Source organism: Natrinema hispanicum, assembly GCF_004217335.1.
Taxonomy (GTDB): Archaea; Halobacteriota; Halobacteria; order Halobacteriales; family Natrialbaceae; genus Natrinema; species Natrinema hispanicum.
The window spans coordinates 57,533-106,960 of the sequence record NZ_SHMP01000011.1 but is presented as its reverse complement, the minus strand read 5'-3'; the positions used below and the strand labels follow the sequence as shown (position 1 = coordinate 106,960).

The 49,428-nt window shown below is 54.0% G+C and carries 36 protein-coding genes and 4 pseudogenes (1 of these 40 running past the window's edge); 21 read left to right on the top strand and 19 right to left on the bottom strand.

The features are described from left to right. From BDK88_RS20990 to BDK88_RS20965, 6 genes are all read right to left on the bottom strand, one after another. Positions 1-1,170: PD-(D/E)XK nuclease family protein (locus tag BDK88_RS20990; protein ID WP_130502047.1), on the bottom strand; the 1,170-nt coding region annotated here is incomplete at its 3' end. Continuing rightward, positions 1,167-3,227: a DUF1998 domain-containing protein gene (locus tag BDK88_RS20985; RefSeq protein WP_092933849.1), complete on the bottom strand. Its 2,061-nt coding sequence runs from the start codon at positions 3,225-3,227 to the stop codon at positions 1,167-1,169. The genes BDK88_RS20985 and BDK88_RS20990, both read right to left, overlap by 4 nt. Beyond that, positions 3,224-5,959 carry a DEAD/DEAH box helicase gene (locus BDK88_RS20980; RefSeq protein WP_130502046.1) on the bottom strand — a complete coding sequence of 912 codons (2,736 nt, stop codon included), beginning with the start codon at positions 5,957-5,959 and terminating at the stop codon, positions 3,224-3,226. The genes BDK88_RS20985 and BDK88_RS20980 overlap by 4 nt, the downstream gene beginning before the upstream one ends. Continuing rightward, positions 5,956-7,029, bottom strand: a complete 1,074-nt coding sequence (locus BDK88_RS21460; RefSeq protein ID WP_092933853.1) for a hypothetical protein — start codon at positions 7,027-7,029, stop codon at positions 5,956-5,958. Before BDK88_RS21460 ends, BDK88_RS20980 begins: the two co-directional genes overlap by 4 nt. Positions 7,030-7,324: 295 nt before the next feature. Continuing rightward, a complete protein-coding gene (locus BDK88_RS20970) occupies positions 7,325-10,810 on the bottom strand; it encodes a homing endonuclease associated repeat-containing protein (RefSeq protein ID WP_130502044.1) in 3,486 nt (1,161 codons plus the stop codon). Positions 10,811-10,860: 50 nt separating this feature from the next. Further along, the gene (locus BDK88_RS20965) at positions 10,861-13,359 is read right to left on the bottom strand and encodes a DEAD/DEAH box helicase (RefSeq protein WP_092933857.1); all 2,499 of its coding nucleotides are present in this window, start codon (positions 13,357-13,359) and stop codon (positions 10,861-10,863) included. Positions 13,360-13,599: 240 nt separating this feature from the next. Here BDK88_RS20965 and BDK88_RS20960 point away from each other — a divergent pair, with 240 nt between their 5' ends. The 4 genes from BDK88_RS20960 to BDK88_RS20945 are packed head-to-tail and all read left to right on the top strand — an operon-like array spanning position 13,600 to position 21,264. Then, complete coding sequence (locus BDK88_RS20960; RefSeq protein ID WP_130502043.1) at positions 13,600-14,796, top strand: metallophosphoesterase; 1,197 nt, start codon at positions 13,600-13,602, stop codon at positions 14,794-14,796. Next, positions 14,793-18,101 carry an AAA family ATPase gene (locus BDK88_RS20955; protein ID WP_130502042.1) on the top strand — a complete coding sequence of 1,103 codons (3,309 nt, stop codon included), beginning with the start codon at positions 14,793-14,795 and terminating at the stop codon, positions 18,099-18,101. The genes BDK88_RS20960 and BDK88_RS20955 overlap by 4 nt, the downstream gene beginning before the upstream one ends. Next, positions 18,102-19,382 (top strand): DNA double-strand break repair nuclease NurA, encoded by a 1,281-nt coding sequence (locus BDK88_RS20950; RefSeq protein WP_092933861.1) that lies wholly within the window; start codon positions 18,102-18,104, stop codon positions 19,380-19,382. Beyond that, positions 19,375-21,264 carry an ATP-binding protein gene (locus BDK88_RS20945; RefSeq protein ID WP_092933863.1) on the top strand — a complete coding sequence of 630 codons (1,890 nt, stop codon included), beginning with the start codon at positions 19,375-19,377 and terminating at the stop codon, positions 21,262-21,264. The genes BDK88_RS20950 and BDK88_RS20945 overlap by 8 nt, the downstream gene beginning before the upstream one ends. Positions 21,265-21,663: 399 nt before the next feature. Here BDK88_RS20945 and BDK88_RS20940 read toward each other — a convergent pair. Continuing rightward, positions 21,664-22,413: pseudogene (locus BDK88_RS20940) on the bottom strand (IS630 family transposase); the annotation flags it as partial. A gap of 81 nt (positions 22,414-22,494) precedes the next feature. On the opposite strand from BDK88_RS20940, the gene BDK88_RS20935 reads away from it, so the two are divergent. Then, positions 22,495-23,325, top strand: a complete 831-nt coding sequence (locus BDK88_RS20935) for an IS5 family transposase (RefSeq protein ID WP_130502041.1) — start codon at positions 22,495-22,497, stop codon at positions 23,323-23,325. Between the two features lie 33 nt (positions 23,326-23,358). Here the strand turns inward: BDK88_RS20935 and BDK88_RS20930 are convergent. Then, positions 23,359-23,706 (bottom strand): annotated as a pseudogene (locus tag BDK88_RS20930) (helix-turn-helix domain-containing protein); the annotation flags it as partial. A gap of 46 nt (positions 23,707-23,752) precedes the next feature. Between BDK88_RS20930 and BDK88_RS20925 the strand changes: the two are divergent. Further along, a pseudogene (locus tag BDK88_RS20925) lies at positions 23,753-23,923 on the top strand (IS5/IS1182 family transposase); the annotation flags it as partial. 305 nt (positions 23,924-24,228) lie between these two features. On the opposite strand, the gene BDK88_RS22470 reads toward BDK88_RS20925, so the two are convergent. The 3 genes and pseudogenes from BDK88_RS22470 to BDK88_RS22465 all read right to left on the bottom strand — a co-directional run. Further along, positions 24,229-25,437, bottom strand: a complete 1,209-nt coding sequence (locus BDK88_RS22470; protein ID WP_165397028.1) for a HEAT repeat domain-containing protein — start codon at positions 25,435-25,437, stop codon at positions 24,229-24,231. A gap of 230 nt (positions 25,438-25,667) precedes the next feature. Then, positions 25,668-26,057 (bottom strand): transcription initiation factor IIB family protein, encoded by a 390-nt coding sequence (locus BDK88_RS22035; protein WP_242611758.1) that lies wholly within the window; start codon positions 26,055-26,057, stop codon positions 25,668-25,670. A 21-nt stretch (positions 26,058-26,078) separates the two neighbouring features. Further along, positions 26,079-26,630, bottom strand: a pseudogene (locus BDK88_RS22465) (transcription initiation factor IIB 2); the annotation flags it as partial. 583 nt (positions 26,631-27,213) lie between these two features. Between BDK88_RS22465 and BDK88_RS20910 the strand changes: the two are divergent. From BDK88_RS20910 to BDK88_RS20900, 3 genes are all read left to right on the top strand, one after another. Further along, positions 27,214-27,849, top strand: a complete 636-nt coding sequence (locus BDK88_RS20910) for a vWA domain-containing protein (protein WP_338143231.1) — start codon at positions 27,214-27,216, stop codon at positions 27,847-27,849. Between the two features lie 419 nt (positions 27,850-28,268). Beyond that, positions 28,269-30,473 carry a queuine tRNA-ribosyltransferase tRNA-guanine transglycosylase gene (locus BDK88_RS20905; RefSeq protein ID WP_130502040.1) on the top strand — a complete coding sequence of 735 codons (2,205 nt, stop codon included), beginning with the start codon at positions 28,269-28,271 and terminating at the stop codon, positions 30,471-30,473. A 2-nt stretch (positions 30,474-30,475) separates the two neighbouring features. Continuing rightward, positions 30,476-31,177, top strand: a complete 702-nt coding sequence (locus tag BDK88_RS20900; protein WP_130502039.1) for a hypothetical protein — start codon at positions 30,476-30,478, stop codon at positions 31,175-31,177. A 27-nt stretch (positions 31,178-31,204) separates the two neighbouring features. Here BDK88_RS20900 and BDK88_RS20895 read toward each other — a convergent pair whose 3' ends face one another. Then, positions 31,205-31,891, bottom strand: coding sequence for a hypothetical protein (locus BDK88_RS20895; RefSeq protein WP_130502038.1), 687 nt, complete (start codon positions 31,889-31,891; stop codon positions 31,205-31,207). Positions 31,892-32,098: 207 nt separating this feature from the next. Here BDK88_RS20895 and BDK88_RS20890 point away from each other — a divergent pair, with 207 nt between their 5' ends. The 3 genes from BDK88_RS20890 to BDK88_RS20880 are packed head-to-tail and all read left to right on the top strand — an operon-like array spanning position 32,099 to position 35,177. After that, positions 32,099-33,133, top strand: a complete 1,035-nt coding sequence (locus BDK88_RS20890; protein ID WP_165397026.1) for a tRNA-guanine transglycosylase — start codon at positions 32,099-32,101, stop codon at positions 33,131-33,133. Continuing rightward, positions 33,130-34,029: a hypothetical protein gene (locus BDK88_RS20885; protein ID WP_130502037.1), complete on the top strand. Its 900-nt coding sequence runs from the start codon at positions 33,130-33,132 to the stop codon at positions 34,027-34,029. The genes BDK88_RS20890 and BDK88_RS20885 overlap by 4 nt, the downstream gene beginning before the upstream one ends. Continuing rightward, the gene (locus BDK88_RS20880; protein ID WP_130502036.1) at positions 34,026-35,177 is read left to right on the top strand and encodes a BREX system ATP-binding domain-containing protein; all 1,152 of its coding nucleotides are present in this window, start codon (positions 34,026-34,028) and stop codon (positions 35,175-35,177) included. Before BDK88_RS20885 ends, BDK88_RS20880 begins: the two co-directional genes overlap by 4 nt. A gap of 60 nt (positions 35,178-35,237) precedes the next feature. Here BDK88_RS20880 and BDK88_RS20875 read toward each other — a convergent pair whose 3' ends face one another. After that, entirely contained in the window at positions 35,238-35,897 is a 660-nt protein-coding gene (locus BDK88_RS20875) for a queuosine precursor transporter (RefSeq protein WP_130502035.1), read from the bottom strand. Positions 35,898-36,760: 863 nt separating this feature from the next. Here BDK88_RS20875 and xseA point away from each other — a divergent pair. Both xseA and xseB read left to right on the top strand, forming a co-directional pair. Beyond that, positions 36,761-38,242: an exodeoxyribonuclease VII large subunit gene (gene xseA, locus BDK88_RS20870; RefSeq protein WP_130502034.1), complete on the top strand. Its 1,482-nt coding sequence runs from the start codon at positions 36,761-36,763 to the stop codon at positions 38,240-38,242. Further along, a complete protein-coding gene (gene xseB, locus BDK88_RS20865) occupies positions 38,239-38,439 on the top strand; it encodes an exodeoxyribonuclease VII small subunit (RefSeq protein ID WP_130502033.1) in 201 nt (66 codons plus the stop codon). The genes xseA and xseB overlap by 4 nt, the downstream gene beginning before the upstream one ends. A 321-nt stretch (positions 38,440-38,760) precedes the next feature. Here the strand turns inward: xseB and BDK88_RS20860 are convergent, their stop codons facing one another. Beyond that, the gene (locus BDK88_RS20860; RefSeq protein WP_130502032.1) at positions 38,761-39,585 is read right to left on the bottom strand and encodes a hypothetical protein; all 825 of its coding nucleotides are present in this window, start codon (positions 39,583-39,585) and stop codon (positions 38,761-38,763) included. A gap of 324 nt (positions 39,586-39,909) precedes the next feature. Between BDK88_RS20860 and BDK88_RS20855 the strand changes: the two genes are divergently transcribed. From BDK88_RS20855 to BDK88_RS20850, 3 genes are all read left to right on the top strand, one after another. After that, positions 39,910-40,470 carry an SWIM zinc finger family protein gene (locus tag BDK88_RS20855; protein WP_130502031.1) on the top strand — a complete coding sequence of 187 codons (561 nt, stop codon included), beginning with the start codon at positions 39,910-39,912 and terminating at the stop codon, positions 40,468-40,470. 158 nt (positions 40,471-40,628) lie between these two features. Beyond that, positions 40,629-40,793 (top strand): hypothetical protein, encoded by a 165-nt coding sequence (locus BDK88_RS21455; protein ID WP_165397025.1) that lies wholly within the window; start codon positions 40,629-40,631, stop codon positions 40,791-40,793. Next, positions 40,793-40,993, top strand: coding sequence for a hypothetical protein (locus tag BDK88_RS20850; protein WP_130502030.1), 201 nt, complete (start codon positions 40,793-40,795; stop codon positions 40,991-40,993). Before BDK88_RS21455 ends, BDK88_RS20850 begins: the two co-directional genes overlap by 1 nt. A 1,111-nt stretch (positions 40,994-42,104) precedes the next feature. Here BDK88_RS20850 and BDK88_RS20845 read toward each other — a convergent pair. Beyond that, complete coding sequence (locus BDK88_RS20845; RefSeq protein ID WP_130502029.1) at positions 42,105-43,361, bottom strand: orc1/cdc6 family replication initiation protein; 1,257 nt, start codon at positions 43,359-43,361, stop codon at positions 42,105-42,107. An 824-nt stretch (positions 43,362-44,185) separates the two neighbouring features. Between BDK88_RS20845 and BDK88_RS20840 the strand changes: the two genes are divergently transcribed. Further along, complete coding sequence (locus BDK88_RS20840; RefSeq protein ID WP_130502028.1) at positions 44,186-44,524, top strand: DUF6788 family protein; 339 nt, start codon at positions 44,186-44,188, stop codon at positions 44,522-44,524. 209 nt (positions 44,525-44,733) lie between these two features. Here the strand turns inward: BDK88_RS20840 and BDK88_RS20835 are convergent, their stop codons facing one another. The 3 genes from BDK88_RS20835 to BDK88_RS20825 form a co-directional block, all read right to left on the bottom strand. Next, the gene (locus tag BDK88_RS20835) at positions 44,734-45,183 is read right to left on the bottom strand and encodes a hypothetical protein (protein ID WP_092935402.1); all 450 of its coding nucleotides are present in this window, start codon (positions 45,181-45,183) and stop codon (positions 44,734-44,736) included. Beyond that, positions 45,180-46,031 (bottom strand): ParA family protein, encoded by an 852-nt coding sequence (locus tag BDK88_RS20830; protein WP_092935404.1) that lies wholly within the window; start codon positions 46,029-46,031, stop codon positions 45,180-45,182. Before BDK88_RS20830 ends, BDK88_RS20835 begins: the two co-directional genes overlap by 4 nt. Positions 46,032-46,520: 489 nt before the next feature. Beyond that, positions 46,521-46,880, bottom strand: coding sequence for a hypothetical protein (locus BDK88_RS20825; RefSeq protein WP_092935406.1), 360 nt, complete (start codon positions 46,878-46,880; stop codon positions 46,521-46,523). A 222-nt stretch (positions 46,881-47,102) separates the two neighbouring features. Here BDK88_RS20825 and BDK88_RS20820 point away from each other — a divergent pair, with 222 nt between their 5' ends. Beyond that, positions 47,103-47,987, top strand: a complete 885-nt coding sequence (locus BDK88_RS20820) for an IS1096 element passenger TnpR family protein (protein WP_092935408.1) — start codon at positions 47,103-47,105, stop codon at positions 47,985-47,987. Positions 47,988-48,233: 246 nt separating this feature from the next. Here BDK88_RS20820 and BDK88_RS20815 read toward each other — a convergent pair whose 3' ends face one another. Beyond that, positions 48,234-48,521, bottom strand: a complete 288-nt coding sequence (locus tag BDK88_RS20815) for an amphi-Trp domain-containing protein (RefSeq protein ID WP_092935410.1) — start codon at positions 48,519-48,521, stop codon at positions 48,234-48,236. Positions 48,522-48,743: 222 nt separating this feature from the next. On the opposite strand from BDK88_RS20815, the gene BDK88_RS20810 reads away from it, so the two are divergent. Both BDK88_RS20810 and BDK88_RS20805 read left to right on the top strand, forming a co-directional pair. Continuing rightward, a complete protein-coding gene (locus BDK88_RS20810; RefSeq protein ID WP_008015529.1) occupies positions 48,744-49,115 on the top strand; it encodes a MarR family transcriptional regulator in 372 nt (123 codons plus the stop codon). Then, positions 49,112-49,428: the 5' portion of a type II toxin-antitoxin system PemK/MazF family toxin gene (locus BDK88_RS20805; RefSeq protein ID WP_092935412.1), read on the top strand. It continues 34 nt past the right edge of the window; only the first 317 of its 351 coding nucleotides appear in the window; it begins with the start codon at positions 49,112-49,114; its stop codon lies off the right edge, out of view. Before BDK88_RS20810 ends, BDK88_RS20805 begins: the two co-directional genes overlap by 4 nt.

Genomic DNA, 49,428 nt, shown 5'->3' with positions numbered 1-49,428 from the left:
AAACGCGCAGTCTTCGCAGTCGCGATTGTAAGTTGACGGCGGGGCAAAAGATTCAGCGGACTTCGTCGCGTCGTTACGGACTTGCAAGAACTCGATTACGTCGGACCACGTGAGTTCGACCGGAACAAAGCGGACATCTTCCGCGTCTACGTTCGGATAGATTAGGTAAGCAGTCTGCCCCTCTGCAATCACCTTTCGTACTGACTGCCCGTTCTCTAAATTCTCGAATAGTAGTGAAGTCAGATAGAGCTTCAACTGATAGCTATGCTTATCGATCGTCTCGTCGTTTGGATTGCGTGTAGTCTTGATGTCGTACGGTGTCTCGTCGAGTAAGAGATCGACTTGGCCGGCGAATCCGAGATCCTGATCAAGGAACCATTCGACCTCGACACTGTCGGCTTCAGTGAGTCTATCTCGGAGTTCCTCGTCAGTGAAGAGACGCGTCGTAATCTCAACGATGTGGTCTCGTTCGTCGAGCCCTGCCCCTGATAAAACGAGCAGAGCCTGTTCGAATCCGAGTCCATCGTCGAGAAACTCAGTACAGTACGTTTCGACGGATTCGGGCGTCCATTCGTCGTTCAAAAATCGATCCAGATGCTCTTCGAACGCTTTCTCCGCGATTTCGTGGACCGCATTTCCGCGGAAGATCGAACTACGCTGGTAGTTTTCACGGTTGTATCGACCTCCTGTGTAGGCGTTCTTGACGTACCGAAGGTAGTATTCCCGTGAACACCGCTCTTGGACTCTGAGTTTCGCTTTGCTTACCAGCGTCTCCGGTGACCGGATAACGACCGAAGTGACGTTGAGATAGAGATCAGCCTCTCCCTCGCCCGGGCGATAGTTGGGCACCGCACGGACGATCAATTCCTCGTCCTGTCGAAGGCCCATTCCCTCGAGGCCCTCATTTATATCGTTCGAGACCAGAATATCGAGGGTCGACAGGAGAGAGGAGTCAGTGGCCCGAATGCCGTCAGGTGACGGCGAGTCTGCCCAAAACGATAGCGCGGCCACGCCGGCCTCTCGTTCTACCGGATCGTCGACGAGATAGACGATTTTCTCACCGCCGGCCTCTCCCGGCATGGCGTCACTACGAACGCGACACCGAATCATCATCTCTTCACCGATACCATCGGGTGGGTTCTTGAGCAGCGTCGATAACTCGTGAATCATCTATCAAACACCTCCGTCAGCAATCGCCGGTTGAGTGTCGTCCCCTGGTGCCCGGTCGCTTTCAGACAACGACTTCGCTCTGTCTGCAGACAGTCTGGGCAAGCGGTGAGACATCCCACCGTCAACTCTTCGAGCCGTTCCTCTAACTCGGCGATATCTTTTCGGCCGGTTTCGCTCGCGAATCGTTCGTACGTCGCCTGGATGCTGGGATCCTCGAAGACGTGCCGGTCCAAGAACAGTGCCAGATCGGCGGTCCGCGGTGTGCGTCCGAGTTCGGTCGTCAGTTCCTCCAGTCTGGCGGCCAAGTAAGAGTAAAACCTGGCGAGTTCACGCGTCTCAAACAATCGTCGAACCCGCGCCGTAACGAGCGATCGCAGGTCGTCTTTGCTGAACGCATCTGTATCCGAGATCTGTCGGTCGAGGGTTTCGTCGACCAGTTCGTCGAAATATTCTCGGTTTGTTTGCTGGATATCGTACAGTGATCCGTCGGGGTGATCCGCCAGAAGACGAATGGCGGCGCGGTCGGCGGTCGCCGAATGACACTGTCCTTGAGTGGCTAGTCCGCCGTCAATACCGAGACTCTCGTCGGTATCAAAGAGTTCAGCGACCTCCTTGGCGATACCGGCTCCGCCTTCGATAGCGTCATAGATGCTGATTCGGGCGTGTGAGTCGTCGCTGGCCTGGAAGTTGAGATCGTACCAGAGTTCGAACGAAGTTCCACTCCCGGTTGACTCGGTCGCCCACGTCGCGAGCGCATGTTCGGCCGAGTGAACGAGGACATCCTCAGCGAACTCCGCGACGAGGTCATCGTTCCGACATCGAGCAAGGAGTTCGGCGAGGGTTCCCGTCTCGTACCGGACTGTCTGAAGCGCGAGCGACGAATCAGGTCCCTCGTGTCCGAGAAGTCGGAGTCGCGTTGGAGAATCAGTCGGCAATAATTCTTCGACTGTTTGGACTAAGGCTGGCCCTGAGAGACTGAACACACCGTACTCGTCTTCTTCGACTGTCCGGCGCCAGAAGTCGGCACCGATCAGGTGTTCCATCAGCGGCTGCACCGCGAACTCGTGTTCGATCGCCTCCTCATCGAAGAACAACCGCTCCCACAACTGCTGGTGCAGATACGCGAATTTCACGTCGCGTTTCAGCCGAGGATTGTCAGCGAATGCTGCATCGATCCGTGACCGTAGTTCCTTCCGGTCGAGTTCGATCGAGAGGACTTGGCTCCGCTCACGTGTCCCGACGAACGCAGTTGTATCGTCGTCTTCGACGCTGTACGTAATGAGTCCAGATCTCGTGTGGGTTGTCCCCTCGGGATACAGCGTGAGCAAGGACGCGTAATAACACCGGACGAACTCGTGGTCCTCCTCGAACGCCACCCCCGTGACTACGTCACTATCCGCGATTGCAGATACATCATCGGTCTCGCTGAACGGTTCTGCTGTGTGTTTGAACCACAGGTAGTTCGTCGTCGGATCCGACGAGAGCGGCGTACTCGACATCGGCGGTCTTCCCGTCCAGACGATGTTCTCGTCGTCGAGCCAGACGTAATCCGGATCGACTAAATCGTCGACGCGGATGGTCCGAGGAACGTAGACGCGAACGTCTTCTGGATCGAACGAAAGTTCGGTGTAGTTAACCGATGAAACATCTCCGAGGAGTTCTGTGAGTGGGTACGAATGGGCCCAATCGAACATCGGACCGATATCTGCAACACCGGAATCGGAACCCAGTTCCCAGGCGCCGCGCCAGAGTCGGAACTTCTTCCAGCGCTTCTTGTACCCGCCTGGGAGGAAGTTGCTCAACACTTGATTCGCATTCTCTTGTCCGAGAACCTCTTCGCTCTCGTCTTCGATAACCGTGAGCGATCCGCCCACCTCCTCGGATATAAATGTCTCAGGAATGATGTACGGCGGGTTTGCCGCCGGATCGGCGTTGAAGATGCCCGCGAGGTCGAGATACGAGAAATCAGATTCGTCTACCTGCTTACGGATTCCCTGCAGACGGCCGATTCGATCGCTACGGCTCAGCCCAGAATTCTCTCGCGATTCGCGGCTCATTCTATCTCCTCCTCGCGTAGGGCGTCGATGAGTTGATCGATCGGGCCCGTCGTCTGGCGGTTGTCCATCGCTCGTTCGAAGAACTCCCAATAGGGTGTATCGTCCGTTCCAGGTGCGACTTCCTCGAACAGGGATACGACGTATTGGTCGAACTCCTGGAGAACTCGGTCGATTTCTTCGGCGGATGCCTCGAACGCCGAGTCGAGCCAGTCGCGGATGTCGGGTTCGTGCGCTTCGAATTGGTCTCGTAAGTACGGGACATCCGGACCGACACCGGGACCAGATGTCCACTGTCCCCGGAATAATCGCTTTGCGTCGGTCGTGTCTGTGACGTTGAAGTAGTCGACAATGGCAGCAGTCATGTGTTCCGCGCGGACGAAGCGGTTGTCCGCGTCCAATGGGATATCCAGGTGTTCATCACGAGGGTCACTCAGGTAGTTCGAGTGGTGGAAGTAGTACGAATCGGTCGGCGACGATCCGAGGACGACGACCGTGATCGGCTCGTCTTCCGCGTCACGTCCGCCACGCCCTTTCCGTTGTACAAAACCGGGGACGTTTCGCGGTGCTCGGTACTGGAAGGTGCCGATGATACTTGGGTGGTCGAACCCGACTTCGAGAGCGCTCGTCGAAATGAGCTGATCCCAATCGTCTTCAACCGTCGCTCCGGTTCCGGCATGCTGTGTGCGACCACTCTTGTGGATGGCAACTTCCATCGCCTGTAGATCGAGACGCCTGTCCTGCATCGTCCACCAGCATTCTCCGTCCTCGTAGACCGGACAAGCGTTCAGATTCGGGTTTGGCGGAAGTGATTCACACACTGCACCCTCGTCGAAAGTGTCGTCGGTCGCACCTCGGAACTGCTCTCGAGGACAGTCCGGATTGTTTCCTCGTTCGCCGAGTACGGCATCGGGAGTCCGCAGCCGGAAGAGCCCTTCTTCTTCAGTCTCTTGCACGAAACCGCCGAGCCGACTCACCGAATCGATCGAGTCGACGAACCCAAGGATTCGGTCCTTGTTGTCGGTGAGCCCCGGGCGATCCCCGGCCTGTTCTTTCCGCATCGTATGATAGAACGCGAACGCGATCTGGATCATACACGAGAGGTTCGTCGCGGTCGTCGGCGCGGTCTCGGTCCACTCGGATCGAGGTTTAAACTGCGAGTCTCCGACCGGGACGATGACTTCACGCGGATCGGTTGCTTTGACGAACACGAAGTGTTCGCGGCCAAGCGTATCCTTTTCGTCTTCACTGGGTGAAAGGTGCCTAACGGACGACTCTTCGATCCCGAAGATTCGGCCAGTGAACTCCGTCGCATTGTTGATTGTGGCACTCGATGCGATGAAGCGTGGTTCTTGATTACGAGCACGCCGCTGCATCGCTTGTTTGAACCGCCGAACGACGTTCGCCACGTTCATCCCCGCCTGATCGGTGTAAACGTGTACCTCATCGAGAACGAGGAACTTCGGTGGGTAGGGTTCGGACCAGAGGGCCGCGTTCCCGTACTTGTCCATCAGACGGCGATGGAGTGAGTCACCGGTCGTGATGAGGAAGTCGGCGGACGCACCCCGATCAGTGGTTGCATAGCGGACGACGTGATCGGAGTCTTGCTGGCACTCGAAGTGCGCGTCGTCTTTTCGTTCGAGTGTCCCGTCCACTTCGTCATCGCAGTGGGGACACGGGAGTTCGACGTCTCCTCGACCACCGTGCTGAATGCTGAGTGTGAGCGGGGCGTCGCTGAACGATGCATCGATCGAACCCTGAAGTTCGTTGATCGTAGTTATATACGAGAACAGTCGTTCGAACTGGTTATTGCAGAGATCACGCCGCGGATACGTCAGTACGGCCTTCGTTCCGTCGATTCCCGCTTCGTTTGCTAACAGCGAATACGCGAGTGTCGGGAAGAGGAACGCTTCCGTCTTTCCTCCGCCCGTACTCGCCGTTACCACGTTCGCATCGCGGGCCTCTGATCCGCCTTGAGTGACCGAATCGACGAATACGTTCTCGAACGCACGGGCCTGATAGGCGGCGAGTGAGTCGAATTCTTCAGGGAGACCAGTTTGGAAGAACTCACCCATCAGTTCCAGAGTATCCGAGACGGCCATGCGCCAGTCGCTGCCGAGTGAATCTTCAAACTCCCAAGCGGGTTCCGCGTCTTCGATCTGTTCGTTGATGCGGCGCAGAGGCTGTTGGAATCGCCGCGCTTTCTCGCGGTTTTTCCCCATAATCGGCTGCTCGCGGTCAGCCGAGGCTATTTTGACCATTTTCACGAGGTTCGGCGAAAACGAATAGTCCGTGTCGCTCGATAGACGCTGCCTGATGAGCGCAAAATATCGCGCCATTTCGGCGACGTGACTCCGCACTTGCTGGCGGTTGTAAACGTACAGGAGATCGCCGTTATCGACGAGTTCTTCGATCAATTGCTGGAAGATGATTTGTGCGACCTGTTCGTGGCCCCGTTCGAGGACTTCCACGATGAGTGCGTCCGATTCCAGCACATCGGTCACGAACGGAGCGTCATCCGCGCAATGTTCGTCGACGAACGCCTCGAATACATTTTGCATGGAGGCAGTCGCATCGTAATTACCTGCATTTATTCCACTGGCGCACGCGTCGGTTACGGTATCGAGGATATCATTTTTCACCGACCGGTACACCTCCTCTTCGGATGTAAACGTCTCCCATGCCGTCTCGATGGTCTGCTCGTCGACCGGTGCAGAGATGGAGTCAGAACTCATTCGAACGTGACCTCCACGTCGGCGATTTCGTTGTCATCGTACATCGTCTGGAGCGTCTCGAGTATCTCGCTAAACGCAAATTCGGTCGCTGCTGCTGTTCGGTTAACGCTGCCATTATGCTCTTCGAGGAGGCGCCGAAGACGAGCCCCCTTCGATCGAGTTACTTCTGTTCTGATGACCGATATCAACTCACTTAGCAGTACATCAACGTCACCGCGAGCGGCACTCTCCTCATAATCTAACTCGATATCGAGGCCCTGATTGCGAATGAGTTCAGCTAACGTTTCTGCGAAGTCTTGATTAGCAACTGCCCTACTCACAGAGTAGTGATGGATAAGTGCCCCTTCGAGAGCTATGCGGACCACTTCGACCGCCGCATCCAGATCCGTTTCATGCTTCTCTTTGGCATCTGAGCGGCGTTTTTTAACTTCCCCGAGTGAGTCCGCGAATGACGACTTTTCCGCATTCTCATCGGCAAGCGAGCCGAGTCCGTCGTGAATTATGGGGAGCAAATCATCGATGATCGAAAGACAAGCATCGGTATACTCGCTGGCATCTACTTCCTCTAAGAGATTCCCGTCGAGTTCGCGAAGAGTCCGATCTACAGCCTCTGGGGAGAATTTGTCGTTGGTTCGGACCTTCTCGTGTCGATTCTTGGTTATCAACTGCTCCATCATCCCACAGATCCGCTCCACCTCTGAACACCGACTACGCGTCGAATTAGAGATCTCGCGTTGTCGCGTTAACCGATCGTAGCCGTCAAACCACAATCGGAGGCGATCGACATCGGCTTCGATGATGGCCCGCTCTCGATCGCGAACAGTCGCAAGAACGGACTGTAGTAGTTCTGCGCGATCGGCGGCGTCCTCCGCTCGACGAAGTTCCTGTTCGGAAACGCGAATTACGTCCTCGAGGTCTTCGAGTTCCCGATCGAGTTCGTTGAGGGATTCCACCAGTTCGCTCGGAACTGCATCGAAGTCCTCGACCGAACGGTATTCCGAACGTGCCGTGTCCAGATAGTTCCGCGCGGAGCGGAGTGTTGCTTCGTAATTTTCTGACGTTGCTTCCATCTCTCTAGCTAGGATACGAGGTCAAAAGCAGGCAGGGGTGTTAAGATTACTGACTGATAGAAAAGAAATCGAAGTACGGCCTCCGTCAGACACCTGTTTTATTCTAAATACGGGTGTTGTGTTTTTAGACTCGAATTCGGAATTTGGCGCGTTAGAGAGTCTTTGCGCATATTGATGTCATTTCCGCTGTTTTCAACGAAACCGGTTTGGAATACCCAGTTGATGCAAGCGATCAGATGAGGGAAGATATCGACATCTACAGTCAGTTCCATCTCTTGAGTGGATCGAATCGCCGTTAGGAGTTCTTGAGACGTTCTTTCTTTTGACGGCGTTCTCTGAATCCACTGAAATTAGTCTCGTCTTCTTTTCCTTCCTCATCGGAAGGGGTCAAGTTCTCTTGGTCATCGTTCGCTTCTTCTTCTTCCTGGTAAGTAAACGTCTGCTGGCGACCCGAAGTGGACTGTTTTTCCGAATCAGCTCGAGTCGCTTCGACGCCGTCAGCGTGCTCTCGAACCACCTCAAGAGTCGGTTCCTCAGTGAGTCCTGCGAGTGCGACAGCCGCTTCCCAAGCTCCGAACCGATTGATCACCGTAGCTGAGGACATTTCGCCGTGTTCGTTGAGATCAGTTGCCTCTGGAGGCCGCTCGAGTTTGTCGGCAACAGCGGCTATCGAATCGAGGATATCGGTTCTGGAATACGTTCTCCGGCTTCGTGAACCGACGGGTTCAAGATTCGCCTCGTTCAGGGCCTCGTTCCACGAACCGAACGTCTCTTCGTACTCGTCTACCGGATAGATCCCGTAAGTGCGAACGAATTCAGGTGAGGGGGATTCATCGAAGATTATGGCTAACTCTTTCAGGTACGCTAGCAGTTCATCATGACTGACCATCGGTCGGTCGATCCCCTTCGAAGAGAGTTCACCGCCAACCTCGTCGACACGTGTCTGCATTTCCTCGATTTCATCCCAACAGTCCCTCTCGCTTGGAACGCGTCCGTTTTCAAGCGTCGATCTCGCTTCCTCGACTGCTTCTCTAGCAGCCTGGTAGCTATTGTAGGCTGCCCCGTCATCCCCTATGTCGAGATACTGATCAACCTTCTCGAGTTCCCGGCTTGCACGGTCGACCTGCGATGTTGCTGTCGTACAGCGTGTTTCCCAATCTTCGTCGCGTTGTTCCACTGCAAGCACTCGCGCTGATTCGATCTGCTCGATCCGTCGTTCGAGTTCCCATGCTTCGGAGTATCCGGCATCACGTGCGACTTCGAGTGCTTCTTCGAGTTTCTCCTGTGCATCGGTATACGCTCTTACAGCCTCCGTGTACTCGTCCTGAGTGTCTGCTTTGACGGCGTTATCGACAGTCGTTTCGATCTCTTGGAGTCGATCTTCGAAGGTTTCTCGACGCCGTGCTCGCAAAATTCTCGTAGTGAGTTTCTCGAGTCGCTTTCCACGGGACTCGATCTGGTCTGAGACGTCGTTATCGAGTTCACTTAAGAGCTTTTTTGCCTCGTCTAATTGCTGCCGAATCGGCCCGGTATAGCCGATTGCTCGGTCGTATTCCCCGCGGTCAGCTGCAGCCTCGAGTTGTTCGAGCAGGTCATCGACCCTCGAAATGGACTCCTCGAACTCTCGCTGTGCTTTCTCGGCCTGAACTCGACTTCGGAGTTCTCTCAGGCACTCCTCGATTGGCGAAAGTTCCTCCGCAAACGCTTGTTCGCTTTCGATAGAACTGTCGTCGAGTGCGGTTTCGACACGATCGAGGTGCTCGGTAGCCGTCGGGAGGTCAGTAGGCATGGCGGCTTCAGCAGCATCCAGTGCTTCGGTCGTCGTTTCGACGAGTTCGGCGACCTGCTCTTCCGTGCTGGGGGGCAATGCCGCTCGCTTTTCCTCCACGCGCTCCTGTTGCTGACGGAGGTAGTTCTCTAGTAGTCTCTGTCGTGCTTCGATAAGGGACTCTGCTGTCGTTTCGCCAATTCCCTTTACTTCGGTGAGCTTTTCCACTTCCGTTAGGTCGCTTGGCGATTCGACACCGATACGCTCAAGTCGGCCAGCACGTCCCGTTCCAATACCGTCGACTGCAGTCAGGTCTGGCTTAGAAAGATCCGTCTCTTCGAGTATCGCCACGTCATAGTCGCTTTCAGTCGCTAATTGTGCGGCACGTCCATAGTACGAGACCGCCTCGTCGTATGCCGCCTCTACCGACCTCAGAGATTTCAGATCGGTCTCCATTTCTCGGTCACCCTTCTTTTCATAGGTGACAGCAGCGTCGACCACAGCCCGTAAGCCAAGTTCTTCTAAGGTAGCTTTCGTGTTACGAACACGAGTTACCAATTCCTCGCCAGCAGGGTGTTCAGTCGGAATTTTTTCGACGATTGGCGTTTTTTCCTCACGTACAGATTCCATGTACGCTTCAGCAGCAGTCTCCTGCGCATCGTTTTCGAGTGCTCGTTTTATCTGCTCGAGAATTTGCTGGTCTGACTTGATACGAGAGTAGAGTGTCTCGAGTTGAGTCTGATTCCCGCTAACCGTCTCGAGTTGCGTAATGAGACTCTGGATCGATCTGTTGGAGTACTCGACTTCTTTTTCGGGTTTTTTCTCCTCTGGAGTCAGTTCTTCTCGTTTTTTCTCGACACGTTCTCGCTGTTGGCGAAGGTAATCTTCTAATAGTTTTTCCCGGGCTTCGATGAGAGATGCCGCTCTCGTTTCGCCAATGCCTCTCGCTTCAGTAAGTCGTTTTTTATCTCTTAACTCACTCGGCGATTCGATACCGATACGCTCGAGTTTTCGAGCACGGCTTGAACCAATGCCGTCGACTGCCGTCAGATCTGGTTTGGAAAGCGCTGTTCTCTCGAGAGCTACCACTTCGATATCAGTCTTGCTCGCTAATTGTGCAGCACCGTCATAGTATGAGGCTGCCTCCGTGTACGCCGCTTCGGCTGCATTCGGATCGGATTCGGCTTCTTGATTGCCTCTCTCTTCATAAGTGACGGCAGCATCGACTATAGCCCGAAAACCGAGCTCGTCGCGAAGTGTTTTCATTTCGTGTACCCGGCCTGCCAATTCCTTGCCAGCAGGATGCCCGCTCGAGATTTCTTCAGGGATTGGCGTTCGTTCTTCGCGTACGGATTCCACAAATGCCTCTGCGGCAGTTACTGGTGTTCCCTCTTCGAGGGCCCATTTCACTTCATCGAGAGCTTGCTGCTCTGATTCAAGACGTGTCTTGAGCGCCCCAAGTTGGGCTTGATTCACACCGGCATTCTCGAGTCGCTCGACGAGACTCTGAATCGACTCGTCTGAGAACGCTGGTGGCTCTTTGGGGTCCAATATGTTAGACACTTTCTCAGTTGGCCAGTCATAATTCTCCGGTCGGTCTAAGTATCTTCTAACATCTACAATACTGCGATAAAGGCGGCACAGTTTCGTATCATCACAGGTTCCATCGAAATCACCTCCCTGGAGAGACTCGATATCGCGTTGTAGAGACTGTACTTCCGTTATCGCAGCGCTTTTTTCCCCTTCCCAGACGAGACTTCTGGCGGTCTCAAGACGTTCTACAGTGTATTGTTCAACTCTGTCTGCTATTTGCTCACTACTATATCTCGATTTTTTATAAATATATACACAAACTATTGCGGTTAGAATACCGATTACAGCCAACTCCGGGACAAAAAGAGACGTAATCACCGCTACTAGAAACCCAAAGATTGCAATTTTTCGTCGGCGTTTGTATGTGCTATTGAATTTTCGCAGGTCAAGTCGATCTAATAGTTCCTCGTCTACTGCCATGATTTTGCACCCCCACAGTGCCAGATATTATTCAACGTTGGTTCGCTCATTCAGACCGCCTCTCGATCGCATGCCCATTCAATTGCCCACTCAACTATCTGCCCCTTCTCAACGCCTTTGTCTTCCGCCACCGTTCGAACTATGCCGTCAAGAACAGGATTCAACTCGACAGTTATGGTAGATGGGTCCCGCACAGAATCGTCTACCTTGGGTTCCTCGACCTCCGAAAGTGCCGTTCGAAGCGCAATAGCGACCTCCTCCTCCTCTTTAGACTCTTTGTTCGACTTTTCTAACATCGATAATACATTTTTGCTAATTTCAATAGGCTGGTTGAGGTTGCCGGCAACGATCTGGCCACGTTTAGTTTCGGAATCTGGCTCGTCCTGCTTATCGAACGCGTCTCCTTCAAGCGAGAGCAACAGTGATCCATCCTCTGGGTCAAACTTCTCACAGAGCGACCGGAGCTGCGCCTCAACTTTATCATCTTCCGGCCACTCGTAGTGGTCTGGCGCGAGTTCTCGAATTCCACGCACACCTTCGCGTTCCAGTGTTGCAAGCGCGTCTACTACTGTGTTTTTTTCCGCATTGAACCACGGGTGTGCGTCAAACGACTCTCCCCAGACGATGAACCGGCTTGCGGTCTCCAGTAGGTCCATCCCGTCTTCGCGAGCGAACATCGCCTCTGCATTCGTCGGGACACCCATCACGTGATAGAACGTCGCTTTCCCCTTCCCATCGGGATTACGGAGGATACGTCCGATACGTTGTACCAGCGAACGATTGGCTTGACCGCTTGCTCTGTTGATTCCGACGTCTGCTGTTTTGATATCGACCCCTTCACCGAGCGTCGTCCCAGTTCCAATGAGTGCACCCGAATCATACTCCTCATCGAATCGCTCGGCGGCCTCGAGTGGATCATCGTCTCCAGTTGCGACGATCTCGACCAACTCTTCGAACGTTTCATCGTCAATTTTCTGCCGTAGATATCCCTTGACAGTCTCGATTTCGTCACCCGACTCGAGGAGGACGACGCATTTGTTGTCTTCAATGTGCTCAAGGGTGAGTGACGCGATACGAGTAAGGGCAGGAGAAATATTCGATTTCGTTAGACTTCGAGATTTAATCCCCGACGAAAAGGATCGAAATTCTTCGCTTTGCTCCATCACGGACCGTGCAGCACTCGTGTGAACGACCGATCGGGCTTCTCGGAGGGTCTCGAACGATACGTCTTCCTCGGACACGCCGGAAACATCGTCTGCAGCGCTCCCATCCTGATACTGCTCGAATCCCCTCTGACAACGCTGGGTCACTTCTTTCAGTCTCCCTTGTCCCTCATATGGCACGAGTTCCACGTTCCACGTACATTGTGGAATGATCCCAACTTCCTGTCCGTCTTCGAGTGTAAATTCGAATATTTCCGGAATATTCCGTCGCTCGAGGGATTTTGCATTCCTCTCATCGATAGATCCCGACAAGGCGAGTACATCGTTGTCGATATCATCGAGAATGGATCCGAAGCCACTACTGCCGAGATAGTGGTGTGCTTCGTCGAGAATTACCAAATCTGTATTCGGAATATCGTTCTCGAGCAATCGTTTCGGTGTCCAGAAGTGAACCGTTCCCCATGAGTATCTCGCTGTGTGCGCTCCTTCCTGTGCCGACGCGTCTTCAGGAATGTTAAGGTGTCTGTCAAATTCTCGCTTCCATTGATCAAGAATTATACCCCGGTGAGCGACGATTACCACCGTTGGGTTCGTACTGGGAGGGGTAATCGATTTGTCTGTGAGATCTTGGTCTTCGGGATGCAAACGACCGAAGTGGTGGGCGATAGCGGAGAGGCCGAGAAATGTCTTTCCGGTTGCGGTTGCCATGTCGACGAAACCCCGGCATCCAGCATCAAGCCATTTGGAGAACGCTTTCCTCTGGTGTTCCCAGAGCGGCGTTACCATCCGTGGTTCTTCGAGGAGTTCAAGGAGACTTTTCCCCGATTTCAGACTCGTATTGGCGAGTTCGTTCAGCGTCCTGACGAATGCCGTACTTCGTGGTCGACAGAGCAGTTCAGACATGAGATCGCTAATGCTCGCTTGTTCTGGTAATCGGATCGTCTCGAAATCTCGAATCGAAACGTCCTCCGCGGCGGCTGCCTCGAGCATCGTCTTGTTAATAACCGCCTCCAAGGCACGACTTGTCGACCGATAGTTCGCGCTGTTAGAAGTCCGAATATCGGTTTGGAGACGTTTGAGTGCCCAAGCGATTTTCCCGACATCTCGCGAATCCATCGATCCAATGGGCAGACTCGTCTTCTTCAGATTGATATCCGACGAATCTGCGAGACCACGCCGATAGTATCGGCCCACTTCACCGCCGAAATCGGCTGTCGAGAGATCGGTCTCACCGATCGCGATACCCTGCATCACGAGATACGCTGTATCGTCGATATAGGGCGGCCACTGTGATCTGAGCAAGTCATCCAACCACTGGTCTCTGAACCGTTCTCCCGGCGAAGAAATATCGGTAAATCCGTCCGCTATTTTGTGTATATCACTCATATCACACCACCCTTCCAACCATTCTGTGCTTCTTCTCGTATTTCAAGGGCAAACGCTTACTGCTAGTTGGCACCTAACATTGCTATAACAAATATGTTGTTGCCAAGAACTTCTTCCAAATATAATATAAATATAGTTATGATTAATTCTCTGAAACTGCCCGCTCACATCGGATAGTCGAGGTCACTACTAGCCGAACCATTTCTCATTTATATACCATAATTTGTCTGTATAGTTAACGTGCCTGAAACACGACTCTTACATATCAGCGATACCCACCTTGGGAAGCGTCAATACGGTTCAGATGTCCGACGCGACGACTTTGCAGACACCTTCGATCAGGCAATCAATCTCGCGGCCGAGCGTGATGTTGACGCCGTAATCCATACCGGGGACTTATTCGATGATCCTGTGCCGTCTCTCCCAACGGTTATGCGTTGTGCTGACGCACTTGAACCACTTGAGGAACGCGGAATTCCGTTCTACGGGATTGTAGGAAATCACGAACGGAAGAACGATGATCAGTGGCTCGACCTCCTTCGGCGTACGAACGCCGTGACTCGGCTCGATCGAGAGCCTACAGTCGTCGGTGATGTGGCGCTCTATGGTATCGATGCGGTCCGCCCGAGTGTCTGGGACACAGCCGACTTCGGCCTCGAAGCGTCACCGGAAGACGCCGAGTGTTCGATCCTTTGTATGCACGAACTGCTCGAGCCACCTGCAGAAGAAATCGTCGCCAATCATTCCGTAGAGGATGTCCTCGAGCGCGTCAACGTCGAACTTGACGGCCTTGCACTCGGCGACCTCCACCAACCGAAGAGCGCACACGTCGACGGGACGGATGTCTGGTACGCGAGCGCGACCGAGCGCTGTGCGAAGGATCAATTGGAGACTGGCCTCGTCCAGTTGCTCGAAATCGACGACGGAGAGCTCACTCGCCGGCAACTGGAACTTGAGACGCGCCCGTGGTCGGTGTTCCATATTGCGTTCAGTGAGGACGACGGCGCGGACCACGTCCGAGACGTGCTCGACCGACGTGATCTCGAGAACGCTGTTGCAAAGGTCGAGTTGACCGGCGAGCGCGGTGCCGTCACCGCAAATGAAGTGATCCAAATGGCCCGCGACGCCGGCGCCGCCGTTGTGAGCGTCGACGACAACCGTGGGCGTGTCGATATCGACGTCGACTCGATCGAGGCGATGTCGCTCCAGGGACTTGACAGTGCTATCGAAGAGCGGCTGGCAGACGAGGACCTCTCAGAGGTGGCGCTCGACATCGATGGTCGGGTTCGCGAAGGGGACGGGCTCAACGACACTGTCGGCGGAGCAGCGGACGACCTCGAACCCGATCTTCGAGACGCACAGCAAGCGGCCTTTGACGACATCGGAGAGCCGAACGAGAACCACGACACAACTGTGACAACGGAGGGAGACGAATGAAAATCACGGAACTGCGGCTACGGAACATCCGGAGCTACAGCGACGAAACGATCGAATTCCCGGACGGAACGGTCCTCGTTCGTGGCGACAACGGTGCAGGCAAGACGACGTTGTTGATGTCGATCTTCGGCGGTCTGTTCCTTTCGAAGATCCGTAACGTCGGCTCGAACGATTTCAACCTCGACGATATCGTTCGTCGAGGGACGGAAGAGGGTGAAATCGAACTCACCTTCGAGGTCGAGAACGTTCCGTATACGGTCACGTGGACGATCAATACGACCAGACAGAACAGCGCTGAGATCGCGTCTCCAGCGCTTGAGGAACCGAAATCCGGGATCCGAAACGTTCGATCGGAGGTCATCGATGTCGTCGGTATGGACGAGGACAGCTTCTCCCGCTCGGTGTACGTCCAGCAGGGCGAGGTCGACCGTCTGTTCGACGACAACGCCCGTGCAGAGCTCATCGACGATCTACTCGGACTCGATCGGATCGACCGCTACCGCTACCGGATGAAAGGCGCACGTCGCGCAGCGAACCGCCTCGTCACCGAGAACGAGCAGGCGGTGGAAAACCACCGCGAGACTATCGACGAGGAGTTCGACTACGACATCGAGGGGTACGAATCCGAACTCGCAAAGAAGCAAGCAGTGATTGCGGAGACGGAATCCGAGCTGGAAGAGATCAACGAGTACCTCGAGGAACTCCAGGACGCAAAACGGGAACTCCAGGACGCAATTGAGGACCACGACGAGCTGGAAACGGACCTCGGTGAGGCGAAAGAGAGGCGTGAAGAGCTCCTCGAGGAACGGGCTACCAAACAACAAGATATCGAGGAGGCAGACGCAGTGATTGAAGCCGCCGAGGACGAAATCGAGAATCTCCAAGACCGAATCGAGGAGAAAACGAACGCCCTCGTGGAGTTCGAGACGCCTGCGACGACCGACCCGATCGAGGTCGATCTCGCTACAGAATCTAACGCCGAAAAGACCCTCGAGGCCGCACGAAATGCCGTCGAGACGGCGAAAGTCGAGCGACAGGACCGAGAGAACGCCCTGGAGCAAGCGGAAGATGAACTCGATCGTCTTCGCGACGAGCGTGAGCAACTCTGTGAAGACCGCAACGAGATCGAAGAATCACTGTCGGCTCTCGAAGAAGATGTCGACGAGACAGAAAGTGATGTCGACGCACTCGAAGACGAACTCTTGGAGGCCGTGGACGACCGCAACGCGTCTACGGAGGAGTACCTGTCCGATGAACACTGTCCGGACTCGGTAACCGACGACACCTTGGACATCGTCGAATCATATAAAGACGACCTCATCGAACAGAAGAACGACTGGTCCGAGGAGCACGCTGCCAAGACGGCATCACTCGAGGCCAAACAAGACAACATTGCGGACGCTCGCACGGATGTCGAAGCCGTAGAGGCAGAGATCAACGGGATCGAAGAGCAAATCGATGAGGTGGAATCGGAGCTCTCGTCCGCTCGTGGCGGACTCGAAAGCGACCGAGAGCAGTTCGAGGCCGATCTGGACGATCTCGCCGACGAACTCACGGAGTTCGACATCGACATCGCTGCCGATACGCTCAGCACGGTCATCGACGATCTGATTCCCGAGGCCAAAGCTGAGATCCAAAACTCAATCGAGGAGGCGAACGGCAGAGTCACGGAACTCGCTACGCGGAAAACGAGTCTCGAAGAGGACCAAGAGGAATTGGAGTCGTTGGACGGTCTCGCGACGTGTCCGAAGTGTGGTCAGACGGTCGACGCTGACCACCTCGAGAACGAACTCGACGAGATTTCGACGAAGATCGCAGAGCTGGAAACGAAACTCGAAACGGCGAAGCAGGAGCGTGACGATCATATCACCCGTCGTGACGAACTCGATGCTCTCCGAGCGGAGGGGATCGAGCTCCGAGAGTTCCGTACCGAGACTGTGAAAGCGACAGCGGACCGGGTCGAGGAACTGGAAGACGAACTCGAGACGCTCCAAGACGAACTGAACGAGGAGCAGGAAGCGCTGGCCGACGCAGAGAGCGACCTCGAAGAAACGGAGGCTGCCGTCGACGACCTCGAGAACGAACTCGACGAGATTTCGACGGAAATCGCGGAGCTAGAGACGCGTATCGAGGAGGGTGACGCCGTTGTCGACGCTTTCGACACCATCGACCAACTGCGCGACCGACACGAGGATCGTGTCGACGAGCTCTCAGATCTTCAAGAAGAGTATGCCGACACGGAACCCGAACTCGAGAGCCTGGAGACGGAGCTCAACGAGCTGTCGGAGCAGATCGAAACACAGCAGGAGGCGGTCACGGATGCCGAAGCTAACCTTGCTGCTGCTGAAAACGCCATCGAGACAGCGAACGAGCAGCTCGAACTCGTCGCCGAGGCAGTAGACGCGTACGACGCGATCGATGACCTCGAAAGCGATATCCACAGTCACCAGCAGGACATCGGTCACGCTCGCGACACCATCGAGACGCTAAATGAGCAGATTTCTGACGTCGAAGACGAAATCGAAGACCTCGAGAAGGAACTCGGAGAGACAGACATCGAAGAAACGCAAGCGAACCTCGAGTCCGTCGAAGACCGAATCGAGCAGCGAGAGGAGACGGCCGACGACCTCGAATCGAAACTTCAGTCGCTCAGGTCGGACCGGGATGTTCTCGAAAACGAACTCGAACAGCTCCAGCGGTTCCACGATCGTCTCGAACTCGCGGAGGAAAAACGCGAGTGGGCACAGGATCGCGCTGATGAGTTCGAGAAGATGATGCACGTGTATCAGGGCACAAAATCGGACCTCCGCGAGCAGTACCTCGCGTACGTCAACGAGTACACGAACGATATATTCAGCGATATTTATAAGAACAGTAGCTACCAGCAGGTTCGTATCCTCGACGAGGGTCCCGACGGGACGCCGTACGCCATCCAACTCCTCCGAGACGATGGCACGCTCGAGCATCCGAGTAACGCGAGTGGCGGTGAACGGGCAATCGTCAACCTCGCACTTCGCGCCGGCATCTATAAACTCATCGCTGAGATGCGAGATGGCGACAGCGGTCGACTCCCGCCGTTCATCCTCGACGAGCCGACGACGTTCCTCGACGAAGGCCACGTCGGTCGCCTCGAGCAGATGCTCGACAGCATCACCGACTGGGACGTGCCGCAGGTGATCGTCGTCTCACACGACGAACGGCTGATTCAGGGCGCAGAACGCGAGTGCGTCGTCAGTATCGACGAGGAGACGAACGCCAGCACTGTCGACGTGCGAACGGTCGGTCGTACGCTGGGTGATGATTGAATGGACGAGCGTGCGTTCGGCGTCATCCAGGAACTCGCCGAGCACGTCGACGCCGGTGTTCCGCGCAGCGTCGCGGATCAAGCAGCGCACGCCCGGGAATTGTTCGACCTTCTCGGCCACACTGGTGGAACCGTCGAACCGCTGAGCGACCTCTCATACTCCAAGACGCGCAAGGCGGAACTCGGCACGTGGGCCGACGATCCGTGGGACGGACCGACCTACGGTGTCGACGCCAGTACTACGCGCCCGCTCGAGTACAACAACGGCCTAATCGTCGACACGGCCCACGCCAAACTCGGTGTGAGCGGCGCCGACGCCGATCGAGAGCCCGAACAGCAGGGCACCGTCGTGACCGGCGTCTACCTCGAGGACGACGACGTCACGCTCCATCAGGAGACCATCGAACAGGGCAGTATCGAGGGTGAGATCGTCCGCATTCCGGAGATGCGACAGCGGACCAACGTGACGTCGATCCTCACCTCGACGGTGCAGCGACTCGCCGAGGGAAAACACGCACGTCGGTGTCTCGATGCTGTCGACGGGCCGTTGTTCCTCGACGGCTCCGTCTATCCACTGAGCGTTATCTACTGGACGCTACTCGAGCGGTCCGGACAGGGAGCACCCGTTGGAAGTTGGGACCTCCCGACGGAGGTGATCAAGAACTACGTCGCAGTCATTGATACCTGCTACGAACTCGATGTGCCGGTCCTCGGCGTCGTGAAAACGTCCTCTATGGGCGAAGTCACCGAGTCGCTTCGAGAGAAAATCAAAGCGAACGAGCTACGTGGTCCCCACGGCACGCTCCGTGACGTCCCGTGGCTACGTGACAACCAGTTCATTGGGGAGGTACTCCGGGATCCCAGTCTCGACCACCTAACGTACACATCGTGGTTCGTGCAGACGGACGTCGAACTGCGTGGTGACTCGTTTGATCTGCTCGAGGCCGTCTCCGACGAACTCAGCCACGGGCAGCCTGACGACTATCGACGCGCGTTCTGCTACGTCCGAACGCCAAAGACGGGAAACGTGTTCAGGATCGAAACGCCCGCTCTCTTCCTCACCGACGAGGACCGGCGTGACCAGATCCGTCTGAAGGCGCTCAAGGAGATCGCTCGGCAGAGTGATGTCCCGCGTGCCGTGGCACGCGCCGACCGCATCGCACGCATTAGCCCGGATAATCGCGAAACGATCCGCGACGCGCTCCAGACCGTCGAGCCAGCGTTCGATTACAACCGCGATGGCCGCTGGAGCCACCTCGAAGACAGCCGCAACTATGAGTGACAATATCGACGACATCCTCGAGAACGACCCGATCGCAGACGACCATACTGAGACGCGCGACTCGTCCGGTACTTCCATCAACAGAGACAAGGAAGCAGACCAACCCGACGACACGGAAGTACCCGAACGAAGCGTTCCGAGTGGCGTGACCGAACCGTCCGACGACGAGTTCGGTCACGTTGTCGCGAGCGAGGAGATCCACGTCAGCCGCCGTGACTACCAGGTAAACACGTTCGTCCGAACCGAAGACCGGGACGACATCCGGCTCGGTGACTACGTCCAGATCCCGTATCCGGACGACGACTCCGAACTGTTCGCGGTCACGGACACACTTCGATACGAGCCGTACACTGACCTCGACGACAAGTCGGACGCTCACAACCAGATCAGTGCATACGCCGACCTCGACGAGTCCGAATACGTCCAAATTGCCGAGTTAGAACCGCTTGCGATCCTCCATGACGTTGGAACTGACGATGTCGAGAGCGGAATCGTCAACCGTATTCCGAAGCCGAACTCGCCGGCACGACTTGCCCGTAGTGAGGATTGCCTCCGTACCGGTCTCAATATCCCCGGAGATGGAATTTTCGCCGGGTGGCTTTCTGTCGGCGGTGACGCGATGACCGTGGACGGCGAGAAGTTTCCCTATTACCTCAGCAATCCCGGTATTGATCGTGAGACAGGAGAGATCGAAGACGGAGAACCGGCTGTCTTCCGTCACGCGCTCGTTGCCGGTTCGACCGGAAAGGGGAAGACTCACTTCACCAAGAACGTCCTCCGTCAGTTCGTCTCCGAGAAGCGCTACCCGATCCGGCATCACGACACCGGTGAAGAGCAACAGCGTCGGTTGAACCTCGTTATCATCGATCCCGAGAACGAGTACTGGGAGATGGGCAAGGACAACTCGGCGATCGCAAACGATGAAGTGATCGAGCGAACGCTTCGGCGACACGGAGTGAAGCATGGTGGCGTCGACAACCTCGAGGTCTTCGTGCCACAGGTAGCTGGAACGAACGCACCGTCGACGACAGAGAGTCGCGAACTCTCGATCCCGTTCGAAGTCGTTCGCGGCCGACCGGATCTGTTGATGCCGTACCAGCCGACAGAGATTACTCGAGGAGCGATCATCGATTGCATCGATGCGTACTTCTCGAGTTTCGATGAGCAGGGCGGCTACCGTGACCGCGGCGTGTCACGACCGACATACGAGGACTTCCTCGCATTCCTCACCGAACACGACGACGAGAATAGCCGGCTTCGGGCCGAGAACGATATCGGTGGTGGCACCTGGGGCGCCGTCCAGCGTCGTGTCGACAGGGGAACGTTCCACGACGTCTTCGACGAAGGAACGGACTTCCTCCCAGACATCTCCGACGAAGTCTTCCGAGAAGGTCAGGTGACTGTAATCCCGACGAGCCACATCAATGGAAGCAAAGACAGTCTCACAGTCCTCTCGTTGCTTTCGTACATTATTGAAAACAAGATCGACGACTATCAGGTCGACCCCGCCGTCCGGAATACACCGCTGCTCGTCGCTGTTGACGAAGCGCATAACTACTTTTCGAGCGCAGACAGCCTCCGCGAAGAGTACATCCTTCGTCGAGCTCGTGCTGCGGTCAAACAGGGACGGAAGTATAAACTGGGGCTCTGTCTCATCACGCAGAACCCCGACGATGTCGATGACGACGTCATCAAGCAGATCAACACGAACATCTTTCTCGGTCTTAAGTCAGAAGTCGTCGACGACGTCTCATCGATTCCGTCTGAGTTTGCTAAGGACCTGCCAAACTTCGGGAAAGGGCAGGCAGTAGTGAAGGCACCGGACGTGGAGGCAGTCGAGGTGACGGGACTTCCGTACTGTCTGACGAAGCACGGGAATTAGCGTTACAGCATGTACTGGAGAAGGACTTAACCTATTTCAAAAGTGGCAGAAAGTATCGACAGATAACCGGCCGCCACTACTTAGTACCATTAGTTCAGTTATCATATTGACGGATATCACGCCTCTGTGCTTCCTGTAACGGGAATATTAGACACATTTACTACCCAATCATGTCACAAGACATCACGCCACGAGTACTTCAGTTATTCAAGATCAGACTAAAGAATAATCGGCTGTGTTGACTCGACGGAAACGCTGCTACTCCATGAGAGTGTAATCCAAGCATGGGGCGCAAGAGACCGACAGTTATTCCGTGCCATCGAGCACGTTGTGTTGACTGGTCCGTGTGCGAAAGAAGCCGAGTCATGGGCGTTACAGCCCGGGTGCCGCGTCTAATGATCAAGGAAACTTTTGAAAATCAAGGAACTTCTTACACCAGCTCTTTGCGAAACTTACTCGTTGTGTCACTTGATCAAATACGTCCTTGACGAGTTCGTGGAACTCGTCTTCGTTCTCAACGATGATCGGTGCCATCGTCCACTTGAGGTATTTCCAAACCTGTTCGATTGGGTTGAGATGCGGTGATCCTGAGGGAAGGAACACGAGATCGATGCCAAGTTGGTGCGCACGCTTGCGCGTGTATTCACAGATGTGGGAGCCGTGCTTGTCCAAGACGAGCAGAATCCGCTTGCCGGGATTCTGCTCGCGTACCGCCTCTAACACCTCGCAAATCCGCTCTTTCTCCTCGGTTTCTTTCCACTGGACCACACTGTTGCCGTTCACTGCGTAGAACCCAACCGCCGAGTCTTCTGTCTTCACTAACGGCCGCTCAACGTGTGGATCATCGACGTACCAGACACGTCGTGAATTATCATACGGTTGCGGTTGTGATGCATCGAAAAACCCGAGAACAGTGCCGCCATCTGTACAGATATGGTCGTCGACGATCCACCCTTCTTCATCATCTCCTTTACGTTTGTTATGGGGTTGATCATCTTCGTCGAGCGCGTCGTCGACGCGCTCTTCGAGAATCTCCTCTGGATTCTCCGGTCGCCATGGGCGTTTTGGGCGAGGTTTTGCATACGATAAGCCCAACTCACGGAGGAATTTCCCGAGATAGTCCGGGTGATATTCAACGTCGAACTCCTGTTTGGGCTGCGTTGAATCACTAGACGGCGTCGGGGAAGGTCAGTAAATCGAAGGAGTTGAAGCGGGAAAATTTGGTTGTCCATGACGCAAATCTCCCGCTTCACCGAGCGTTGCGTCTCGATTGCACAAAGAGTTACGGGTGAACGAGGCGAATCCGCCGCCCCGACCGGTGGCGGCGGATTCGCCGACTATGCCCTCATTTCGCTGCATTGTCTCCGGATTTACCTTGATACGTCCTATCGGATGACGATCGATCTGTTGAAGGAAATGCCGCAAATAACAGGGGAGATCGGCCTTGACGTGGCCGATCTCCCCGCTCCATCTACGCTGTGTAAGGCGTTTGATCGGATCGAGATGAGTGTCTGTCGAGTGCTGCTGCGCCAGTCGGCGCAGCTGCACAACCCCTCTGAACACGCTGCTATCGACGCGACATTCTACGAACGTGATCGTGCGAGCCGCCACTACTGCCACCGAACAAATTACCGCGTTCAAACGCTCAAAGTCACAAAACTCGTCGATACAGCAACGCAAGCCGTTCTCGATCTTCACTGCTCGACGACGTTAGAAGGAAGTGACGCAGACCTCTGTGAGCAGATCGCCCGCCGGAACGCGGGCGATCTGCAGTCACTTGCCGCTGACAAGGGCTACGATAAGCAAGCGCTCCGCGAACAGCTCCGTGAACTCGACATTCGTCCGCTGATCAAACACCGGATCTTCGCTCCCTACGATCACGCTCACAACGCACGTATTGACGAAGACCGGTACGCTCAGCGGTCAATGACTGAAACCGTGAACTCCGCAATCAAGCGCTCGCTCGGCTACGCCGTGCGAGCGCGTACCTGGTATCGAGAGTTCCGTGAAATCGCCTTGATGTGTGTTGTCTATAACATCAAGCGGGCCGTCAAACAGTGAAATCCAACGCCGTATGGCGATTCAACACAGCCCCTGTTTGAGAAGATGGCGAATCTCCTGTGATTTCCACGGCTGTCCTTCTCGAAGCATCTCAACCAACTGTTCCTGTTCGTCTTCGTCGAGTTTCGGGGGTCGGCCGCCCCCGAAACTCGGCATCAATCCTTCGAGCCCACCTTCGTTCCAAGCATCCGCCCAGCGACCGCCGGTCGCTGCCGACCTGCCCTCACGGTCGGCAGCTTCCGCAATCGAATCGCCATAATAGAGGTTCTTCAGAAAACCCAACCGCTCTTTCCGGCGATCGTCTTTAGCCTCGCGGAGGAGTTCATCAATTTTCTCTTCTGAAAGATGATATTTGATCTCCTTCCGACGATCTTCACCCATCACCTGGTGAGCGAACGTGGCCAACAAAAGTTTTCACGATCATTAAAACGCGAACCTCGACGATCGGTACGCTCAGCGGTCAATGACCGAAACCGTCAATTCAGCCGTCAAGCGCTCGCTCGGCTACGCCGTGCGAGCGCGTACCTGGTATCGAGAGTTCCGTGAAATCGCCCTGATGTGTGTCGTCTATAACATCAAGCAGGCCATCAAACAGTGAAATCCAACGCTGTATGGCGATTCAACACAGCCGTTAAAAGCGTGTTCGGAGTTAGCCGACGGAATTGGCATGCGATCCACACACCTCGAGAGCACCGGATAGAAATACATCATAGAAATCAAAGACGGTCTAATTGTGGGCCCATTCGGTGCACTACGTACATCGCCAGGATTGTAACCGATCTCGACGAAATTATTCGAGGGGACGACGCCCATGGCAGTTGGGGTCCCAGCGAGTGGGAGTGCTTTTTGAGAGATGGCTGGGATACGTTGGAGCTACCCGAAAAATAATAGTCTTGATTTGGCTCAATTATTTGCGGAAACTTTCCCATCGCTACCAGTAGGGAAACATACCGACTGAATTGGCGTTCCGTCGCTTGTGAAGTGCCGGTCTAAAAATTCCGCATAGGTATCGCAATCGTGTGCGTCTCGCATGATAACGAGTTCTCCGAATCGGACCTGTCGCCAGCATTTAGCCCCACCTATTGAAATGGCCACGGAGTCCGTGTGCCTGTTGCTGATCTCATGTCGGTTTCCTGAATCGGTTTGAACAGGACTGAGTTCTCCTGTACATTCCTCACACACGACGTTCGGATGCTCGAATTGCGGCTCGGAAAACGGTGTTCGACAGTTACTGCAGCGTCTTGCTCCAGCAATCTGTGCATCTGGATCGAGATCGGCCGTCGAACGGTACGTCTGAGCGATTGCGTGAGCGACGGTCGCCGGTTCGGCAGTTGACTCGAGCGCCACGCGGCAGTACTCGTCGTATCCGACGTGTTTGAGAGCCCATGCTGCGTTCGTTCGCACTCCCGCAGAGGGATCCGCGAGCGCCCTGATCAACGACTCTGTCGCTTCGGGAGTGCGAATCGACGAGGGGCACCGTTGGGCTGACTGACGCAATGCTGAGGCGGCCGTCTCGCGAATCGCTGGATACGAGTCCAAGAGTCGCTCGAAGAGCATCTCCACAACACATGGACCATCCGTGACGTTAGTACAATCATCAAGAGCTGACGTCATGGCGTGTCGAATACACGGGCTTTCCGTGCGACTCGCCTCGAGCAACTGTTCGAGATGCGCTTCAAGAACGCGCGGCGAGTCCGCTGCCACCGCTGCGACTACTTCGGCAGTGTGCAATCGAACGTCGGTCACGTCGTCCTCAAGTCGATCGACAATTGTGCTGGCCGCAGAGATGACCGTTGACACCTCGTGGTCTGCAAGTGTCGCGAGCGCAGTTGCGCTGTAGATGCGAACGTCATCGTTTGGATCGGCGAGCCGCTCGATGAGGGTCGGGACGAGCGGGATAACTACTTTTGGGTCTTGGCTGGCGATGACGCTAACTGCACGAACGACATTTGCCCGAACCCTATCAGCGTTATCCGTGAACGGAGCGGGTGTGCGTACGAGCGATGAGCCGATCTCCTCTGGAAACGCAGACGCGAACGCGGCAATCGCTCGAGCAGCGGATATCCGAACACCTGGGTTACTACCGGCGAGTGCATCGATGCAGTCCGTCATTAGGGGACGTACGGTGGTAGATTCAGTAACAGCCAATCGTTCCGTTACATAGTATCCCCACGCCCGAAGGACTGGATCAGTGGCGTTTAGACACTCACGTGCGTCCTGAATCCAACGTCTACAGTCGCTTTTCTCGGCGTCATAGTCGGTCATTCCTTCGTGCTTCATCAAAGCGTATCTCGGATATAAAGGAGAAATCCTCCGCGTACGAATTTCAATCAGGGGCCAGCCTAACAGTCGACGACACTCACGAACGACGACTTACGCTTACTGATCGTCGTCGGGTCAACGTCGGCCGCACGACCGAACTCTTCGAGGGTCGGCCTATCCTCAACGCTGAGCTGGTCGAAGGATGCATGAAGTGACACGGCCGCAGTCACCCTCGGACTAGTTCCGCGATAGTTCCCTTCCTCCCGTTGGTAGACCTCAAGGAGTCGCTGTGCCCGTCGAAGAACGTCGTACGAGGCACCCACGAAATTCGCGATCCGAACGATGTAGTCCTGCGGGCTTGCAAGGGCCAGTTTGACGTCATCGAACTCCCGAACGAGTGCCGTCCTCGCATTAGTTATCTTGTCTTCACTCTCGATACGCGAAGCGGCGAGAAGACGTTCACTAGTCAATGGAATGGAAGCAGCAGACTCTCGAGCAGCGATCAACAGACACGCACAGACGAACCCCTCGATAGTTCGCCCTCGAACTAGCCCCTCTTCAGAGGCCCGTCTGTAGAGTTGGGCCGCCGTCTCTTGCTCCGGTTCGGGGATGCCGGTGACAGCTCCGACTCGCTGGAGTTCTCCCAGTGCGTATCCGAGTGTCCCGGTTTCGATCGCATTTCCCCAGTGACCGGTCCGTACGCGATTTCGCTGTTTGATTGATAAGACGTTACCATTCCCATCCCGACGCCCCCAGCCGACACCGGAACCAAGACCTCGATCGACGCGAAGTGCCGTTTCTTGGCCACCAGTTTGTCGTTTCGTTTGCCAATCTCGGCTATCAAATACGCGCGCTCGCCGTCGACTCAACGGTGAGTCGTCAATAACCAAACCACAATCTTCGCAAACTCGCTCAACGTCAGCCGCACATGCTATGGCTCCGCCACATTCAGAACAGCGGTCCGCCTTTTCGAGAGCACCCTCAGGACCGAGTTGATTTTCGGACGATACCGCTGGCTTAACGCTGGGTTTGTCGGCGAACATGGTGTAGTGATTGCCGAATTAGCCTCGTTTTTGAGCGAGACCGATTCGGTTGAGGCAGGACCTTTTGGGGTCCGTGACTGTCTACACAGACAGAAGGACTCATATTAATACTTTCGCTTAGCACAGAGCATCTTCAATTTCGATACTCGAAGAGTCGCAGTTTTCTCTGATTGAGTTCTGGTAGTCAATAGTTGGAGCATCTGCTCGTTATCGATCAGTCTTAGGAAAACGGCTCCACAGAATAGGTGGAACCGTTGCCCCGTTCGCCGTTATGCGTCAGGGGCCACCGTTGACCACTGATTCCCTATTGTTCTATGGGAACAGCCCGATCGACGGTGTCGTTTGCCTCTCGGCAATCACTACATGGCGCTATACGCGCCATTTGAAGCGTAGATGCGCTCCGCTATGAACGTTGTGCTACTAGTGATCAGACAAAATTGGTCGAATTCGACTCAGAACAAAGATACCGATCCCTCATCAAACGGCTGTTTCTGAAATAGATACCGAGTGACGGTTTTAGGCATGATCACCGATGGACAGAAGTGTGACAGTTCAATCCGGGTTTCCTGTTTAAATAGAATTGATGACATTCACTCTCTGTATGGAGACACACATTACGTTCGTTCTGGACTCGTCTGGTTCGATGGCAGCGATCGAGGACGACACCAAGGGAGGTTTCAACAGTTTCCTTGAGGAGCAGCGGGATGAACCGGGATCCGCCACGGTAACGTTATACGATTTCAACACAAACGTCAGCCGGGCTTACGAGGGGGAGTCAATCGAAGACGCACCGAAACTTGACGACAACTATACGCCTAGTGGGAGAACGGCACTCCACGATGCTATCGCCACCGCAATCGATGAGACTACTGATTACCTAGCAACTATAGAAGAGTCCAATCGGCCATCGAACGTGATCGTCGTCGTGCTCACCGATGGGAAAGAGAACGCATCCGAAACCACCGAAAACATCGTCCGCGATATAGTCGAACAACGTCGGGAGAAGCACGGTTGGGAGTTCCTGTTCGTCGGCGCCAATCAGGACGCAGCGCTGACTGCCTCAAGTATGGGAATGGATCCAAACCGATCGCTCGACATGGATCACAGCGGAGAAGGTGCCCGGAACGCGTACCAATCGACCTCGGAACGGATCAGTCAAGCCCGCCGAGAAGGATCGACTGGAGGGTATACTGACGAGGATCGACGTAAACAGGACTAACCAGACGGTTCATATTTTCTCATTCAAATTGCGGACCGAAAATCACTCTGTTGCAGAAGGAAACCCACAAGTTCAATCCTGTCTCTTACCCAGATGTTCGCGGTGTTCCAAACAAGCGTTTTAGACGCTCGCAGCTTCGATTTACGACCGAAAACTCGAGGTGAGGGTCGATTCGGGTGGCAATCTCAGCGGAGAGAATGGACGAATGCGGATGTGCGATATCGTCGAAATCGATCCTTACGGCTGTTCAGGCCCGTGAATACCGGGAGTTGTGGTCGTATTCATTGATCCGTTCTCTCACTACAGCGGCTCCATTGTGGGTAAGAGACAGAAGTTCAATCGTGGGTAGCCGACAGCGCGACTCAAGTGGGGAGATTCATATGCGAGAGCGGGCAACCATCTCGTGGTGAATATCATCTGTGAGATTCTACGTCCCTGAATGGGATGATAACGTCGACGCTCACTACGATTTCGAGCACGACGAACATTCTGAGCTCGGGAAAGACGAGCGAGAGTTGCAATATATCTGGGATATCTTTGACTACGAAACGACCCCGATAGACGGCGTTCTCATTTCACGCGAACAAGTTGAGGAGAGTGCAACGAAGTTCGACCAACTCACATCCCACGGCGTCTACAACGAACAATCGGGACTCAACGTGCCCGACTGGCTCCCGACAATCAGCGACTGCGGCGCCTGGGGTTACAAATCGCTCCCGTTTCCCCCCTATGGGAACGACGAGATGCTGGCGTTCTACGACGAACTCGACGTCACGGTCGGCGTGACGATCGATCACCTCGTGCTTAGCTCTGATCACGAAACTCGGCTCTATCTGGATCAGCGTGCGTTCGCCGAGTCTACGCTCACCTCAAGTGACCTTCCTGAAGAATTAACTGACGAAGTCGACGTTATGATCGACGAATGGCCGGCGGAGTGGCCAGAGTACGTTGCCGACCACAACTCGACAATTTTCAATGTCTCGTCAGTCGCCCCATTTGAGCCGGAAGACTTCGAAGGCGAGCCAGCTGCCGTCCTCGAGCGACTCCGAGACGATCCGCGGGCCGTCTATCGAGAAGACGACACGGAGTTCCGGTACCAGCTGACTCTCGACAATGCCGCGGAGATGAAAGACCTCTACGACGCAAACGACTATTCCTTCCGTCTCATGGTTGCGATCCAGGGCTGGGATCCGATGTCGTACGCACAAGCCGCAGATCAGGTACTCGACCTCGGATACCAATATCTCGGGATCGGTGGTGTTGCGGGCACCAATGCCAGCAGAATTCGAGATATCGTCACTGGCGTCGGGAACGCAGTGAAAGAACACGAGCGAGCGCGCAAGACGAGAGTCGACACACACGTGTTCGGCTTCGCAAAAACCGATGCGTTCGACACAGTCGGCCGAACCGGGATGTCGAGTTTCGATAGCGCAAGCATGCTTCGGGCGGCCTGGACCGGCGGCGACAACTATCATCTCGACAGCGAGCAGCGATACGACGCACTTCGTGTTCGATTCGGATCGAACAGGGATCCACTTGACAAGCGAATCCAAACTGCACTCCGTGGGCAAGAACTGCTTCACTCGCTTCGTGCATTTGACGAGGAAGAACCAATCTCACAAGCGATCAAAGAGTGGGCCGCTGAAGCAGAGCAGGCGCTCAACGAACTGGCTCCCTATCTAGAAGCCCATCGACACGACGACGAGTATGATCAACGCCTCCTCCGCGACATTGAGGAGCACTTCCGCGATGACTACGACCACGGTCGCGAGCTGCGGGCGAGTTTCAGCCGCCCCTTCCGGAAAAAGATAATCAAACTGCTCCGAGAAGACGATCCTGAATCGCCGGTCGATTTCGAAGAGTACCAAACATTGATCGACACTGCTCGAGAGCATTTCGAGGGAACGTTCCCGAGAAAGGCGGACAAGATCAAGCAGCGTGAGGAGTATTCAGGAGAGGTTGCGACATTCGATCAGATTTGGCAACTCGTCGAGGATTACGCGTCGTGGATCGGTGACGACAACCTACTCGAGGAGTACAAGACACTGCTTCGAGAGAAGCCGTGGCGGGACTGTGATTGCCGAATCTGCGAGGAATACGGGATCGAAGTCGCGATCTTCCGTGCGAACAATCGCAACCGCCGCCGCGGATTCCATAACACGAAACGGTTCTACGATCAGTTCCGAGAAGCACTGCCGAAAACACTCGTCATAACGCCGGCGACCGATGCGATCACGAAGAACAGTACGGTAGAGGGTTATCTCCTCACTGAACAGACGGACTTCTGGTCCGATGTCCACGATCTACCAGTAGCGGAGATTGGCGTAGTAAGCGGAACTGGCGTTCACGAGTGGTGGGCTGAGCCGCCAGAAACCGTTTCGCACGAGTCGGAAGCTATGGCAGCCTCTGTCGGCGAGTTCTGTGCACGCTACCAGAACGCATTCCTATACGATCCCGAGGAGACGGTTTCGAAGGACGTGATTGAGGCGATTGAACGCAATGGATGCGTTGTCAAATCATATGAGAACACGGAAGAACTTCGAACGGCTGTTCTCGACCGCCTCGGATACGACAGCGAGTTCCTGCCGGAGTTTATGGTACAAAAGGGGCTGATGGAGTTCTGATCATGGACATACTCGTTATCGACCAATGTTCGAACAGCAAGTCGTACCCGGACGAAAGCGCCGTCTTCGACGCAACCGAAATCGACGACACAGGTCTCGATGCGCTTCGTGCTCGTGATGATGCTGTCAGTGTACCGGCACGAAAACTCTACGATGGCCGGCAACAGCAATATGTCAGTGAAGCGGTCGACTCGCTTCGAGCCGATGGCCATACCGTCGATCGGTATTTCATCAGTGCCGGATTCGGGCTCGTTGCAGAGCGTGAGGAACTTCCACCGTACAACGCCACTTTTGCAGAGATGACTGCAAGCGAGATTGACTCACGGTCGGCCTCTCTCGAGATTTCGGAGCGAACACGTGACGCAATCACATCTTCCTCTTATCATATCGTCTTCTTCGCACTCGGGAGCGATTACTATCGTGCCTTGGAGCTGTCCGACGTATTGTCTGCGTTGCCGGCCGACACACTCGGCGTGACGTTCAATCAAGAAGAGGTGGCAGATCAATACGAGAACGTCATCTCGATCCCAGCACGCACCGAACAGGCGAAGGAACAAGGCACGATCGTCGTCGCGCTCAAGGGAAACTACCTCAAAAACTTCGCAAGCCATCTCGCTACCGGTAGTGAACCTGAATCACCTACTGATGTGAAATCGGCATGTCTCTCTGAGCCGACATCGCAGAAAGATCTGACCGATTTCTAGATCTAGGAGGGAGTCATAGAACGGCTCTCACCTTTGTTCCCAAGGACAGGCGAAGGCACCCTGATCTGATATTGATCTTATCTGTACGGAAAAGGATGACTTTGCTTCGTCATCGTCCCTAATATTCAGAAGAATTGGTTCAGGTGCAGAAGCAAGCGTCAACTCCTCAGTCACACTCCCCCAGTCTTCAACCGTAATCTCCATGATATATGTCCCAAACTCGCTGGCGACCGGTACCTTCTGGTCACTGTGTCTCTCTTCGATAGTGAGATCGATCTCTTCTAGAACTGTTCCCTGCGCATCCGTGATCGTTATCGAGATATCCAGTGGTACTTCTGGCACCTCAGACACAGTGAGATACTTCGTTGAATCATACTGTGGCGTTATCTCCTCAAACTGGAGGGTGTAAACACCGTTGTCAACATCTACTTGTGGAGCATAGTACGACCCATCCCGCCCAAGCACCTCTACTCTCGGTCCAGCGACCTGCTGCCATAACAACTCTTCGTTGCTCTCGTACTGACCCCCATGGAATGCCGTATCAACCTCGGTCTTGACATCCTCCGGTAAAATCCTATAATGGAGGACCCTCATGTTACAGTCTTCATACTTCGGTTCGGCGTTCTCATCTCCAGTCCTATTCGGTTCTCCAACACAGCCAGCGACTGTAGCCGTCCCCATGGAGACTGCAGCGAGAAGTGTTCGTCGTTTCATGAGTCTGCCTTCTGGCATAACAGGTAAGTGTTTTCGGGAGTTGAATTGTTCAGTTCTCATACCTAATTATCGGCCAATCAATCAAAGGAGGGAATATAATCAACACTGTGGGAAGAATTCTGGGATACCCTCAGATCTAGTTCCAATATATTATTTCTCATCATAGTCTGAGAATTACCTTAAGGCGACCAGCTGAGCTAAAACCCGATGCTGTACCGGAAACGGGTGCTCGATCTTCCCCATGGAGAACTGCAGACCCCAGTTCTCTTTCCCGTCCGAAATCTCGGGAAGCGATCGAGTGACAACACACCAGAATACGTAGGGACGATCCCGGATCTCCCGACAGCGATGATTAACGCCCGGGCGATCAGGAACCGGGATCCGATGTGGAATCGGCTAACCAATGGAGTCTCGCTGAGAGAAGAGATGGGCGTCCCGAAGGATACGATCGTCTACGCCGATAGTGGCGGATACGATTTCAGTCAAACAGAACCAGACACGACGCCTCGAGAAACACTCGAGACCCAACGGTTGTTCGACGCGGACATCTTCGGCACGGTGGATATCCCCCTCTCGCGGGAAAATCGAGCAGCGGAGAACCAACGCCGAATCGAACAGAGTATCGAACTCGCGTTAGAGGCAAGTGATCACCACGACGGTGACGAACTTCTGCTCGCAAGTGTCCATGGGTATGACCCCGAGACGCTTCGAAACAGCATCCAGTATCTAGAAAGTCGTGGTGATTTTGATGGCTACGCGCTTGGGAGTCTTGTTCCTGTTCGGTCAGATTACGAAAAAGTCACGAAGCTAGTATTGGCCGCGCGCACTGCGACGGACAAACACCTCCACGTCTACGGGCTTGGCGGCCTGGTCTATCAACCGCTCTTGCTGTATCTCGGTGTCGACAGTTTCGACTCATCCGCCTTCATTCGAAGCGCCGGGAATCGAAACTACCTGCTTCCCGGATTCGGCGGCGAAGAACTGTGGAATATCGACGATCTCGAATACCTTCCTTGTCCCTGTCCCGTCTGCGGTTCTCGAACGCTTGATGATATCAGAGACGATCGCGATGCATTGGTCAGACACAATCTCTGGGCCCTGGCAGCGGAGTTACGTCGGTTTCGGTACGTCGCGGCTGCTGGCAAGGATATCGAGAATTATCTCGATCTCAGATTCCAGGGCAACGAGGTGACACAACGGGCGTACAGAATCGCCAAGCAGCAAGTTCGGAGGTTAGCGTGACGTCTGAACGTCCGACAGTCCGTCCCGTTACGCTTGGCCGGCTCACAGAACTGACCCATCTCTGTGAGACAGCAGGGAAAACGACTGACGAGGTCGAAGAGGCGTTGGATATTACACATCGCCGAGCGCGTGAGACGATCCTCGAGACGACTCGGATCGGGCTTCTCGAAGAATACGATGGAGAAGGTGATGAGGACGCGATCTATCGAACAACCCCTGTCGGAGAGGAGTTCCTGAACGCGGTCCGCAACGAAAACTGGGCAAAAGCGGATGAAATCTTAGCCGTTCGAAGTCCACATTATGGCGCCTTCACCGAGTCGTTGTCCGAACTCGAGCCGGTTGGTCCTGACGAGTTGCTCGACCACCTCGAAGAGGCACACGAGTTCTCACCCTATTCGTTCAACCAGACTGGAATCGAGGTCGTTGGCAGTTGGGGTGAGCGACTCGGTGGGATTCAACGAAACGCCTTCACGGGCGACTATTACACCGTCGATCGCGAGACCGTACCGCCGAATTTCCAGTACGTGCTCCTCGAGGTCTACGATGCCCTCGAAGAGACGACTGGTGTCAACCTTCGACAGCGATACCTCTCGATTCCTCGGCTCCGAGAGCGAACCTGTGAGCGGCTTGGATGTCCTCGGGAGGCGTTCGACCGAGGCCTCTCGAAACTCTGCCGGGAGAACGTTGGCAAACTCGAGCTCTCGGGGGCGCCACTAGACACGGAGGCCAAAGATTCAGCACTCGGCATCAAGCAGATCGAACTCACAAACGGCGAATCGCTCGTCTCAACCTCGCAATCGACCCAACAGGTAATGGCCGGTCTCGAACAGTTCGACAAACAGTACTACTACCTCGCAGTGTACGACCGCGACATCACGTTCACACCAGACCCATGAGCGAAGCCTTCGACATCACCGACGAGACGCAAGACTACGACCAGTTCGGACTCACGGGGAACCCGTTCCCGTATAGTCCCGTCCCTGCGGAAGATCCAGAAATTTACTGTGGTCAAGAGCAGGCGACAAACACGATCAGTTCGACAGTCTCAACGACCCTCTCAACGGGGAAGTCGAAACACCTCGTCGTCACTGGAAAGTACGGCAACGGCAAATCGCATACGCTCAAGTATACCCGGTCACTCCTTCGGGATCAAGACGACGTCGTCGTTGGCTACGTTGCCCAGCCGGGAGAGGGATTCGTCGATATCTACCACGAATTCATGTACGACCTCGGTTTCGCTGAGGTACAAGATATCGCGTACGAGTATCTCGCGTCGATCGCTCAGGACGTTACCGAGACGAACCCAGTTGGAGCGAGTGCAATGCGTTCGCTGATCGACGATGGAGATGTGCTTCTCTCCGAGATCGTTCCAGAAGCCATCAAGCGATTGAGTGACGTGACGCAATTCGCAGACTTTGCTCGAGCGATCGTTCATATGGTGTACGAAGATACGAATCTGTACGCCTGGCAGTGGCTCACAGCTGAAGGGATTCGATACGAGCAGCGAAAAGAGATGGAGATCCATACCGCCCTTGACGACGATACAATGGGCGTGCGGGCGTTTACAGCGCTAAAGAACTTGCTGCTCGAGTTAGGGTATACGGCTGTGTTCGTCTTCATCGACGAATTCGAGAGTATCGCCCGGCTTTCGTCCAAAGACGAGCAGGCGACGCTGAACAGCATTCGCCACCTGATGGACCAGAACAGCGATGGACTCTGTCTGTTGTTTGGGTGTGCGCCGGAGGTGTGGCAGGATGTGATGAGTGAATACCACGCGTTCAGCGAACGAATCGGTCAGGAAGTCGCACTTCGACCGCTGACGAACGAGCATCTCCATGAGTTAGTCGAGGAGTATCTTAATCAAGAACGTAGACAGGAAGAATCCGGAGTTCAACCGTTCACAGAGGATGGCTTGGACATGATCTTACAGCGATCCCAAGGGAATATCCGTCAGGTTCTCTCCGTGTGTAGCCGACTTCTTGACGCAGCAGCACGAGAACAGCGGTCAGAGATCACCGCTGAGTTCGTCGAAGAATCGATTTGATTGGTGTCTTTGAGTTCGTACCCCGAGATCACATAGTATTCTTAGTTTCGTACTTTCCTCTCAGGCTTTCTGTTCGACAACTTCCGTCACCGCGTAGAACGGTACGGTGTCAAGGAGTGCAACCAGCAACTTGACCAGATACTGGCCGACGATGATCGAGAGCAGGGCCCATCCCCATGTGGGTTCACCGCCGAGTCCAAGAGTAGGGAAGATCGCAAACCCGAGTGCGATAAACACGACTGTGTCGACACCCTGACTGACTGCCGTTGAGCCACAGTTGCGTATCCATCGATGTCGACCGCCTGTTCGTGACTTGAGATTCGAGAACAGTCGAACATCCAGGTGCTGAGCGATTGCTAACGCCACGACGGACGCTAGAATGATCGACGCTGAGTCACCAAGCGTCGCCACAAATGCCGTTTGTCCATCGTAGAACGGTGCTGTCGGCATCCAAATTGCGACGAAGACCAGCGTATACGCTACAACGAGCGTGATAACAGTCCCGTTGACGACCGACGCCGCGTACTCGCGTCCGTGGTACTCGACAAGCAAGTCTGACGCTAGATAGGCGACACCAAACGCAACGAACCCCGCTGGGACCGCAACACCGCCGATCACAGGTAATTCGACCCATGTCAGTTTCGCCGCTAGTACGTTGGCGAGGACGATCGAGCCCGCGAAAATAGCGGTGAAAATCGCTCGCGTGTCCTCAATTTGCATATAGAACCACCTTTTCAATCAGGGATACCGGTTCGCTCTCGAGCAGTGGAATGCTATTTGAAGAGCCCCTCTCGATTCTCTGGGTCATATTGGTGGAATAGCTTTGGAGAGTATAGTCTTATTGGTTGATTAGTTTAGGTTGTACTCGTCAGAAGTCTGCTCAAAGGTACAGCAGTTCTCTATCAGCGATTCCTATCAATCATTCTTAGTTAGGGTAGCGATCCTCTGAACCCGACTGTCAATACCGAGTGTTTTACCCGAATGATGAATTCCCAGATGTGTGAATAGGTAGCGTCCACACTATCAACATGCGAGCGAGTGCTAACTTACCAGTATCCGTCTCAAAGAGAGGTCAAAAGCTCGGTTGGAATCCCTCTATGGTCGATTGTCACGAGCAGGATTACTTCCGCAGTTGGGGCATTCATTACCTGCTTTCCGTACCTCTCCAATCGTAAGTTCGTACTCACAGTTGTCACACTTGGTCATAACAGGGATATGAATCAGATGTGAGAAAATGCTTGTGTGTAACAGCAGCCCAAAGACACCCCACGACAGCGATCCGGCGCGGTAGCGTCACCCACTTGCTCCGGGGAGATATGCCGACATCTGCGATCAGTATTCAGACCGATGTGATTGACCAACACTACGACGAACGCATGGAACAGGAAAAGATAGCTCTGGTGAATCGCTAGACAGCGTCGACTTGCTCCGTCACAACGAGGAAGTTGAAACGGGAAACGGTGGATGCTCTCTGTCCAAAATCTACCGCATCCCTAGAAAAGTGGCGACATTGGCCAAAAGTGCTTTTGAAAGTGAGTTACTAAAGCAAGTACTTTAGTACCGACACGAGCAGATGCGTCATAATGGGTGTCAACTCGAGTGGTGACGAGGAGACCACAACCACCCTTGAGACGCATCAGGAGACACTCAACACAGACAACATCACGTTCGTCGACGCTCTCAACGACGAAATTAGCACGGTCCTCGAGAATACGTCCGATCTCCAGTACGACTATGTTCTTGGTGATGTCTCTGACTATGGCGTCTCCGGAAACGGACATGCACACTTCGATCTCGTCCACGAGGACTCCACGATCCACTGTGTGATCTTCAGTCATCGGCTCCGTTCGTTCGACATCACGATCGATGACGGGACACACATCGCAGTCAAAGGAGAGCTGTCGTACTACGCAGCAAATGGCAGTGTCTCGCTCATTGTGGAGGACTTTGTCGAAGTCGGAGAGGGAAACTACCAGCAAACGTATCAAGAGAACAAGCGAATCCTCGAGGAGGACGGCCTCTTAAGCGAGAAAACAAAGCAGTCACTCCCAGAGTTCCCTCGCCGGATCGGACTCGTCACAAGCGCAGACAGCGATGCGCGTGAAGATGCCGTCACGAGCATTCACGGCCGCCACCCTGACGTGGATATCGTCATCCACCATACGACTGTCCAGGGTGACGATGCGATGTTGTCGATGATGCGAGCGATCAGTGACCTCGACGATAACGCCCACATCGATGTGATCGTGCTAACCCGTGGTGGCGGTTCAGAAAAGGACCTCCGCGTATTCAACGAGACGCCGCTTTGTCGAGTGATTCACAACACCACAACACCATTCGTTGTCGGTGTCGGCCACGAGAACGATCGGACACTGGCTGACGAGGTCGCAGACAAGCGCGTCATGACGCCGACACACGCAGGCGAGATCGTACCCAAGAAAGAGGATCTCGAAAGCAAACTCGGGGACATCACTGATCAATTGGACCGTGCATACAAACGAACCGTCCAGACCCAACTCGAGTCGAGAGTGGATGACCTGGATACTGCCTATGAACAACAGGTCGACAGCAATCTCGCGACGTTTTCAACAGACCTCGATCGCGCGTTTGAATCGCTCACATCTGAACGGCTCACGGCGCTTGAGACAGAACTCGAGCACGCGCTGGAATCTTTCGAACAGCAAAAAGCCCACGAGAAAGAGAAAGTTCGGGAGCTCACGGGACGATTGAACAGTGCGTACCAGCGGACAGTCCGGACACACCTCGAGGGCACAGAGGAGAGGCTCGATAATGCCTACAAACAGCATGTCACCAGCGAACTCGCTACGTCCTCAGCAGACCTCGACCACGCGTTTGAAGCGGTAACAGCTGAACGGCTCACAACGCTTGAGACAGACCTCGATCACGCACTAGAGTCCTTCGAACAGCAGAAAGTCCACGAAGAAGAGAAAGAAGCAGTTGCGCAAGAGTACAGCGAGTCACAACGCCGGCAGCAGATCACGATCGCCGTACTCGTGATTCTCGTGTTGCTGTTGCTCGGTATCATCCTTCTGCTAAACCTATGAGCGACACACCAGACATCCCAGACGATGCATCGATTTCAGAGAAGACAGAGCGCCTCGAAGAGATTATCGCACAGCTTGAGGATGGAGAGGTCTCCCTCGAGAGAGCAAATGAGCTTCACACGGAAGGAACTCATCTTTTAGAAGAATTAAGGGAAGATCTGGATATTGGCGACGGGGAAATCACTGAAAATCGATAATCTTGTCCAAAATGCCCTCTAAGTAGCCTATTTGAATGAGGATTCTTTCTTCCACCACCATCCATCTATTGTTGGAGTGTAGTGGAATGATGACGTTTGGGTTCTGGTGTACGTCGATTTCATGATATACGTACTATCTGTCAAGGACCTCGGAGTGATCGAATAGATTTATCGGGTGCTGTCCTACTGTAGGAACGCGAGCAATTTGAGTGACCAGAGATAGGCACTGTACTCACAACCATCAAATCACAGACTTTCCTGTCCTCTTCAAGTAACTTCTCTACTTCGATGACAGAAGTATTCACCTACGAGGGACCTCCATTAAGGAGATGTTATTGGGAATCTATAGCCGTAGAGCAACAATCCATAAAGGATTAAAGTCAAGAGAAAGAGAGTTGAGGTCATTGACACTGCATATCCAGAGATGCTAAGTGTATTTGCTAGTCGGAGATCTGGCTCTCGAATCGTCTGATATGTAGAGAATCGCTGAGTAAAGAAAGGGGCTTCTTCTAACTCGCGTTGTCTGTCCCAAAGAGCGTCACGAGAGTCTTTGTAGGAATTTGCTGCAATCGCGAAAGCCAGCATTCCTAGCGATGCGATCATAGCGACGGCCGGTTGAAGCTGGTTTGGCGGGCCAGAGGCAAAGATCGCCACCAATGCGGCAAGTGCGGCAAGTGAGAAATACATTGACCGCAATAATAGCTTGTCCCGATAACGGGCTTCTGAAGAGATTTGCCGATATTCTTCTAACCAAATATCGGCCTCAACTTCGTTCATCATTATCGGAGACATCGTTGGGATCTCAGTGTTAGTGGTCTCGGGCGCTCGTGTTCCCGATTGTGGGAACGCGATCCGTGAACCAAGGGTGTCGGCCCAAGACTGTAATTTTGGAATAGTTGACGATTTTTCTTGTGCCCATATCTTGAATTTTTTATCTGGAGAGGAACCATATAGCCATCCCAGAAAGAGCGAACAGACAAACAACAGAAAGGAAAGTCCGGTAAATACCCAATACTCGCTAACAGGGAAACCGATGGCTATAGCACCAGCAGGAGCGGCGTAGACGACCAGAATTAGAACTGTACAGAAGAGATGTTGATGCTTATGATTGAACTCCGTGGAACCAGATCCGCTCTTTGAGCTCATTATCCTGCTTGTTCTTGTTCAAGCCTTCTGCAAATATCTTTGTGGCCATTGTAATATAATTAACATTAAACACCAACACCATCATATACTATGGATTTCATTCCGGCTGCTGTTGCATATCGCCCAAACTCGGAGATCGGGACCGTTGTATGACTTTATTTCTCAGACTGTCTCTCGGAAGGTCTGTCAGGTAGAGTCCCTATGGTTATCGGATCAAGGATTCTACAGAGTCTGTGTGAGAGGTGTTCTGTGTCAGTCTCATCAAAAGTCAGTTTTCTGCGCCTGAGAGGGAGAGGCGCACACTCGTGTGCCTCGAGGCCACGAATGAGTACAGATCGACCACTCCAGAGCGACTCGCATCGAGACCGACCGACAAACGAGTATACGAGCGACCGTGACCGAAGCTATCCAGGAGACGTTGCCCGACTGAACGGACACGAACTCGTCGCGATCGACGAGTGGCTGCCAGGCACAGAGCCAACACCGTACGAAATCGACCTCACCGATGGCTACGAATATCGGACACGCTACTGGCGCTGCAGGAAATGCGGCCAAGAACGCAACCATCGCGACGAGTTCACCACCCCCTGCGACAACCCCCAGCCACCGACCGCACTCGAGGCAGGTGGCTACTCGATCGACGACCCACGAACGCGCCGTGCACTGAACGAGAAGTTGGACGTCTGCTTTGCGACAGTAGGCTCGATCTATGAAGTCGAGAGTGCGAGCGGGAACACCTACAAGGTCGATATCGAGGCAACAACGTGTACCTGTCCTGATTTCGAGCAGCGCCAGCCAGATGATGGCTGTAAGCATCTTCGGCGTGTCGACCTCGAGATCCGCACGGGACTTGTCCCTGCGCCGGATGGCACGTTCAGCCGCTGACTGTCGAGTGATCTCGTCACTCGAGACGGTTTCTACCCCCCGAAAGGGGCGCGGGGGCTCGAAGGGAGTCCACCGCAGCAACCCATGAGACAAAGAGAGACAGCAATCGCGTCGACAGCCACTGAAACGACCCCGTTCCTGCATCGAGGGATCGACAGATGACCGACGGCGATGAGTGCCGAATGCCGACGTGTTCGGAACCTGCTCGCGATCGAGCAGGGTATGCTGGTCGGTTCTGTTCGGACAGCTGTGAGGTCCGCTACGAGCACCTCCAAGCGGATGCTCGAGATGCCGCAGTGGACGAAGCCGAGGATCAGTACTGATGCTCGAGCAGATCGATCACCGTGGCAAGCGTTTCATGATCGGTGGCGAGGACGTCGTCGACGACGTGGCTCGTGAACGATGTCGGCGGAACGAAATGCTCGAACAACAGACTCAGCGAGAGATCCGTGAACTCGAGCGTGCGAAAGCGGTCGCCGGATCAACGGGTACAAATCCAGATGTTGAGGTACTCGAACGATGATATCGAACATTTCGGGTCTACAGGCAGTATAGAAGAAAGCCCAGAACATGGACTCAGAGGCGATATAATGCCATTTGAAGCACTGGAAGGCGGTTCGTTCAGCGTGGTTCACGTTTGATGCTTGGCGAACTATCAATGAACTAGATTAGTGCTCATCACACCACTGCGAGGGGCTGCCGACAACCACGGTCAAGTTCCGGAACTTGTAACGAGGTTGAGAAATGTCCATCTATAGCTTCGGAAACGGTGGAGGGGGTATTTGGACGAAACAACAATCGCCGATGCAATCTCTTTATTCAATAGTCACGAGACTGACCAATATCAGTGATAGTTGAGTTTTCCGAGTAGAATTATTACTAGAGTTGTTTATACGCTGAACAGGCGCAATACCATGGCCTTCAGGCCGTGGATACGCGCCGTCACTTAGTGACACGTTCCACCGACAACTGCAGAGCCCGAGTTTCCAATCCGTACTCTCAAGTGAGAGGAATCCGTACAAAGTGGCAAGGTCAGGTCGGAACGGAGCGGATTCCGAACGACCTTCGGAGGCGGTCTACCCGCCAACCCAATGAGACAGTATTCGAAACGCCGACGTGGTGAACGCGAATCCTCGAAGGATTCGTCCCTGTGCCCGTCAGCCTGAGCAAGCCCGACGATAACTCCAAGTCTGTTAACGCGTCAACAACTCCCTGCTGGCAAAAACAACAGCTGGGAGTCAACGACGCTGAGGATAGGAGTAACGGCGGTTTGGCACCGTCTTCAGAAATCGAAGATTTCTGATGGGCTGCACGAGAACTCCGTTCTCGTGAACGCCTGTCAGCCACCGGCCACGATGGCTGGGTTAGACGCGAACTCCCGTGAAGTGGCGGCGTCCATGGTTGCAAACCTGAAACTCCCACCGCTCGGGATTCCTCCGCGTTTACGCGGAGGAGGATGTCAAGAAGTGCACTCAAGTACGGCACAGATATACACGAGTTGCCTTTATGAACCACCGCAATTCGTAATGGAGTTCTCTCCGCGATCTCCAGAACTCTTGAGCGAGCCCGGACCCTCCGTCGTTTCCGGAGCTTTCACCGACTACCGAACTGTTCCAATCACCGAAGCCCCAGACTCAATAATCAGAGATATCTGACTGAAGAAGATTGTTGTCATTAGCCATCGACTGAATGATGTCTGCCACCTCTTCAAACCGGTTCGTCGAGAGAAGAACCTCGAGAACTGCGTTTAACGGGACATCAAGCTCATACTCGTGATAACGACCGGCTGAGAGCCCTTCGTTCCGTTCATAGACGTTGATGAGGCCAAGCATATTCATATCTGAAAGGTGATCGCGAACACGCCGTTCGCTCACACTATCAGCATCAAGTCTATCACAGATCTTCACATACCGTTCGTAAAGATCGCGAGATCGGACAGGAACTTCGTTGAGCGCCTGGCGATAAGCGAGTGCACAGAGGACTGCATGCCCCTGTGTCGTGAGTTCTTGCATTCCTTCATAGAGTTGGTTCTTCTCGAGTTCGTCTTGAGCATCCCGGACGTGCTCCTCGGTCACGATATCGGCATCTTCAGCCTGAGCCAGTTCTCCAGCTTCACGAAGCAGACGGATCGCCTGTCGGGCCGATCCAGTGTCCTGAGCGGCAAAGGCTGCACAAAGCGGAACCACGTCTCCATCGAGGATGCCATCATAGAACGCTTTTTCAGCGCGTGGTTCGAGAATCGAGCGCAGTTGGTTCGCGTCGTATGGCGGAAAGAGGATTTCCTTTTCAGCGAGTGTGTCCTTGACCTTCGGCGAGAGATTATCCCGGAACTGGAAGTCATTGCTGATACCGACGATCACAGGGCGAACGTTGCCGACATAACCGTTCGACCGCGCTCGAGGAAGACCATAGAGAATATCATCGGAGTTTCCAATGTTGTCGATCTCGTCGAGGACAATGACAACGGTACCACCGAGTGCATCGAGTTCTTCGTAGAGGATATCAAATACACGTTGCTGGGAATAGCCAGTAGTACTGATGCGGTCTCTGTTCTGGCTTGTACGAAGCTCGTTTACGAGTGCGACTGCGACTTGGTAAGACGAGGACAGGTTCTCACAGCTGACCCAGACGGTTGAGAGATCAACATCGTCGTACTCGGCAGCATCGTTCTCCAAGTGCGATAGCATAAATTTCGTCGCGACGGTTTTTCCCGTTCCCGTCTTTCCGTACAGGAAGATGTTCGATGTCGGACGGTTATCGATGATCGGTTGGAGAGCTCGTTGGTATTTCTCGAGTTCCACGTCTCGTTCACGGATATCCTCAGGCTCATACGAGTCGTCAAGCGGTTCGGCATCCGCGAACACTTGACGATCTCGCTGGAACATCCCCATGAGAGATTACAATACAACATGACATGATAAAGCCACCGCTTCCTTAGCTTCCGAAGCGTCCTAAGCTCAGATACTTATAAAACAACCCCACACCACCATTTCCTAAGCCCTTGTACTTTATAATACACCCTCACTCCACTGTTTCCGGAGCTTTCGTTTGAAAAGGGACCCCCCTCTTTCCGAGAGGGTCTATTAGAAGGACAAGATTTAAATGAAAGTAAGTAAAACAGTAACCGCACTGCCGGATCAACTACACTATAGATATATTATATGTTGATTTCTAGTAGTTCACGATATGTGGATCATAGGATCTTCCGGTAATATAAACCTCTTTTCTAGTACTACCACCTCCTTTGTTTGAGATAGCTTCGGAAACGGTGGAGTGAGGGTTCTCGGAACGCTCCCTTAGCAAAAGCTCCGGAAACGGTGGAGGGTTGTCCTCCTTTCACTCACTGTGGATCTGTTCCGGTCTTCTCAATGAGTATCCCCAGGTGAACTACCCTGCCCTACTCACTGTCTTCCACAGCTTCTTGAGATCGGGGATACAGCACCCTCACCGTCACCGCTAACATTCGACTTACAGATTCTCACGACAACTTACGCGAAGCTTCGGAACTGGTGGAGGGGTTGAGGCTCCTCTGTCTATAGCTTCGGAAACAATGGTGTGTATTATAGACAAACCACCATCTCCGATGCAATCAGATTCTCCAATACTCTCTGTCTTGAGGTGTTCTCAGTGGCGATTGCTTCGGAAATAGTGGAGGGGACAAACGCAGTCTTACCAAACATTTATTCTGATACTGCCTCTGTTGTTTGGTAAGACAATGCCAACTCGTCCTGATGCTCCCGATTCCCTTCCACAGTACCTCGCCGAGGGTGTCCCAAAGCAAGACGACGAGAGTTTGCAGGCTCTCCAAGACTGGATCAACGAACTGCTCGCATATCGACGGGACATCGCCACCGAGGACATTGACGCTGGAGAGGACGAGTCAATCGAAACCGTCAAAGAATCGAGCGAAGGGACCGTAGTGATCAAGAAGGTAAGCTGTGGCAAAGACAACTGCAAATGTCAGCGTGGCAAACTGCATGGTCCGTACAAGTACGTTGTCCGTCGTAAGGGTGGTAGCCTCAAGTGGGATTACAGAGGTCCAATATCCGAATGAAAATCCGTATGGGTTTCACTATGGCTGCTCCTAGGATCGGCTACTGATTCGTGCGGCGTCGAACTCGTGAACTCGAGGTGCTCCCTCTGGGTCTTCAAAGGTCGTTGGACTGACAAACAATACGCGAATCTTGAGAGCACGAAAATAGGATAACGATGGCTTGGTCCGTCGCGAAAAACTAACGCTGCGCTGACTGACTCTCCAAATCTTCACTCGGTCTCGAAGCCCCAGCGTTCGAGTTCTTCAGCAACGATTTCTGGCCGCCGCATTGCAGCGACATACGCAGCCTCTCGAACGTCCGTTTTCGAGACGCTGGTCCCAAGTTCGTCTTCGACCGCGTCAACGAGTTTTCCCTCGACATCCTGGACGCCGCTGCGAAGATAGAACTGGACCATATCTCGGTCCTGCTTGACATTATCTCGCGTATAGACCCAAGGAATGCCGCCATCATCACGGCCTGATTGAGGGAGCTCTGGCACGACTTCGTCGTTAGCAGCCTCGACTACTTCCTCGATAGCGGTATCGTCAGTGATCATTTCATCCTCGGGTTCCTCTTCGAGGGCATTATCGACAACGTCGTCGACGTCTTCCTTCTCGTTCTGGTCATCCGTGTTGTCGACGTTATCGCTAAACGGATCGCTGCCAGCACCTTTCTTCATCGTTCACCGACCTCTGTGATCTCTGCAGCCAGTTGCTCTAACTTCTCGAGCGTCTCCATCTCATGGTCGCGTTTCCGATCACGGTGGTGCTCAACGTAGTAGCGAGGAGTACACTGCTCTTTCCAGCAGCCTTGGAATAGCGACTCCCGTGTACGAATCGCGACCGGTGCTGGATAGCCCCGGTTACGGATTTCCTCGAGGTACTCCTGTTGGTCACTTGTTCGACCGATGCCGTTTGGAACTCCCGCAAGAACTCCGATCTCGACCTGCTCATCGCCGTTCGAGATGGTGCCTTCAAGGCCGTCGACGAGTTCTTCGAGGCCGTAGATACTTTGCATTCCTTTCCCCGTCGGCTCGATCGGGATCACTAGCGATCGCGTCGCGTTCACTGCGTTGTAGAGGTGTGGTCCCGCAGTTGCTGGCGGATCGATGATGATTGTGTCGTACTCGTTGGGGACGCCAGCTTCGAGGAGGACACGTCGTAGCTGATCGGTTGGATCAAAGTCCTCGTCGAGATCGGCGGCCATCTGCTCAGCTCGAGTCAGGAGATCACCGAGTCGCTCCATCATGTTGTGGCTTGGGACGACATCGAACCCGAAATCAGTCTCGAGGATGAGTTCGCTGAAGTCGCCTTTCGGCCGGTCAATCAGATGACGAGCCAAATTGTCTGCATCGCCATCGTCGCGTGGGGCATCGACACCGAGTAAGTGAGTTAGCGATCCGTACTGTGGATCAAGGTCGACTGTCAGGACGTTGCGACCGACGCGGGTGTGTTCGTCAGCGAGTGATGCAGCAAGTGTTGTCTTTCCAACGCCGCCAGCCTCCGAATACGTGGCATAAGTAAGCATGTATTATCGGATGAACTGATTGATTATAGTTTTTCGCTAGTCCTCCTGAATGGGCTTATTGATTGGCCTAACCGATTAGCCTATCTAAATACACCTCTTTACTTAGACGCCGGCATAGATCCTGGCTTCAATTGACGGGTCTCTGTCCAACTGACTTCCCGAATACTGTTCCAAGACTGCTTCTGCTGCTTCTTTGAGCAGTTATATGTAGAACAGACCGCATCTGAAACTGACTAACACATCTCTCGTAAAAATGAAGTTTTATAGATGGGCTAATGAGTTGGCCTAACCGATTATCCTATCTGAATGGTTTGGTTCTATGTCGCCATAATCCTAAAAGAGAAAAACCATCTGGATGGTCTAATGAAATGGCCTAACCAACTAGTCTAATCGAATACCTTCCTGAGAACACGATTAGGAAATCATTCACACAGGGAAGGCTGACTATCCTTCATCTACCATTTCGATCCATGAGTAATAGTGATCGGTCTATGACTGGAGTTGCGTGACAGTCGAGTCGATTTCGCTTTTGGTCGGTTCGCCGGTAAACTCGACAACTCTATCGCCTACACCGAAGGCGTATCTCTGGTAGGAGACGTCGACGTGAATCCAGCATTCGATGTCAGCGTCTGTCGAGTCATACTCGCCCTCACTTGCGTTCTCTCCTTGCTTCAGCACATCAAGTAGGTATTCTTCGATACGCGACGCGTTCGAGATTCGCAAGAGATGATCGGCAGCGATGTTGTCCAGCACCTCTGCTGGGGTTCCATATCCCTCGCCTACGAGATAGAACTCGCCATAGTACTCGTGTGACTCGATCTGAACACAGAGTGTATATGTTTCAGCCATATCTGTAGTTGACAGAGACCATCCATCAGAATGCCTATTCATAAATCGCTACCCAAGAGTATCTGTACCGATGGCTCCGTGAGCAAGGTTTAGTCCGGATACTGTACAACTACGTCATATGTCTTCCACTGCCAGTTGGCACACGATCCGTGACGAAATCGCAGACTTAGAACAGCGTATCGATGATCCTACCAGTTTCCACATAGGAACAGAGTTCAAAGGATGACTGCCTACCGCTTTCGCATCAAATTCGATCCGGATCCTACGTCGCTGTGGCGGGATATCGTCGTCGGCGCAGACAGAACGATCACCGAGTTGCAGTCGGCGATCAACCCCGCAGTCGGACTTGATCAGGGCCACCTCTGGTTCGTTGGAGAGGATGAGGACTACTGGGACAGTGCTGTCAAATACCAGTGTCCGCAGGAATACGAGGAGTCACTCAGTGGCGACCCACTGTTGCGTACCGAGCGGATCGAGAACGCTGGAGACGTGACGATCGGCGAGATGACCCGCCAACTCGGGCTCGAACAGTACGATCGCATATGCTATCTGTATGACTACGGCGATGAATGGCGGTTCTACGCCATTTTGAAAGAGGTCCTCAGCGACGAGCCGAGTGACAAAGAGCCGGCCATTGTGAAAGAGAAAGGCGATCCAATCAATGACCAGTACGATCCGCCGGAAACCGGTGAGAGCGATCCTCCCCTTCCTGAACCTCTCTATTCAGTGCTCCCCGAAACCGCTGTCCCTGTTGCGGATCTTCGTGAGCTGGAAGAGCGCGATCGTGTCGTCCACGTCATTCCACTACTTAGTCTCGAAACTGGGTTTGGGGCAGTCTGCGAGCGGTTCGCAATTCAGTTTGAGGACACGGGGTACGTCATCGAAAACTTTCAGCCGGGATGGCAGATCGTTGAGGAAGTTGATGGAGTAGACAAGACTGAGGAAGAACTTCTAGCAGCCCTTGCGGATGCAGTGCGTGAGTGGCACGCTGAAATCGCGGAGATCTCTGGTGCAATGACGGGACAGCATTTCGACGAGGAGACTGTCGAAGCGATGCATGTCGAACTGGAAGCAGAACTCGAACGCAAGGGGTATGGACATCTTTAAAAATCATTTCGGCGTGAGAATTAGGTACGAAACCTGATTCTGCTCATGCTCGAGAGCTTTCACATACTCGCTCTCGTGCGCGCGAAACACAATCTATGTCTATGGAGAATTTGAGACCCTGAACTTGTGGTCGCCGCGCGAGATACAAGTTGAGACTGGCCATTCCAATGCATACGATTTCGTCTGGATCGACTTTGATTAAAGAATGACTGGGTGAATCTTCCGTTAGGTAATATTGCGGAGTGACTATTCGATTTCTAGCTGGCCACTGCCGCTGCCCTCCACATTGGCGTTCTCATCCCATTCGAGTTCGAACTCGACACTTAATTCAGTCATATTGCCAGCCGGGCCTTCGCGTTCAGCTTTGATCTCAAAGGTCGGTCGGGCAGGAGGATTCAGTGTTACAGACTCGGAGCCTGCTTTCAGGCTGATAGCGTTTCCGTTGTCGAGATTGTCCGCGACTTTCCGAAGGTACGATGCAATCTCTTCTCGACTCTGGTCGCTTTCCGATTTGAACAGAACTTCTTCAGGCATACTGAACGATACGTTGCCTGCCCCGATAAGTGAATCCCCTGTACTTATCGAATTAGGATGCCCGCACAGTAGGTGTGAGGGCCGTTCTATAACACCCCAGCTAGCCGTCTCAATGCATACGGTTCTCGAACCGGTTCGTGGCCAATAGTGATTCCCCCTTCGGTGTTTTCGTAGCTTTCACTCCTAACACTCTTTACAGCGGATGACGTACCCCATTCAACGATGTCCATCGATCGAGACACCTTCGAGAACACGAGCGAAGACGAGCTCGAAGAACTCTCCGTGCCTGATCAAGTCCTCGGATTTCTCGCCGCCAACCAGGATCGGGCGTTCAAGGCCCGCGAAATCGCCTCCCAGATCGGCGTCGACGAGGGCGCAGTCAGCACCGCGCTCTCACGGTTGAAGGACCGTGGTCTGGTCGAACACAAGGCGACGTACTGGGCGGTGACTGACGACGCTGAGCGCCTCGACGGATACAGCGGGTACGAACGAGCAACGGCTCTGTTCAACGACCAACTCGGTACAGAGGACAAGGAAGCGTGGCGCGAGCACGCACCGCAGGAACCCCACCCGAGCGTCGAGGACGAACAGTGACCGACGAAGAGACACCGATTTTCGAGCGGGGCGACGTCGTCTACGGTGATGATCCATTCAAAGGCGAGGAAGAGGCTCGGCCCTGGCTGATCCTCTCGAACCACGAAGGCCGTCCGTTCCACGGCGACCAGTATATCGCGCTAACGTTGACGTCGAAATCCTGGATGGACGGCCTCATCGACATCCCTGAAGAGCGTTGGCTTCGTGGTGGGATGCCGGATGAGAGTCGGATCGTCCCGTGGGGCGTCCAATCGATAGATCACGAGGACATCGACTTCTGGCAGGGCCGCCTTGACAGTGATCTTGTTGACGA

Excerpts from the sequence above, each read along its gene's own strand:
- BDK88_RS20955 (WP_130502042.1), top strand. The coding sequence starts at position 14,793 with ATGAAAATCACGGAACTGCGGCTACGGAACATCCGGAGCTACAGCGAC.
- BDK88_RS20855 (WP_130502031.1), top strand. The coding sequence starts at position 39,910 with ATGAGTACAGATCGACCACTCCAGAGCGACTCGCATCGAGACCGACCG.
- BDK88_RS20890 (WP_165397026.1), top strand. The coding sequence starts at position 32,099 with ATGCTGTACCGGAAACGGGTGCTCGATCTTCCCCATGGAGAACTGCAG.
- BDK88_RS20860 (WP_130502032.1), bottom strand. The coding sequence starts at position 39,585 with ATGAGCTCAAAGAGCGGATCTGGTTCCACGGAGTTCAATCATAAGCAT.
- BDK88_RS20835 (WP_092935402.1), bottom strand. The coding sequence starts at position 45,183 with ATGAAGAAAGGTGCTGGCAGCGATCCGTTTAGCGATAACGTCGACAAC.
- BDK88_RS20945 (WP_092933863.1), top strand. The coding sequence starts at position 19,375 with ATGAGTGACAATATCGACGACATCCTCGAGAACGACCCGATCGCAGAC.
- BDK88_RS20880 (WP_130502036.1), top strand. The coding sequence starts at position 34,026 with ATGAGCGAAGCCTTCGACATCACCGACGAGACGCAAGACTACGACCAG.
- BDK88_RS20935 (WP_130502041.1), top strand. The coding sequence starts at position 22,495 with ATGACGCAAATCTCCCGCTTCACCGAGCGTTGCGTCTCGATTGCACAA.
- BDK88_RS20980 (WP_130502046.1), bottom strand. The coding sequence starts at position 5,959 with ATGAGTTCTGACTCCATCTCTGCACCGGTCGACGAGCAGACCATCGAG.
- BDK88_RS20950 (WP_092933861.1), top strand. The coding sequence starts at position 18,102 with ATGGACGAGCGTGCGTTCGGCGTCATCCAGGAACTCGCCGAGCACGTC.
- BDK88_RS21460 (WP_092933853.1), bottom strand. The coding sequence starts at position 7,029 with ATGGAAGCAACGTCAGAAAATTACGAAGCAACACTCCGCTCCGCGCGG.
- BDK88_RS20965 (WP_092933857.1), bottom strand. The coding sequence starts at position 13,359 with ATGAGTGATATACACAAAATAGCGGACGGATTTACCGATATTTCTTCG.
- BDK88_RS20985 (WP_092933849.1), bottom strand. The coding sequence starts at position 3,227 with ATGAGCCGCGAATCGCGAGAGAATTCTGGGCTGAGCCGTAGCGATCGA.
- BDK88_RS20895 (WP_130502038.1), bottom strand. The coding sequence starts at position 31,891 with ATGAAACGACGAACACTTCTCGCTGCAGTCTCCATGGGGACGGCTACA.
- xseB (WP_130502033.1), top strand. The coding sequence starts at position 38,239 with ATGAGCGACACACCAGACATCCCAGACGATGCATCGATTTCAGAGAAG.
- BDK88_RS20815 (WP_092935410.1), bottom strand. The coding sequence starts at position 48,521 with ATGCCTGAAGAAGTTCTGTTCAAATCGGAAAGCGACCAGAGTCGAGAA.
- BDK88_RS20845 (WP_130502029.1), bottom strand. The coding sequence starts at position 43,361 with ATGGGGATGTTCCAGCGAGATCGTCAAGTGTTCGCGGATGCCGAACCG.
- BDK88_RS20850 (WP_130502030.1), top strand. The coding sequence starts at position 40,793 with ATGCTCGAGCAGATCGATCACCGTGGCAAGCGTTTCATGATCGGTGGC.
- BDK88_RS20810 (WP_008015529.1), top strand. The coding sequence starts at position 48,744 with ATGTCCATCGATCGAGACACCTTCGAGAACACGAGCGAAGACGAGCTC.
- BDK88_RS20830 (WP_092935404.1), bottom strand. The coding sequence starts at position 46,031 with ATGCTTACTTATGCCACGTATTCGGAGGCTGGCGGCGTTGGAAAGACA.
- xseA (WP_130502034.1), top strand. The coding sequence starts at position 36,761 with ATGGGTGTCAACTCGAGTGGTGACGAGGAGACCACAACCACCCTTGAG.
- BDK88_RS20820 (WP_092935408.1), top strand. The coding sequence starts at position 47,103 with ATGACTGCCTACCGCTTTCGCATCAAATTCGATCCGGATCCTACGTCG.
- BDK88_RS20825 (WP_092935406.1), bottom strand. The coding sequence starts at position 46,880 with ATGGCTGAAACATATACACTCTGTGTTCAGATCGAGTCACACGAGTAC.
- BDK88_RS20875 (WP_130502035.1), bottom strand. The coding sequence starts at position 35,897 with ATGCAAATTGAGGACACGCGAGCGATTTTCACCGCTATTTTCGCGGGC.
- BDK88_RS21455 (WP_165397025.1), top strand. The coding sequence starts at position 40,629 with ATGACCGACGGCGATGAGTGCCGAATGCCGACGTGTTCGGAACCTGCT.
- BDK88_RS20900 (WP_130502039.1), top strand. The coding sequence starts at position 30,476 with ATGGACATACTCGTTATCGACCAATGTTCGAACAGCAAGTCGTACCCG.
- BDK88_RS22470 (WP_165397028.1), bottom strand. The coding sequence starts at position 25,437 with ATGACGGACTGCATCGATGCACTCGCCGGTAGTAACCCAGGTGTTCGG.
- BDK88_RS20970 (WP_130502044.1), bottom strand. The coding sequence starts at position 10,810 with ATGGCAGTAGACGAGGAACTATTAGATCGACTTGACCTGCGAAAATTC.
- BDK88_RS20840 (WP_130502028.1), top strand. The coding sequence starts at position 44,186 with ATGCCAACTCGTCCTGATGCTCCCGATTCCCTTCCACAGTACCTCGCC.
- BDK88_RS20910 (WP_338143231.1), top strand. The coding sequence starts at position 27,214 with ATGACATTCACTCTCTGTATGGAGACACACATTACGTTCGTTCTGGAC.